The 57,671-nt window shown below is 73.1% G+C and carries 48 protein-coding genes, 1 pseudogene and 1 riboswitch (1 of these 50 running past the window's edge); of the genes and pseudogenes, 27 read left to right on the top strand and 22 right to left on the bottom strand.

Going from position 1 to position 57,671, the window contains the following annotated elements; translation table 11 throughout:
* Positions 1 to 335: the start of a phosphoenolpyruvate carboxykinase (GTP) gene (locus FH969_RS01810; protein ID WP_180359623.1), read on the bottom strand. It extends 1,540 nt beyond the left edge of the window; the window shows 335 of its 1,875 coding nt (coding positions 1-335); the start codon lies at positions 333 to 335; its stop codon lies beyond the left edge, outside the window.
* Positions 336 to 566: 231 nt separating this feature from the next.
* On the opposite strand from FH969_RS01810, the gene FH969_RS01805 reads away from it, so the two are divergent.
* Complete coding sequence (locus FH969_RS01805; RefSeq protein ID WP_139985700.1) at positions 567 to 2,147, top strand: helix-turn-helix domain-containing protein; 1,581 nt, start codon at positions 567 to 569, stop codon at positions 2,145 to 2,147.
* Between the two features lie 62 nt (positions 2,148 to 2,209).
* Here FH969_RS01805 and purD read toward each other — a convergent pair whose 3' ends face one another.
* Positions 2,210 to 3,490 (bottom strand): phosphoribosylamine--glycine ligase, encoded by a 1,281-nt coding sequence (gene purD, locus FH969_RS01800; RefSeq protein ID WP_139985698.1) that lies wholly within the window; start codon positions 3,488 to 3,490, stop codon positions 2,210 to 2,212.
* 209 nt (positions 3,491 to 3,699) lie between these two features.
* Positions 3,700 to 4,338 (bottom strand): winged helix-turn-helix domain-containing protein, encoded by a 639-nt coding sequence (locus FH969_RS01795; RefSeq protein ID WP_139985696.1) that lies wholly within the window; start codon positions 4,336 to 4,338, stop codon positions 3,700 to 3,702.
* Positions 4,339 to 4,557: 219 nt separating this feature from the next.
* Here FH969_RS01795 and FH969_RS01790 point away from each other — a divergent pair, with 219 nt between their 5' ends.
* Complete coding sequence (locus FH969_RS01790) at positions 4,558 to 5,856, top strand: MFS transporter (protein WP_180359619.1); 1,299 nt, start codon at positions 4,558 to 4,560, stop codon at positions 5,854 to 5,856.
* A 23-nt stretch (positions 5,857 to 5,879) separates the two neighbouring features.
* Here FH969_RS01790 and FH969_RS01785 read toward each other — a convergent pair whose 3' ends face one another.
* From FH969_RS01785 to FH969_RS01760, 6 genes are all read right to left on the bottom strand, one after another.
* Positions 5,880 to 7,571 carry a CYTH and CHAD domain-containing protein gene (locus FH969_RS01785; RefSeq protein WP_139985692.1) on the bottom strand — a complete coding sequence of 564 codons (1,692 nt, stop codon included), beginning with the start codon at positions 7,569 to 7,571 and terminating at the stop codon, positions 5,880 to 5,882.
* 4 nt (positions 7,572 to 7,575) lie between these two features.
* Positions 7,576 to 9,063 (bottom strand): NCS2 family permease, encoded by a 1,488-nt coding sequence (locus FH969_RS01780; RefSeq protein WP_108718372.1) that lies wholly within the window; start codon positions 9,061 to 9,063, stop codon positions 7,576 to 7,578.
* Between the two features lie 104 nt (positions 9,064 to 9,167).
* A complete protein-coding gene (locus FH969_RS01775; protein ID WP_108718373.1) occupies positions 9,168 to 10,454 on the bottom strand; it encodes an adenylosuccinate synthase in 1,287 nt (428 codons plus the stop codon).
* A gap of 58 nt (positions 10,455 to 10,512) precedes the next feature.
* A complete protein-coding gene (locus tag FH969_RS01770) occupies positions 10,513 to 11,022 on the bottom strand; it encodes a DUF3151 family protein (protein WP_376783441.1) in 510 nt (169 codons plus the stop codon).
* A 159-nt stretch (positions 11,023 to 11,181) separates the two neighbouring features.
* Positions 11,182 to 12,204 (bottom strand): class II fructose-bisphosphate aldolase, encoded by a 1,023-nt coding sequence (gene fbaA, locus FH969_RS01765; RefSeq protein ID WP_139985688.1) that lies wholly within the window; start codon positions 12,202 to 12,204, stop codon positions 11,182 to 11,184.
* Positions 12,205 to 12,298: 94 nt separating this feature from the next.
* The gene (locus tag FH969_RS01760) at positions 12,299 to 13,030 is read right to left on the bottom strand and encodes a TrmH family RNA methyltransferase (RefSeq protein WP_139985686.1); all 732 of its coding nucleotides are present in this window, start codon (positions 13,028 to 13,030) and stop codon (positions 12,299 to 12,301) included.
* Positions 13,031 to 13,343: 313 nt separating this feature from the next.
* Between FH969_RS01760 and FH969_RS01755 the strand changes: the two genes are divergently transcribed.
* Together FH969_RS01755 and FH969_RS01750 are read left to right on the top strand one after the other, a co-directional pair.
* Positions 13,344 to 14,102 (top strand): VTT domain-containing protein, encoded by a 759-nt coding sequence (locus FH969_RS01755; protein WP_246071642.1) that lies wholly within the window; start codon positions 13,344 to 13,346, stop codon positions 14,100 to 14,102.
* A 100-nt stretch (positions 14,103 to 14,202) separates the two neighbouring features.
* Positions 14,203 to 15,330 carry a hypothetical protein gene (locus FH969_RS01750; protein ID WP_139985684.1) on the top strand — a complete coding sequence of 376 codons (1,128 nt, stop codon included), beginning with the start codon at positions 14,203 to 14,205 and terminating at the stop codon, positions 15,328 to 15,330.
* 136 nt (positions 15,331 to 15,466) lie between these two features.
* Here the strand turns inward: FH969_RS01750 and pyrE are convergent, their stop codons facing one another.
* Complete coding sequence (pyrE, locus tag FH969_RS01745; protein WP_234417865.1) at positions 15,467 to 16,036, bottom strand: orotate phosphoribosyltransferase; 570 nt, start codon at positions 16,034 to 16,036, stop codon at positions 15,467 to 15,469.
* 22 nt (positions 16,037 to 16,058) lie between these two features.
* Positions 16,059 to 16,811: an SDR family NAD(P)-dependent oxidoreductase gene (locus FH969_RS01740; protein WP_139985681.1), complete on the bottom strand. Its 753-nt coding sequence runs from the start codon at positions 16,809 to 16,811 to the stop codon at positions 16,059 to 16,061.
* Between the two features lie 72 nt (positions 16,812 to 16,883).
* Here FH969_RS01740 and FH969_RS01735 point away from each other — a divergent pair, with 72 nt between their 5' ends.
* From FH969_RS01735 to FH969_RS01715, 6 genes and pseudogenes are all read left to right on the top strand, one after another.
* Positions 16,884 to 17,666: an exodeoxyribonuclease III gene (locus FH969_RS01735; RefSeq protein WP_108718379.1), complete on the top strand. Its 783-nt coding sequence runs from the start codon at positions 16,884 to 16,886 to the stop codon at positions 17,664 to 17,666.
* Positions 17,663 to 18,586: a septum formation family protein gene (locus FH969_RS01730; RefSeq protein WP_139985679.1), complete on the top strand. Its 924-nt coding sequence runs from the start codon at positions 17,663 to 17,665 to the stop codon at positions 18,584 to 18,586. Before FH969_RS01735 ends, FH969_RS01730 begins: the two co-directional genes overlap by 4 nt.
* A 21-nt stretch (positions 18,587 to 18,607) precedes the next feature.
* Positions 18,608 to 19,672, top strand: coding sequence for a septum formation family protein (locus tag FH969_RS01725; RefSeq protein ID WP_139985677.1), 1,065 nt, complete (start codon positions 18,608 to 18,610; stop codon positions 19,670 to 19,672).
* Positions 19,673 to 19,758: 86 nt separating this feature from the next.
* Positions 19,759 to 20,037, top strand: a pseudogene (locus tag FH969_RS16105) (hypothetical protein); the annotation flags it as partial.
* Positions 20,038 to 20,131: 94 nt separating this feature from the next.
* Entirely contained in the window at positions 20,132 to 20,638 is a 507-nt protein-coding gene (locus tag FH969_RS15055; protein WP_180359618.1) for a glycoside hydrolase family 30 beta sandwich domain-containing protein, read from the top strand.
* Between the two features lie 234 nt (positions 20,639 to 20,872).
* The gene (locus FH969_RS01715; protein ID WP_139985674.1) at positions 20,873 to 21,370 is read left to right on the top strand and encodes a hypothetical protein; all 498 of its coding nucleotides are present in this window, start codon (positions 20,873 to 20,875) and stop codon (positions 21,368 to 21,370) included.
* 12 nt (positions 21,371 to 21,382) lie between these two features.
* On the opposite strand, the gene FH969_RS01710 is transcribed toward FH969_RS01715, so the two are convergent.
* Entirely contained in the window at positions 21,383 to 22,276 is an 894-nt protein-coding gene (locus FH969_RS01710) for an LLM class flavin-dependent oxidoreductase (protein WP_139985672.1), read from the bottom strand.
* Positions 22,277 to 22,659: 383 nt separating this feature from the next.
* Positions 22,660 to 25,278, bottom strand: coding sequence for an ATP-dependent chaperone ClpB (gene clpB, locus FH969_RS01705; RefSeq protein WP_139985670.1), 2,619 nt, complete (start codon positions 25,276 to 25,278; stop codon positions 22,660 to 22,662).
* A gap of 91 nt (positions 25,279 to 25,369) precedes the next feature.
* On the opposite strand from clpB, the gene FH969_RS01700 reads away from it, so the two are divergent.
* The 4 genes from FH969_RS01700 to FH969_RS01685 all read left to right on the top strand — a co-directional run bounded on the left by FH969_RS01700 (position 25,370) and on the right by FH969_RS01685 (position 27,538).
* Positions 25,370 to 25,546 (top strand): hypothetical protein, encoded by a 177-nt coding sequence (locus FH969_RS01700; RefSeq protein WP_246071641.1) that lies wholly within the window; start codon positions 25,370 to 25,372, stop codon positions 25,544 to 25,546.
* Positions 25,547 to 25,621: 75 nt separating this feature from the next.
* On the top strand, positions 25,622 to 26,359 hold the full coding sequence (locus tag FH969_RS01695; RefSeq protein WP_139985668.1) for an LppM family (lipo)protein: 738 nt from the start codon (positions 25,622 to 25,624) through the stop codon (positions 26,357 to 26,359).
* Positions 26,359 to 26,862 (top strand): NUDIX hydrolase, encoded by a 504-nt coding sequence (locus tag FH969_RS01690; RefSeq protein WP_234417873.1) that lies wholly within the window; start codon positions 26,359 to 26,361, stop codon positions 26,860 to 26,862. The genes FH969_RS01695 and FH969_RS01690 overlap by 1 nt, the downstream gene beginning before the upstream one ends.
* A 40-nt stretch (positions 26,863 to 26,902) precedes the next feature.
* Entirely contained in the window at positions 26,903 to 27,538 is a 636-nt protein-coding gene (locus FH969_RS01685) for a glutaminase (RefSeq protein ID WP_139985666.1), read from the top strand.
* 364 nt (positions 27,539 to 27,902) lie between these two features.
* Here FH969_RS01685 and FH969_RS01680 read toward each other — a convergent pair whose 3' ends face one another.
* On the bottom strand, positions 27,903 to 29,507 hold the full coding sequence (locus tag FH969_RS01680; protein ID WP_199916550.1) for an amidase: 1,605 nt from the start codon (positions 29,505 to 29,507) through the stop codon (positions 27,903 to 27,905).
* 100 nt (positions 29,508 to 29,607) lie between these two features.
* Here FH969_RS01680 and FH969_RS01675 point away from each other — a divergent pair, with 100 nt between their 5' ends.
* Positions 29,608 to 30,579 (top strand): DNA topoisomerase IB, encoded by a 972-nt coding sequence (locus FH969_RS01675; RefSeq protein ID WP_108718390.1) that lies wholly within the window; start codon positions 29,608 to 29,610, stop codon positions 30,577 to 30,579.
* Between the two features lie 334 nt (positions 30,580 to 30,913).
* Here FH969_RS01675 and FH969_RS01670 read toward each other — a convergent pair whose 3' ends face one another.
* Complete coding sequence (locus tag FH969_RS01670) at positions 30,914 to 31,879, bottom strand: diacylglycerol/lipid kinase family protein (RefSeq protein WP_108718391.1); 966 nt, start codon at positions 31,877 to 31,879, stop codon at positions 30,914 to 30,916.
* 468 nt (positions 31,880 to 32,347) lie between these two features.
* Between FH969_RS01670 and FH969_RS01665 the strand changes: the two genes are divergently transcribed.
* The 11 genes from FH969_RS01665 (at position 32,348) to FH969_RS01615 (ending at position 49,656) form a co-directional block, all read left to right on the top strand.
* Entirely contained in the window at positions 32,348 to 33,130 is a 783-nt protein-coding gene (locus FH969_RS01665) for an HAD family hydrolase (protein WP_108718392.1), read from the top strand.
* Positions 33,131 to 33,133: 3 nt separating this feature from the next.
* Positions 33,134 to 35,692 (top strand): glycoside hydrolase family 65 protein, encoded by a 2,559-nt coding sequence (locus FH969_RS01660; protein WP_108718393.1) that lies wholly within the window; start codon positions 33,134 to 33,136, stop codon positions 35,690 to 35,692.
* 66 nt (positions 35,693 to 35,758) lie between these two features.
* Positions 35,759 to 37,960, top strand: coding sequence for a prolyl oligopeptidase family serine peptidase (locus tag FH969_RS01655; protein ID WP_139985665.1), 2,202 nt, complete (start codon positions 35,759 to 35,761; stop codon positions 37,958 to 37,960).
* Positions 37,961 to 38,095: 135 nt separating this feature from the next.
* Positions 38,096 to 40,888 (top strand): RNA polymerase sigma factor, encoded by a 2,793-nt coding sequence (locus tag FH969_RS01650; protein WP_180359617.1) that lies wholly within the window; start codon positions 38,096 to 38,098, stop codon positions 40,886 to 40,888.
* A 215-nt stretch (positions 40,889 to 41,103) separates the two neighbouring features.
* Positions 41,104 to 42,003 (top strand): NAD(P)H-binding protein, encoded by a 900-nt coding sequence (locus tag FH969_RS01645; protein WP_139985661.1) that lies wholly within the window; start codon positions 41,104 to 41,106, stop codon positions 42,001 to 42,003.
* 190 nt (positions 42,004 to 42,193) lie between these two features.
* The gene (locus FH969_RS01640) at positions 42,194 to 42,874 is read left to right on the top strand and encodes a CPBP family intramembrane glutamic endopeptidase (RefSeq protein WP_139985659.1); all 681 of its coding nucleotides are present in this window, start codon (positions 42,194 to 42,196) and stop codon (positions 42,872 to 42,874) included.
* Positions 42,875 to 43,489: 615 nt separating this feature from the next.
* Complete coding sequence (locus FH969_RS01635) at positions 43,490 to 44,854, top strand: ABC transporter substrate-binding protein (protein WP_139985657.1); 1,365 nt, start codon at positions 43,490 to 43,492, stop codon at positions 44,852 to 44,854.
* A gap of 137 nt (positions 44,855 to 44,991) precedes the next feature.
* Positions 44,992 to 46,125 (top strand): carbohydrate ABC transporter permease, encoded by a 1,134-nt coding sequence (locus FH969_RS01630; RefSeq protein ID WP_370445335.1) that lies wholly within the window; start codon positions 44,992 to 44,994, stop codon positions 46,123 to 46,125.
* Positions 46,122 to 47,030 (top strand): carbohydrate ABC transporter permease, encoded by a 909-nt coding sequence (locus tag FH969_RS01625; RefSeq protein ID WP_139985655.1) that lies wholly within the window; start codon positions 46,122 to 46,124, stop codon positions 47,028 to 47,030. Before FH969_RS01630 ends, FH969_RS01625 begins: the two co-directional genes overlap by 4 nt.
* A 122-nt stretch (positions 47,031 to 47,152) precedes the next feature.
* A complete protein-coding gene (locus tag FH969_RS01620; RefSeq protein ID WP_139985653.1) occupies positions 47,153 to 48,157 on the top strand; it encodes a LacI family DNA-binding transcriptional regulator in 1,005 nt (334 codons plus the stop codon).
* 134 nt (positions 48,158 to 48,291) lie between these two features.
* Entirely contained in the window at positions 48,292 to 49,656 is a 1,365-nt protein-coding gene (locus tag FH969_RS01615; protein ID WP_108720055.1) for an MFS transporter, read from the top strand.
* A 233-nt stretch (positions 49,657 to 49,889) separates the two neighbouring features.
* Here FH969_RS01615 and FH969_RS01610 read toward each other — a convergent pair whose 3' ends face one another.
* The 3 genes from FH969_RS01610 to FH969_RS01600 form a co-directional block, all read right to left on the bottom strand.
* Positions 49,890 to 50,204 (bottom strand): YbjQ family protein, encoded by a 315-nt coding sequence (locus tag FH969_RS01610; RefSeq protein ID WP_108718402.1) that lies wholly within the window; start codon positions 50,202 to 50,204, stop codon positions 49,890 to 49,892.
* Between the two features lie 129 nt (positions 50,205 to 50,333).
* Positions 50,334 to 51,560, bottom strand: coding sequence for an O-succinylhomoserine sulfhydrylase (locus tag FH969_RS01605; protein ID WP_139985652.1), 1,227 nt, complete (start codon positions 51,558 to 51,560; stop codon positions 50,334 to 50,336).
* Complete coding sequence (locus FH969_RS01600) at positions 51,557 to 51,967, bottom strand: rhodanese-like domain-containing protein (RefSeq protein ID WP_139985650.1); 411 nt, start codon at positions 51,965 to 51,967, stop codon at positions 51,557 to 51,559. The genes FH969_RS01605 and FH969_RS01600 overlap by 4 nt, the downstream gene beginning before the upstream one ends.
* 10 nt (positions 51,968 to 51,977) lie before the next feature.
* Positions 51,978 to 52,076, bottom strand: a riboswitch (SAM riboswitch).
* A gap of 415 nt (positions 52,077 to 52,491) precedes the next feature.
* Between FH969_RS01600 and lpdA the strand changes: the two genes are divergently transcribed.
* Positions 52,492 to 53,886 (top strand): dihydrolipoyl dehydrogenase, encoded by a 1,395-nt coding sequence (gene lpdA, locus FH969_RS01595; protein WP_139985648.1) that lies wholly within the window; start codon positions 52,492 to 52,494, stop codon positions 53,884 to 53,886.
* 184 nt (positions 53,887 to 54,070) lie between these two features.
* Here the strand turns inward: lpdA and FH969_RS01590 are convergent, their stop codons facing one another.
* The 4 genes from FH969_RS01590 to FH969_RS15385 form a co-directional block, all read right to left on the bottom strand.
* Complete coding sequence (locus tag FH969_RS01590; RefSeq protein ID WP_180359616.1) at positions 54,071 to 54,736, bottom strand: SIMPL domain-containing protein; 666 nt, start codon at positions 54,734 to 54,736, stop codon at positions 54,071 to 54,073.
* A 202-nt stretch (positions 54,737 to 54,938) separates the two neighbouring features.
* The gene (locus tag FH969_RS01585; protein WP_139985644.1) at positions 54,939 to 55,580 is read right to left on the bottom strand and encodes a hypothetical protein; all 642 of its coding nucleotides are present in this window, start codon (positions 55,578 to 55,580) and stop codon (positions 54,939 to 54,941) included.
* Positions 55,581 to 55,582: 2 nt separating this feature from the next.
* A complete protein-coding gene (locus FH969_RS01580; RefSeq protein WP_139985642.1) occupies positions 55,583 to 56,782 on the bottom strand; it encodes an FAD-dependent oxidoreductase in 1,200 nt (399 codons plus the stop codon).
* Between the two features lie 57 nt (positions 56,783 to 56,839).
* The coding region (locus FH969_RS15385; protein ID WP_218975231.1) for a PTS sugar transporter subunit IIA at positions 56,840 to 57,671 on the bottom strand (832 nt) is incomplete at its 5' end.

The raw sequence follows: 57,671 nt of genomic DNA, 5'->3' as shown, positions 1-57,671 counted from the left end.
GGGCCGGCCTGCACCTCGGTCTCCGCGCAGATGAACGTGCGACCCTCGACGCGGGCGACGTCGCTCGGGGTGGAGCGCGCGAGGTAGGAGCCCGGACGCAGCTCCTCGTTGAGCTTGATGAGGCTGCCGGCGGCGACCATCTCGTCCAGCACGGCCTGGTTCTCGGCGGCGCTGCCGTCGGCCCAGACGATGCGCGACGGCGTGGTCAGCTCCGCGATCTCGGCCACCCACGCGGCGAGGTCGGCGCGCGAGGTGGGCGTGCCGACGACGGCGGGGCTCGCCGTCGGGCGTGCGGGTGCGGTGGTGCGGGACGACGTCGCGGTGGCGCTGGGGATGCCCGACGGCGCGGTTCTGGCCGAGGCAGTGCTGGACGACGTGGCGGCGGGATCGGTGGCGCGCCGGGCGGTGGCGGGGCCGGACAGGGTGGCGGTCACAGGAGTCTCCTTGGTGGAGCGGGCGAGGGGGACGGGGCGGGTGCTGCGACACGTCCAGCGTGCGCGCCTCGCCACCCCTCGACCACCCCGTTCCCGATGCAACTTCAGCGGAAGTTGCACTATGGTCGCGCCATGGCGAACGAGACGGCGCCCAAGCCGTACATCGACCCCGGGAAGTCGCCCGAACCGTCCGGCGCGATCTCCGACACCCTCACGCTCGGCCGACGCCTGCGGCACTTCCGAACCCGCTCGGGCCGCACGCTCGCGAGCCTCGCGGACGCGACCGGCACCACGGCCTCGCAGCTCTCGCACATCGAGAACGGGCGCCGCGAGCCGCGCCTGTCGCTGCTGCAGTCGCTCGCCCGGGAGCTCGGCGTGACGACCGCCGACCTGCTGTCCGACGAGCCCCCGCCGGACCGGCGCGCGCGCCTGGAGATCGAGCTCGCACGGGCGCAGGCGGGAGCGCTGTACCGCGGCCTCGCCGCACCGGTTGTTCGTCCCACGCGCGCCGTCCCCACCGAGGTGCTCGAGTCGCTCATGGCGCTGCACGGCGAGCTCGAACGGCGCGCGCGCGAGTCGGTGGCCACGCCCGAGGAGGCCAGACGCGCGAACACCGAGCTGCGGCTGCACATGCAGCGCCTGGACAACTTCGTGCCGGAGCTGGAGGAGCTCGCCGAGTCGGAGATCCGCAAGGCGGGCTACGACGGTGGCGCCGTCACGCACCGCACGGTCGCGCGGATGGCGCAGCGGCTCGGGTTCACCCTCATCCACACCTCCGACCTGCCGACATCGACCCGGACCGTCACCGACCTGCGCAACGGGCGCATCTACCTGCCGCCGGCGTCCATCCCGGGCGGGCACGGGCTGCGCTCGCTCGCACTGCAGGCGATGGCGCACCGGCTGATCGGCCACGAGCGCCCGACCTCCTACGCCGAGTTCCTCCGCCAACGCCTCGAGATCACCTACTTCGCAGCGGCGGCGCTCGTGCCACTCGGTGCCGCCGTGCCGTTCCTCGAGAACGCCAAGCGCGAGCGGGACGTCGCGATCGAGGACTTCCGCGACACGTTCGGCATCACGCACCAGTTCGCCGCGCAGCGGTTCACCAACCTCGCGACCCGCCACCTCGGGTTTCCCGTGCACTTCGTGTGGGTGAGCGGCGACGGCACGCTCATCCGGGGCTGGGAGAACGACGGCGTGGACTTCCCGCAGGACGCCTGGGGCACGATCGAGGGCCAGACGGTGTGCCGGTACTGGGCGTCGCGGCAGGCGTTCGAGAAGGGCGACCGGACCACCGAGCACCACCAGTACACCGACACCCCGGGCGGGACGTTCTTCAACGCGACGCAAACGGGCTCGGCGGCCGGCACGGTGGCGGGCGCAGCGCCCGGGGCGCCGGCCACGTTCTCGATCACGGTCGGCGTGCCGTTCCAGCACGCGAAGTGGTTCCGCGGCCGGGACACCAAGATCCGCACGCAGTCGCGCTGCCCCGACCCGTCGTGCTGCCGGCGGCCCGACCCCGCGCAGTCGCAGCGGTGGGCCGAGCACGCGTGGCCGAGCGCACAGGTGCACGCGCAGGTGCTGCGCCCGCTGCCGACCGGGACGTTCCCCGGCGTGAGCGACGCCGACATGTACGCGTTCCTCGACCGGCACGCGCCGGCGGCATCGGCGTCGGCGCACGGGGCGGACCCGGTCGCATCCGCCGGCCCGGCCTGACTGCGGCCTGCCCGACGGCGAGCCGAGCCACCCCACGTCGGCCGTCAGCCGGCGGCGAGCCGTCAGACGGTCGCGTCCGGAACGCGGACCTCGCCGCGCTCGGCGGATGCCGCGATGTCCGTCCGGTGCTGACCCCCGGGCAGGCCGATGCGCGCGAGGGCCTCGTACGCCGTCGTGCGTGCGTCCGCGAGCGTCGCGCCCGTGCCGACCACCGAGAGGACGCGACCGCCCGAGGCGACGAGCGCGCCGCCGTCGTCGAGCGCCGTCCCGGCGTGCAGCACCCAGGCGCCCGGCACCGCCTCGGCCTCGTCGAGGCCGGTGAGCGCGCCGCCGGTCTCGACCGCCGCCGGGTAGCCAGGGGCAGCGACCACGACGGTGACCGCGGCGCCGTCGCGCCAGTGCAGCGCCACCTGGTCCAGGCGCCCGGTCGCGGCGGCGAGCAGCACCTCGTCGAGCGGGGTGTCCAGGCGCGCGAGAACGACCTGTGTCTCGGGGTCACCGAACCGCGCGTTGAACTCGATGACGCGCAGGCCTCGCGAGGTCAGCGCGAGGCCGCAGTAGAGCAGTCCGACGAACGGGGCGCCACGCCGGGCGAGCTCGTCGATCGTCGGCTGCGCGACGCGCGTCACCACCTGCTCGGCAATGTCCTCGGGCGCCCAGTCCAGCGGCGAGTAGGCGCCCATGCCACCGGTGTTGGGGCCGGCGTCGCCGTCGTAGATGCGCTTGAAGTCCTGCGCGGGGGCGAGGGGGAGGACGGTCACGCCGTCGGACAGGCAGAACAGCGAGACCTCCGGACCGTCGAGGAACTCCTCGACGACGACCGCGCCGCCCACCTTCGCGAGGCACTCCGCCGCGTGCGCAAGGGCCTCCTCGCGCGAGTCGGTCACGACGACGCCCTTGCCGGCCGCGAGCCCGTCGTCCTTGACCACGTGGGGCGCACCGAACGCGTCGAGCGCCTCGGCAACCTCGTCGAGCGTGGTGCACACGTGCGCGAGCGCGGTGGGCACGCCGGCGGCGGCCATGATCTCCTTCGCGAACGCCTTCGAGCCCTCCAACCGGGCTGCCGCAGCGTCCGGTCCGAAGACGGGGATCCCGACGGCGCGCACCGCGTCCGCGACGCCCGCCACCAGCGGTGCCTCCGGGCCGACGACGACGAGGTCGGCCGCGAGCTCCTGCGCGAGGGCGGCGACCGCGTCCGGGTCGGTGGCGACGAGTGCGCGGTTCTCGCCGAGGGCCGCCGTGCCTGGATTGCCCGGTGCGACGACGAGGTCAGCGCCCGCCTGGGCCAGCGAACGGGCGAGGGCGTGCTCGCGGGCACCGGAGCCGATCAGCAGGATCTTCACGGGTGGTCAGCCTACCGAGCCGGATGCTCCCGCCGGGCTCGCGTCCCACGTGGACACGGCCACCGCCACGTCCACCCCAGACGCGCCACCGCGCCCCGCCGCGCGTCCCACGTGGACACGGCCACCACCACGTCCACCCCAGACGCGCCACCGCGCCCCGCCGCGCGTCCCACGTGGACACGGCCACCACCACGTCCCGGGGCGCGGCGTCAGGGCTCGCCGTCGGGTGCGTCCGGCGGCTCGAGCGGGAAGACGTCGACGTGCGTGCGCACCCGGACGGCGTCGGCGGGCGGTGTGCGGTCCCGCGCTCGGTCGGTGTACCGCTCGACGACCTCGACGAGCTCCGCGCCCAGCTCCTCCATCTCGGTCGGCGTGATGACGAGGGTGCCCGAGGACAGCAGCCCCGAGGTCCCGTCGAGGTCGCCCTTGAGTGCGTTGGCCCACGCCGTGAGCGCCCCCGCCCGCTCGGCGATCACCTGGTGCAGCAGGGCGCGGGCGGCGCCCTCGGTCGCCGGATCGCGCAGCAGCTCCGGAGAGCTCATGTCGAACCCGACCGCGCGCCACCATCGCTCGCGACCGCCCGAGGCGGCGTCCGGGTCGTCCTCGACGAACCCGTGCCGCTCGAGCTGGCGCAGGTGGTAGCTCGTCTGCCCGCTGCTCTCGCCGAGCGCCCGCGCCAGGCTCGACGCGGTCGCCGAGCCGCGGCGCTGGAGCTCGGAGTAGAGCGCCATCCGCAGCGGGTGCGCGAACGCCTTGAGCGCCTCCGGGCCGACGGAGAAGCCCCGACGGCTCGGCTCGTCCGACGACGGGCCCACGACGTCGCCGCGCTCGCTCTTGTCATCCGACATATGCAGAGATACCTTTGCATAGATTCCTTTGCAGAGGATCCTCTGCACCGCCAGTCTAGAAGAGGAGAGGCCGCCATGTCTGCTGCCGAGACGGTCGTCGAGCGCGGTCCCGTGTCGCCCGAGCCGTCGGGGTCGCCTGTCCCACAGGAGCCGCCGGTGTCGCCGGAGCCATCGGTGTCGCCGGAGCGGCCGGTCCCGCCGCAGCCAACGGAGCCGTCGGTGTCGCCCGAGACCACGCCCACGCGCCGCCCCCTCGGCCGCCCCTTCGCGGCCCAGCTCACCTCCACCGGCCTGGCGAACCTCGGCGACGGCGTGCTCGGCACCCTCGCGCCGCTCGTCGCCCTCACCCTCACCACCTCGCCCGCGCAGATCTCGCTGCTCCAGGCAGCGGCGTGGCTGCCGTGGCTGGTCCTGGGCATCGTCGCCGGAGCGGTCGTCGACCGGCTGGACCGCCGCACCGTGCAGGTCGTCTCGCTCCTCGTGCGCGCCACGCTCCTGGCCACCGGCGCGTGGCTCGCCGCCACCGACCGCCTCTCGATGACTTCACTGCTGGTCCTCGTGCTGGTCTACGGCGTCACGGAGGTCTTCGCCGACCTCGGTGCGACCGCGATCGTGCCCGCCCTCGTCCCTCGCGACCGCCTGTCGGCCGCCAACGGCCGCATCCTCGGCGTGCAGCAGGTCGCCAACGCGTTCGTCGGGGCGCCCCTGGCCGGGGCGCTCCTCGCGATCGGCGCCGGCGTGGCCTTCGGCACCTCCGCGGGACTGGCCGCGCTCGCGGCGGTGGTGCTCGCCGTCGGGCTCCGCGGACGCTTCCGCGCGGAGGCGACGAGCACGCGCACGACGGCGCAGCCCACCTCCTCCCCCGCCCGCGCCCTGCGCGCGGGGCTGGGTCAGGTGCGCGAAGGACTCGCGTTCCTCCTGCACCACCCGGTGCTGAGGCCGCTCACGATCACCTCGGCGGTGCTCAACATGGCGAGCACCGCGTACTTCGCGGTGTTCGTGCTGTGGGCGGTGGGGCCGGGGTCGCCGATGGGGCTGACGCCGCAGCAGTTCCCTCTGCTCACGCTCGGGCTGGCGGCCGGTGCGGTGGTGGGATCGCTGCTCGCGGAGAAGGTGCAGAACCGGTTCGGCGAGATGCCGACGCTCGTCACGACGCTCACCGTCAACGTGCTGCTTTTGCTCGTCCCGCTGCTCTGGCCGTCCGGATGGGCGGTCGCGGGCGCACTCACCGTGGTCGGCTTCCTCAACACGATCGGGAACGTCGTCTCGATGTCGCTGCGCCAACGGATCTCGCCCAGCGCGATGCTGGGCCGGATCGGCGGGGCCGGGCGCACGCTGTCCTACGGCCTCATGCCCGTGGGCGCGCTGGTCGGCGGGCTCGTCGCCGAGAGGTGGGGGCTGCCGACGACGTTCGTGGGCGCGGTCGTCGTGTCGCTCGTGGCGTGCGGCTACGTCGCCGCGCGGGTGCGGACCTCGACGGTGCGCGACGCCGAGCGGGCTCACGACGAGCGCCCCTGACACAAGCGCGCCGCCGTGACGCCTCAGTCGTCGAACCGCCGCAGCTCCTTGCGCACCGTCGGCCAGACCTCGAGGAACGCCTCCTGGAGCTCGCGCTCCTTGTCGCGCTCGGCCGCGATGAGCAGGCCGAGTGCGAGCCCCTCCTCGCTCGTCACGTCGGGCTCGGCGGCGAGGTCGCGCAGCACCTCCTGCGACACGGCCGCGTCGTGCACGTCGCCCAGCACCGTGGTGACCTTCTTGAGCGCCTTCGCCAGCCGCCGTGCCCGCTTGCTGCCGGTCGCGGCGAGCGCGTCGGCCGCGTACCGCGCGCGCTTCGCGTGGATCCGCACGCGGTGCCACCGCTCGGCGTCGACCGCGAGGTCGAGCGTGTCGGCCTTGCCGCGCAGCCGGCGTCCGGCGTCGGTGACGAGCGGCCGGAGCCCGCGCGCGACGTCGTGCGTCGCCACCGCGGTCGTCAGCGGTTCGCGCGCCGCCGCCACGAGCGCCTCGAGCAGCTCGAGGTAGCGCCGCGTCCGCAGCTGCGCGAGTGCGGCGGCGTGCGCCGTCTCGTACCGCTGGGTCAGCAGCCGGTCCACGACGCCCGCTGCGGCCTCGGCGTCGTCCGACCCGAGCCGCTCGGCGTCGTGCTGGAGCAGCTCGCGCTGCACCTCGGCGTCGCGGGCCTCGCCGAACGCGCCGGCCACCCACGACAGCTCCGACCGCAGCGCGTCGCGCCAGTCCTCCTCGAGCAGCGGCGCGAACGTACGCAGCGCGCTGCGCAGCGTGCGGGCCGCGACGCGGAAGTCGTGCACGCCGTCGGGCTCGCCGAGGCGCACCGCGACGTCGGCCCACAGCAGCGCCTGGGTCTGGCTCGCGAGCACGGCCCGGAGCGCCTCGCGGGCCGAGCCGTCGCCGTCGTCGCCGTGCTGATCGGCCGGCACCACCACGTCGGCCGGGCCCAGCGCGGCCGCGCCGAGCGCCTCGACGCCCTTGCCGCTCGGACTCGGCGTCGCGCCGACGGCCTCGAGCGCCGCGGAGAGCGCGGCCACCACGGCGTCGCTCCCCTCGACCGGTCGGCCGTCGGTTCCCGTGGCCGCCTCGACCTCGACCTCGCGGAACTCGATGCCGCCACCGGGGCCGTCCTGAGCGTCCGTGGTCTCGGAGCCCTCGGGTTGCGCCGCTTCCTCGGCCTCGTCGAGGCCCAGCCGCGCGGTCTGCACCGCGTCGTCGCTGACCTCGACGAGCGCGGCCCCCGCGGCGTCGCGCACCACCCACGTGCGCCGCAGCGTGCGGACCTGCGCCAGCGGGCGCACGGGTGCGTCCCGGACGAGCGCCGCGACCAGGTCGTGCAGCTCGGCGGGCGGGTCACCCACCTCACCCGCAGAGAGCGGAGCGCCGAGCTCGAGCCGCTCCGCCACGCCGTCGGCGGTCTCGTCGTGCGGCTGCGGCAGCTTGAGGTGCCAGCCCGCGTCGCCGCCGCCCTCGCGCCGGCGCAGGGTCACGCCCCAGCGCGCGAGCCGGAGGTCGAGCGTGTCGTGGTAGACCGCGACGAGCTCGACGGCGTCCGTCGCCTCGACCGAGGCGACCGCCTCGGTCGAGGCGTGCTCGCCGACGGGCGCGTCGGCCTCGGACGCACCGCCCCGCCGCACGTCGGCGACGAGGGAGGCGACGACGTCGGGCGCCGCGTCCGCGGGCAGACGAACCTTGAGCTCGCGCTCGACGTGGGCGGAGGGCACGAGGTCAGCCGATCCAGGCCTGGAGCGGGCCGCGGATGAAGTAGAGGACGAACAGGACCGTCGCGATCCACATGAGCGGGTGGACCTGGCGGACCTTGCCGAGCAGCACCTTGATGAGGACGAACGACACAAAGCCGGCGCCGAGGCCCACCGTGATCGAGTAGGTGAACGGCATGAGGATGATGACGAGGAACGCGGGGATCGAGAGCTCGAGCTTGCGCCAGTCGATGCCGGTGATCTGGGTCATCATGAGGAACCCGACGAGCACGAGCACGGGCGTCGCGGCCTCGAAGGGCACCATGTCGACGATCGGCGACAGGAACGTCGTGAGCAGGAACGCGAGGCCGGTCACGACGGAGGCGAGCCCGGTCCGGGCGCCCTCGCCGACGCCGGCCGCGGACTCGATGTAGGCGGTGTTCGAGCTCACCGAGCCGGCCCCACCGGCGATCGCGCCGACCGAGTCGACGACGAGGATCTCGCGGGTGCGCGGCGGGTTGCCCTTGGCGTCGAGCAGGCCCGCCTCGCCGCCGATCGCGACCATCGTGCCCATGGTGTCGAAGAAGTCGGCGAGCAGGAGGGTGAAGACCAGCAGGACGACGGTGAGGAAGCCGACCTTCTCGATCGAGCCGAACAGCGAGACCTGGCCGATGAGGGAGAAGTCCGGGACGGCCACGGGGCTGTCGGGCCAGACGGGGGCGTTGAGGCTCCACCCGCCCGGGTTGTCCGCGCTGCGGAAGCCAACCTTCCCGAACGCCTCGACGAGGAACGCGAGCACCGTCGCCCCGACGATCGCGATGAGCAGCGCGCCGCGCACCCTCTTGATCCACAGCACGATCGCGGTGAGGAGCCCGACGACGAACACGAGGAGCGGCCAGCTCGCCACGGAGCCGCCGATGCCGAGCTCGACCGGGGTCGCCTGCGACGCGGGGATCCGGACGAAACCGGAGTCGACGAGGCCGATGAACGCGATGAACAGGCCGATGCCGACGCTGATGGCAACCTTGAGCTCGGCCGGGACGGCGTTGAAGACCGCCTCGCGGAACCCGGTCAGCACGAGGATGAGGATGATGAGGCCCTCGAGCACCACGACGCCCATGGCGTCGGCCCAGGTCATGTCGGGCAGCATCGCGATGGAGAAGGCGACGACGGCGTTGAGGCCGAGCCCCGCGGCCATCGCGATCGGGAAGCGCGCGACGACGCCCATGAGGATCGACATCACGCCGGCGACGAGCGCCGTGGCGGCCGCGACCTTGGCGACCGAGGTGGCCTCGTCACCGCCCAGGAACGAGCCGGTGCCGTCCGCCACCGTGCCGATGATGAGCGGGTTGAGCACCACGATGTAGCTCATCGCGAGGAACGTCACGAGCCCGCCGCGGACCTCGCGGCCGATGGTCGAGCCGCGCTGGCTGATCGAGAAGTACCGGTCGAGGAAGCCCGAGAAGCCCGAGGGGCCCGTCGAGGGAGTGCCAGGAGCGCTGGTCGTGGTCGTCACGGGGCAATGGTGGCGTACGCGGGGGCTCGACGCTAAGTCGGAGGTCCCGGGGGTGGGGCTGGCGGTGGTGGTCGGCCGGGGGTCAGCTCAGGGTCCGGCCCGTCTCAGGCCAGGATGTCGTGCCGCGCGATGGTGGCCTCGCGCTGCGGCCCGACGCCGATCGCCGAGATCCGGGTGCCCGAGATCTCCTCGAGGTGCTCGACGTAGCGCTGCGCGTTGGCGGGCAGGTCGTCGAACGTGCGGGCGCCGGAGATGTCCTCCCACCAGCCGTCGAGGTGCTCGTAGACCGGTACCGCGTGGTGGAACGCGCTCTGGTCGGCGGGCATCTCGTCGTACCGGGTGCCGTCGACGTCGTAGGCCACGCACACCGGCACCTTCTCCAGGCCGGTGAGCACGTCCAGCTTGGTGAGCACGAGGTCGGTGAGCCCGTTGACGCGCGAGGCGTACCGCGCGATCACGGCGTCGTACCAGCCGCAGCGACGCGAGCGCCCGGTCGTGACGCCGTACTCGCCGCCGGTCTTGCGCAGGAACTCGCCCATGTCGTCGAGCAGCTCGGTGGGGAACGGTCCCTCGCCCACACGCGTGGTGTACGCCTTGATGACGCCGACGACGGAGTCGATGCGGGTGGGCCCGATGCCCGAGCCGGTGCACGCACCGGCGGCGGTCGCCGAGGAGGAGGTGACGAACGGGTAGGTGCCGTGGTCGACGTCGAGCATGGTCGCCTGACCGGCCTCGAACAGGAGCGTCTCGTCGCGGTCCAGCGCCTGGTTGAGCACGAGCGAGCAGTCCGCGACCATCGGTTGGAGCCGGTCGGCCCACGCCAGCAGCGCGTCGACGGTCTCCTCGACGGTGACCGCGCGGCGGTTGTAGACCTTGACGAGGATCTGGTTCTTGAGCTCGAGGGCGCCCTCGACCTTCTCGTGCAGGATCTTCTCGTCGTAGAGGTCCTGGATGCGGATGCCGACGCGGTTCATCTTGTCGGCGTACGTCGGCCCGATGCCGCGGCCCGTGGTGCCGATCTGGCGCTTGCCGAGGAAGCGCTCGGTCACCTTGTCCAGCGTGCGGTTGTACGGCGGGATGACGTGCGCGTTCGAGCTGACCAGCAGCCGGGAGACGTCGATGCCGCGGGTCTCGAGGTGGTCCAGCTCGGAGAACAGCACCTGGAGGTCGACCACGACGCCGTTGCCGATCACCGGCGTGACGCCGGGGCTGAGGATGCCCGAGGGCAGCAGGTGGAGGGCGTACTTCTCGTCGCCGATCACCACCGTGTGGCCCGCGTTGTTGCCGCCGTTGAACTTCACGACGTAGTCGACGCGCGAACCGAGCTGGTCGGTCGCCTTGCCCTTGCCCTCGTCGCCCCACTGGGCGCCGACGACGACAACTGCTGGCATGAGCTTCTCCTGGTCGGATGCGGTGAGCGATGGTGCGGGTGGTGCTGGCTGTGGTGGTCTACCCGGCGGTCTCGACCGGCGGACCCATGGGGACGCCGTCGCGCAGGGCGAGCGCCGCCGTCGGGTCGGACTGGGCGACGAACTCGGCGATCCGCTCGGCCTCCTCGTCCTCGCCGATCCGCGCGGCGGCCTCGCCGAGGGCGAGGAGCGCGGCGAGGAAGCCGCGGTTGCTCGGGTGGCTCACGGGGACGAGGCCCTGGCCGCGCCAGCGGGCGCGGCGCAGCGCGTCGAGCCCGCGGTGGTAGCCGACGCGCGCGTACGCGTAGGCGGCGACGGCGTCGGGACCGTGCGCTCCGGCGTCGAGCTCGGCGCGCGCGAGCAGGGCCCACGCGAGGGAGGAGTCGGGGTGCGCGACGGCGGCGGCGCGCAGGGCGGCCGCGTCGTCGGTGCGGACGACGCCGTCGTGCAGGCCGAGCTGGTCCGCGACGGCGAGGTCGGGGTGGTCCGCGGGCAGCAGCGTCGCCGGCGGACCGACGGGGACGGCGGTACCGAGGGTCTCGTGACTCACGGCCGTCATCCTGCCACTCCCCTGCGGCGCAGCCTCGGCCGAGCCCACCGAGGGGCCGGCGCTGACGGCCTGCACCTCGGCTGCAGACACGCCTCGGGGCGGAGCGTCACCGCTCCGCCCCGAGACACGTCGTGCGTCAGTCGCTCAGTCGATCGCTCGTCAGGACAGCTTGGTCCCGGCGCTGCGCAGCTGCTGGCAAGCCTCGACCACGCGGGCTGCCATGCCGGCCTCGGCGAGCTTGCCCCAGGCGCGCGGGTCGTACGCCTTCTTGTTGCCGACCTCGCCGTCGATCTTGAGCACGCCGTCGTAGTTGCTGAACATGTGGCCGGCCACGGGACGCGTGAACGCGTACTGGGTGTCGGTGTCGATGTTCATCTTGACGACGCCGTGGTCGACGGCCGCGGAGATCTCCTCGGCGGTCGAGCCCGAGCCGCCGTGGAACACGAGGTTGAACGGCTTGTCCTTACCGAGCTTGGCGCCGACGGCGTCCTGGATCTCCTTGAGGATCTCCGGACGCAGCTTCACGGCACCCGGCTTGTAGACGCCGTGCACATTGCCGAACGTCAGAGCCGTGAGGTAGAGGCCCTTCTCGCCCGAACCAAGCACCTCGACCGTACGCAGGCCGTCCTCGACCGTGGTGTACAGCTTCTCGTTGATCTCCGCGACGTGGCCGTCCTCCTCGCCGCCGACCACGCCGACCTCGATCTCGAGGATCGTGCGTGCCGCCTGGGAGAGCTCGAGCAGCTCGGCCGCGATCGTAAGGTTCTCCTCGATCGGAACGTCGGAGCCGTCGTACATGTGGCTCTGGAACGTGGGCAGGCCGCCGTTCTTGACCTGCTCGGCCTCGATGGCCAGCAGCGGCTTGACCCAGGAGTCGAGGTTCTTCTTCACGCAGTGGTCGGTGTGCAGCGCGATGGTCACGTTGTAGTTCTTCGCGACCTCCTTCGCGTACGCGGCGAGCGCGAGGGAGCCGGTGACGCGGTCGTTGATCGTCGAGCCGGACGCATACTCGGCGCCACCCACCGAGACCTGGATGATGCCGTCGGACTCCGCCTCGGCGAAGCCCTGGATGGCGGCCGTGACCGTCTGGGAGGAGGTGATGTTGATCGCGGGGTAAGCGAACGAGCCGGCCTTGGCCCGCTCGATCATCTCGGCGTAGACCTCGGGGGTTGCGATGGGCATGGAAGATGCTCCTTGAGTTCAGGTACTCGCTGGGTGATCGCCAGATCGTGGTCAAGTCTGGCACGGTCGCAGGTCGGGTGGCTCGGGACTTGCGTCACCCGTGCTGGCTCGACGGCTCGGGCTGCTCGGGCCCCTCGGGCTGCTCGGGCAGCGGAAGGTGCTCGCGCGCCCACGCGTACATCCCGATCGCCGCGGCCGCGCCGGCGTTGATCGACCGCGTCGATCCGTATTGCGTGATGTGACGGACCTCGTCGCAGGCCGCGAGCAGCTCCGAACTCAGCCCGGTTCCCTCGGACCCGATCACGAGCATCGCGTGGCGCGGCAGCCCGCCGCGCTCGAGCGGCACCGAGCCGGGCACGTTGTCCAGGCCGACGACGGCGAGCCCCGCCTCGCGCGCCCAGCGCGCCAGCTCCGCCGGTCCCGCGTGGTGGTGCACGTGCAGGTAGCGGTCGGTCACCATCGCCCCGCGCCGGTTCCACCGCCGCCGCCCGACGACGTGCACGCCCGCCACGTTGTACGCGTTCGCCGTACGCACCACCGAGCCGATGTTGAGGTCGCGCGTGAGGTTCTCCCACGCCACGTGTAGGGGTGCGCGCCGGGTGTCGAGATCGGCGACGATCGCCTCGACGCGCCAGTAGCGGTAGCGGTCGAGCACGTTGCGGCGGTCGCCGTTCGTGAGCAGCTCGGGGTCGTAGCGGTCGTCGAGCTCGCCGTGCTCGCCGGTGGGCCAGGCGGCCGGGCCGCCCGGCCAGGGCCCGACGCCGACGGCGAGCGCGCCGTCGCGCTCGTGCTCGCAGTCGGGCGCGGGGTCGGGTTCGGTGGCCACGCCTCATCCTCGTTCACCGCAGCCGCGGTTCCGGTCTGCCCGGCGCACGCTGCATGGACACCGTCACCGCCACGTCCGCCCCACACGCGCCACCGCCACCGCCACGTCCAGCCCACACGCGGCAACCACCCGCCCGCCGAGTGCGACCTGCCGACCCCACCGACCCCACCGACCCTCGAGAGGCGCGCCGAGCGCCGGCGAGCGTCGGCGGGAGGAGGCGGCGCCGTCGTGCACGTGTGCGGTCCGTGTGAAGAGGTGATGAGATCGCCCACGGGCAGGATCCTCGACCCACCGGCGCGGCTACCGTGGTCCGGTGCCCCTCCTCGATCTCGCGCCCCTGCTCGCCGACGCGTCCACCCACACCGGCGAGATCGTCGCGCTCGGACCGGACTGGCTGAACGCCGAGAGCCTCATCGAGCGGTTCGGTGATGCCGCACTCATCGGCATCGTGGCCGTGATCTTCATCGAGACCGGGCTGCTGTTCCCCTTCCTCCCGGGCGACTCGCTGCTGTTCACCGCAGGGGCGCTCGTGGCGCAGGACGAGCTCACGATCAATCTGCCGCTGCTGCTCGCGCTGCTGTTCGCGGCCGCGTTCCTCGGGGACCAGCTCGCGTACTTCATCGGGCGCAAGTTCGGATCCCGACTGTTCAGGAACCCCGACGCGCGCGTCCTCAAGCCGCAGTACATCCAGCAGGCGCACGACTACTTCGAGAAGTACGGCGGTCGCACGATCGTGCTGGCGCGGTTCGTGCCGATCGTCCGCACCTACGCGCCGGTCGCCGCCGGGATGAGCCGGATGAACTACCGGCACTTCGTCTCCTACAACGTGATCGGCGCGTTCGTCTGGACCGTCGGGATCACGCTGCTCGGGTACGGGCTCGGCAACCTCACGTTCGTGAAGGAGAACATCGAGGCGATGCTCGTGGTGATCGTGCTGATCTCGGTGCTGCCGATGGTGGTCGAGATCTGGCGCGCGCGACGCGAGGCGAAGACGTCGCCCGGTGAGGCCGCGCTCGACGTCGCGACCGGTCAGGCGCTCTCCGAGGACCCCGAGGCTCCCGGCGAGCGGTAACGATCCGCGCAGGCACGACGGCGTGACTCGCGATCACTGACACGGTCGCGCCGCGTGCAACCCAGTGCACGAACGCACGCCGCGGTCGATACTCCTCCTCATGACGAGCACCACCCGGCCGCTGGACGCGCTGCGGACCGGCCACGTCCGCGCCCGCGCCCGGACGTCCGCGACGCGGCGCCCTAGGTTCTCGGCGCGAGGCGCGACGGCGTGGCTCGCCGTCGGACTGGTGGTCGCGGGGAGCGCCACCGGATGCTCGAGCGACGGCGACGGCGACGGCGACAGCGACAGCGACGAGCCACACCTCACGGTGCTCGACGGCATCCGGGTGACGAGCGAGGAGCCCGACGGGTTCGAGGGACCGCTGACCCAGCTGCTGGGGTGGGCGGGTGCGATGGGGCAGAGCCCGCAGGAGTACGTGGACCAGCAGCGTCGCTGGCAGGACGCCGTCGCCGCGTGCATGACCGAGCAGGGGTTCGACTACGAACCCGTCCTGCCCTCGGTTGCCGACATCGCGGTCGTGACGGATGGCCTCGTACCCGGCAGCGAGGAGTACATGGCGCAGTACGGGTACGGGATCTACACGCGCCCCCCCGCACCCCGGGGCGACCTCGTGGTGTCGGGGAACGGCGGCATGCCGGGCGGTCGGCCCTCATCCCCCACCGCTGCCGCGGCGTGGGACGAGGCGCTGTACGGCGTCGCGGTCGCGGTCGCGTGGGACGAGGACGGCAACGTCGTCGCGTCCACGTCCGAGGGAGGGTGCTCGTCCCAGGCGTCCGGCTACTCGTTCGACGACGGAACGCCCGAGCAGGCGCTGCTGGACGAGGTCGACCGGTTCTTCGAGGGGCGCGCGGACGACCCGGCCTTCGACGACCTCAACCGCGAGTGGGCCGCGTGCATGCGCGAGTCCGGCTACTCCTACGCGAGCCCAGCGCTCGCCATCAAGGACCTGCGCAGCACCTTCGACCCCGAGAACACCGGCACGATCTCGTGGGACGAGAACGAGGACGCCGATGTGCTCGCCGAGCTGCGCACACTCGAACCCGAGATCGGGGCCGCCGACTTCGCGTGCCGACAGGTGGTGGACTACGTGCCGCGGTATCGCGTGATCGCGGTCGGCCTCGAGCAGGAGTTCCTGGACCGCTACCGGGACGCTCTCGACGCGCTCGTCGAGCGGGCCGCGGGCGGGTCAACATCGCCGACGACGGCGTCGCCCACCTCTCGCTGAGGCAGAGATCCTCTCGCAGGCGGCAGAGATCCTCTCGCGCACGCCAAAGATCCTCTCGCGCACGCCAAAGATCCTCTCGCGCTCGCCAAAGATCCTCTCGCGCACGCCAAAGATCCTCTCGCGGGGGACAGCGACGTCAGCGGGTAGCGGGCAGCCCCAGGTCCTCCGTGTCGAGGATCCAGATGTACGGCAGGCCCGTCTCCGCGACCGCCTCCCGCGCGCCCGTGTCGCGGTCCACGACGACGGCGCACGCCACCACCTCGGCGCCCGCGGCGCGCAGCGCCTCGACGGCAGTCAGGACCGAGCCGCCCGTGGTGGAGGTGTCGTCGAGCGCGACGACGCGCCGACCCGCGACGTCCGGCCCCTCGACCTGGCGCCCCATCCCGTGCTCCTTGGCGGCCTTGCGCACGACGAAGGCGTCGAGCTCGAGCCCGCGCGACGCGGCCGCGTGCAGCATCGCCGCGGCCACGGGGTCGGCCCCCATCGTGAGGCCGCCGACGGCGTCGATGTCGTCGGGCCCGAAGCCCTCCTCCTCGAGCCGGTCCAGCAGCAGGTGACCGATCAGCGGCGCGGCCTCGTGGTGCAACGTCGCCCGCCGCATGTCGACGTAGTAGTCGGCCTCGCGCCCGGACGCGAGGGTCACCCGCCCGTGCACGACGGCGAGGGTGCTCACGAGCTCGGCCAGACGTTCCTTCGGGGTGCTCACGGGCGGCAAGCCTAGTAACGACTCAGAACCGCCGGCTGACGCGGCGCACGAGCGAGCGCGGCGCGAGGCGCAGGCCCAACGACGCCAGCCGGTACCGCAGCGACGGCGTCACCTCCGCCTTCCCCGCGGCCACCGCCGCCAGCGTGTCGGCGACCACCCGGTCCGCACTCAGCCACGCGAACGCCGGTGCGCCGCTCGCCTTCCACCCTGCGCGCTCGTGGAACTCCGTGCGGGTGAGCCCCGGGTTGACCACGGTCGCGGTGACGCCCGTGCGGGCCAGCGTCCGCGCGAGCCCCTCGGTGAACACCCGCACCCACGCCTTGTGCGCCGAGTAGGTCCCGGAGGTCATGACGCCAGCGACCGAACCGACGTTGACGATCGCTCCGTGGCCGCGCGGCACCATCGCGTCGCACGCGGCGCGGGAGAGCACGAGCACTGCGCCGACCATGGCTGTGAGGGCGTCCACCTCCTCGCGCGCGGACGTGCGCAGGAACGACCCACCCAAGCCGTACCCGGCGTTGTTGACGAGCAGGTCGACCGGTCGCTCGCCGTCGCGCACTCGCTCGGCCACACGCTCGACGTCGGAAGGGTGGGCGAGGTCGGCCGTCATCACCTCGACCTCGACGTGCGCCGCGGCACGGAGCTGGGCGGCGAGCGTCTCGAGCCGGTCCGTGCCGCGCGCGACGAGCACGAGGCCGTGTCCGGACTCGGCAAGCTGCCAGGCGAACTCGCGGCCGAGCCCGGCGCTCGCGCCGGTGATGAGGGCGGTGGGCATGGTGCCCATGCTGCCGCACGCCGACGCCGACGCCGAGCCGTGAGCGTCGGTCCTCCCGGATACGGTGGAGCCATGCGGATCGCCACCTGGAACGTCAACTCGATCCGAGCGCGCGTGGACCGGGTGACGGCCTGGCTCGAGCGCTCGGACGTCGACGTCCTGGCGATGCAGGAGACCAAGTGCAAGGACGCGCAGTTCCCCGTCCTGCCGTTCGAGGCCGCCGGCTACGAGGTCGTCCACCACGGCCTCAACCAGTGGAACGGCGTCGCGATCGCGTCGCGCGTCGGGGTGTCCGACGTCGAGCCGGCCTTCCCCGGTCAGCCCGGCTGGGGAGAGCCCGCCGCGGCGGAGGCGCGGGCGCTCGGCGCCACGTGCGGCGGGGTCCGGGTGTGGAGCCTGTACGTCCCGAACGGACGCGAGGTCGCCGACCCGCACTACGTCTACAAGCTGGGCTGGCTCGCGGCGCTGCGCGACGCGGCGAAGGAGTGGACGAGCCCCGACGCGCCGCCCACCCTTCTCGTCGGCGACTGGAACGTGGCGCCTCGGGACGAGGACGTGTGGGACCCGGCCTTCTTCGAGGGCCGCACGCACGTCACAGCGCCCGAGCGGGACGCGCTCACGGCGCTCGAGGACGTCGGCTTCACCGAGCTCACGCGCGCCTACACCGAGGGTCAGTTCACGTACTGGGACTACACCCAGCTGCGGTTCCCCAAGCGCCAGGGCATGCGGATCGACCTCGCGTACGGCTCGCCGTCGGCCGCGGCTCATGTCGTCGGTGCGGCGATCGACCGCGAGGAGCGCAAGGGCAAGGGCGCGAGCGACCACGCTCCGGTCGTGCTGGAGCTCGACACGTGAGCGGTCGCTCCTCGGACGACCGCCCGGACGTCCCGCCGGTTCCCGTGGTGCCGCAGGCGCCCGGCGCCGCGCCCGCGCGCAGCCCGTACGCGCATCCGGTCACGCCCGCACCGGCGCACACGGATCCGGGCGCCACGTCCTACGGCCCGACGACGGCGTCACCGATCTCGCCTGCACCGCCCTCGGCTCCGGCCCCGGGTTACGGCTTCACCGACCCGAAGCGCTCGCCCTACGCCCCGCCCGAGACCGGCCCGCGGCCGCCCGACCTGTCCACCCCGCATGGTGTCGGCCCGGCCGAGGTGATGCCCGAGATCGCCAAGCCGCCCCTGGACCCGGTCTCCGTCACCGCGGTGGTGAGCGGCGCCGTCGGGCTCGGTCCGGTGGCCGTGGTGCTCGGCGCGCTGGGGCTGCGTCGGACCTCGACGCGCTGGCTGCGCAGCACGACCATCGCCGGCGTCGGGCTCGGCCTCGGCGTGCTGGGGACGATCGGCTGGGGGGTGCTCGCCGTCGTCGCCGCGCTGGGCGGGTTCGGTGGGGCGTCCGCGGATCCGGTCCCGGGCGACGTCGACGCGCCGCGGACCGTGCAGGCCAGTGCCCTCGCGCGCGGCAACTGCGTTGAGCACCTGCCGCCGCAGCAGGAGGTCGGCGAGCTTGCGCTCGTGCCGTGTGCGCAGCCGCACCTCGCGCAGGTCGTCGACGTCACCACGCTCGACGTCGACACCTACCCCGGTCCGGACGCCGCCGTCGAGCAGGGCGAGGCGGCGTGCGCGACGGCGTTCGGCGCGTTCGACACCGACGACGCCGCGTTCCTCGAGTGGTGGCTCGTGCCGAGCCCGGCGGCATGGGACGACGGCGTGCGCACCGTCGCGTGCCTCGTGCGGTCCACCCAGGGTCAGGTCGAGACCGACCTGGTGAACTGACGCGGCCGGTAGGTTGCTCGCATGACGACGCCGTACGGCCGCGACCCCGACGCCGGCCCGCCCGCGCAACCTCCCGTCCAGCCGGGTGCGCAGGCCGGGCCGCAGCAGCCGACGACGCCCCCCACCTCCGCGTGGGGCGTGCCGGGGGCCGGCGCGCCGGCGGCGCAGAGCCAGTCGCAGGCCCAGGGTCCGACGCCCTCCGCGCAGTGGTCGGGCGCCCCGCAGCAGGGATACCCGCAGTCGCCGCAGGCCGGCGGACCGCAGGGCTACCCGTCGGCGCAGCCGTCCGCCGGACAGCAACCCGCAGCCGGCCGGCAGGGGTACGCACCGCAGCAGGGCTACGGCCAGCAGCAGCCGACGGCCTACACCGCGCCGCAGTACGCGGCGCAGAGCCCAGCCGCTCGCCCGCCCGGAGCACCCGGCGCGCCGGGAGGCGGTGCACCCACCGGCCCCGCCACCCCACCGGCCCGGCGCACCGGCAACCCCGGCGCGGGTCTGGGCTGGCTCGGCGCCGCGCTCGGCCTGCTCGTCGGCTTCGTCGGGATCGTGCTGGGCGCCATGTCGATCAGCCGGTCGCGCGCGGCGCGCGCGAGCATCACTCCCGGGGTCGTGGCGGTGCTGGTCGGCGCCGTTCAGGTCATCGCCCTCATGGTGACCATCGGGCTGCTCATCGCGCGCGGGCTCGGCGGGTCGGTGATGGGCAGCAACCCGGGCGACACCGACTCGGCGCGGGAGATCGAGGTGACCGAGCTGTCGCTGGGCAACTGCATCGAGGAGATGACCTGGGACGGCGCGCCGGTGCTGCAGGTCCCGTGCGTGGACGCCCACACGGCCGAGGTGATGTCGCAGTTCGAGGCGAGCGGCAACGCCTACCCGGGCGAGGACGAGCTGTGGGACCAGGCGCAGGACAGCTGCACCGGGATGACGGTGCCGAGCGGGGTCGACACGACGAACCTCTTCTACGACGCGGTCGTTCCCACGCTCGACGACTGGGACAGCGGGCACCGGATGGTGTCGTGCCTCCTCGTGAGCGACGGCGCCACGATGTACGGCAGCGCGACGGCGGGCGACCTTCGCGTGCAGTGAGGCGACGGACGCGCTGAGCGTGCGCTCGCCGTCGGGCGTCTCACGCGTCGACGAGCAGCCGCTCCGCGGTGGACCGGTCGGTGACGATGCGAGTCCGACGGCCCGATCGGGATGCCCGACGTCTTCGTGCGCCTCGACGACGAGCGCCAGGAGGTCGAGGGGTTCGGCGCCGCGTTCAACGAGATGGGCTGGCTTGCGCTGGCCCACCTCGAGGAGAGTCCCAGCGCACCGAGATCTTCCGCGAGCTCTACGCGCCGGGGGTCGGCGCGGGCCTCACCACGGGCCGCCTGCCCGTCGGCGCCAACGACTTCTCGCGCGACTGGTACTCCTACGACGAGGTCGCCGGTGATCTCGAGCTCGAGCACTTCAGCGTCGCGAACGACCTGGACACCCTCGTGCCGTTCGTCCGCGCCGCCCAGGTCTTCCCGAGCTCCACCTGGGCGCCGTCCCGGCGTCGGGGTGCAGTGGCACGGCAAGGGCGCCCTGCCCTTCCTGCACCCCGAGCTGCGGATCTACCAGACCGAGCAGGAGTGCGGCGACGGCTGCAACGACTGGCGCTACGCCCGCTACTCCTGGGACCTCATGACGCGGTTCCTCCTCGGCGGAGCCTCGGCCTACCACTACTGGAACATCGCGCTCGAGAGCGGCGGTGTCATCCGATGGGGCTGCTACCAGAACTCGCTCGTCGTGGTCGACCCGGCCACGCGCACGTACGAGTACACGCACGAGTACTACGTGCTCAAGCACGTGAGCCACGCCGTCGCGCCCGGCGCCCGGCTCGTCTCGACGCTCAGCTACACCGGGTACGAGAACCAGCTCGCGTTCCGCAACCCGGACGGCTTGCTCGTGCTCGTCGTCCAGAACGACGGCGGGAGCGACCTGCCGATCTCGATCCTCGTCGGCGACCAGGTCGTGCGGCCGGTGCTGCCGGCGGACTCGCTGAGCACGTTCGTCCTCGAGGTCTGACGCGGTGGGCACTCGACCGCTGCAGGATGTGTCCTGCTAGGTGGGTCGCAGGTCGACGATGCGAAAGACCTGCTTGACGTCTTACAGACGCATCGGCGTGCCCTGTGCCACCATGCCGCCATGCGGAAGCGCCCGCGACTCTCGACCCCCCGTGTGGCTGCCGTGCTCGTGACTCTCGCACTTGCGAGCTGCACCTCACCCTCCTCGCCGGAGTCGCAGGTGACGCCTGCAACGGTGACGGCTTCCGCCTCATCGGCCACGGCGGCCGCCAGCGTCTCCGCGCGATCGTCAACCACGGCCGCCAGCACCGCGATCCACACCAACGAGCCGACTCCCGCCGTGACGCCGACACCAGCGCCGCTCCTGACGTTCGATCCCACCCTCTCCATCGAGACCACCGGCGATCTGTCCGAACTGGCAGGCGCGCCCCAAGATTTCGTCGACTTCGTCGCGTCGATGCTTGGAGCGGCGGACACCTGCAGCGTCACCGTGGGGGTTGACGCGGTGGATCCGGCTGGGTGGGCCGTCGGCTTCTGGGAGGCTTGTGGCGGAGCCGCCACCATCTGGAAGCGTACGGACGTTGGTTGGGTCGAGGTGGCCGGTAGTCAAGACCTCTGGTCCTGCGACGACCTCGAAGCCGCCAAGGTGCCCCCGGAACTGCTGACGTCGAGAACCGGAAAGCCCTCGCTGTGCTACGACACCGACGGCACGCAACCGTACGACGGGCAGTAGGAGGCCCTCGCGTCAGAGCGCGGCCAGCTCCGGCGCGAGTGCGGCGATCCCGGCGTACACGTCCTCCTCGAGGGCGAACAGCGTACCCGGGATCGGGGCGTGCACCACGATCTCGGTGATCCCGACCTCGGCGTACGCGGCCGCAGCCTCGCCGAACGCGGCCGGGCTCGCCGTCGTGTCCTCCGGGAGAAAGCCCGTCAGCAGGATGCGCTCGATCGCGCCCGGATCGCGCCCGACGGCGTCGCACGCCTCCTCCAGGCGGCCCACCTGGGCGCGCACCGCGGCTCGCGAGATGTCGGGCGTGCCGCCCTCGAACGTCGCAGGATCGCCCGTCGTGACCCACGCCTGACCGATCTCCGCGGCGAGGCGCAGGCCGCGCGGACCCGTCGCGGCGACGGCGAACGGCACCCGCGGCGCCTGGACGCACGCGGGGATCGTGCGGGCCTCGACCGCGCGGTAGTGCGCGCCGTCGAGGGTCACGCTCGGCGTGGTGAGAAGGACGTCGAGGTGGCGCGTGAACTCCTCGAACCGGTCGTGCCGCTGTCGCGGGGTGAGCGCCGGCGTCCCGAGGATCGCGGCGTCGTAGCCGTCGGTGCCGGCGCCGAGGCCGAGCGTGAGGCGGCCGGCGCAGATCGCGTCGAGGGTGACGAGCTCCTTGGCGAGCGTGACGGGCGTGCGGAAGTTCGGCGTCGTGACGAGCGTGCCGAGTCGCAGCTCGGACGTGACGGACGCGGCGAGCGAGAGAGTGAGCAGCGCCTCGTACCAGGTCCCGTCGCGGAACGGCTCGCGCCAGTTGAGGTGGTCGTAGGTGTAGCCGGCGTGGAAGCCGAGATCCTCGGCCTCGCGCCAGCGCCGACGGGCCTCGCCCGGCTGGTGGACGGGCAGGATGCAGGTACTCAGCCGCATCTCGTCACCCTACGGGTCGGTCGCGGTCGTTCTGTGGAGCGAACTCAGCGGTCGGTGCCGGCCCGCCGCCCGAACCCAGCCACCGGCACACATGGCTGGCACGACCGACCCTTCGGCACTGGTCGCTGGCGCCACCAACCCCACCGACACAGACCGCTGGCACCGGGCACCCCGTCCCGCCGCAGGGTGGCGCCGTGGCGGGCACTGCGGGGACCTGTCCTCCACCCGGCCCTCGATGAGCGAGGTGGCGCGGCTCGCGGGCGTCTCCCCCGGCCTCTCCGTCGGCTTGAAGCGCTCCATTTGATGCGCTTCACAGCATGCGCCCGGGCGGAGGGCTGTCACCCCTCGGTTGAGAGGTTCTCCCGGGCCGCCGGCGAGACCCGCTACGCCACCGGCGCCTCGGCTCCGACCCGCAACGTGAGCCCCGCGGCGTCGCCCGCCACGCGGTCCACCACCACGGTGTCGCCGTCGTGCACCTGCCCGGCCAGCAGCAGCCGCGCCAGCGCGTCGCCGATCTCGCGCTGCACGAGCCGCCGCAACGGCCGCGCGCCGTACGCGGGGTCGTACCCCTCGAGCGCGAGCCACTCGCGCGCCGCCGGCGTGACGTCGAGCCGCAGCCGACGGTCCGCGAGCCGCGCCGCGAGCCTGTCGATCGAGAGGTCCACGATCGCCCCGAGCTCCTCGAGCGTGAGCGGCTCGAAGATCACCACGTCGTCGAGCCGGTTGAGGAACTCCGGCTTGAACGACGCACGCACGGCGCCCATCACGATCTCTCGCTTGGCCTCGTCCGACAGCGTCGGGTCGACCAGCGCCTGCGAGCCGAGGTTCGACGTCAGCACGAGGATCACGTTGCGGAAGTCGACGGTGCGACCCTGGCCGTCGGTGAGCCGACCGTCGTCGAGCACCTGCAGCAGGATGTCGAACACCTCCGGGTGCGCCTTCTCGACCTCGTCGAGCAGCACCACCGAGTACGGCCGACGCCGCACGGCCTCGGTGAGCTGGCCACCCTCCTCGTATCCCACGTACCCCGGAGGCGCGCCGACCAGGCGCGCGACCGCGTGCTTCTCGGAGTACTCCGACATGTCGATGCGCACCATGGCGCGCTCGTCGTCGAACAGGAAGTCCGCGAGCGACTTCGCGAGCTCCGTCTTGCCCACGCCGGTCGGGCCAAGGAACAGGAACGAGCCCGTCGGGCGGTCGGGGTCGGAGATGCCGGCCCGCGAGCGCCGTACCGCGTCGGACACGGCGGCGACCGCGGCCCGCTGCCCGATCAGCCGCTGCCCCAGCACGTCCTCCATCCGCAGCAGCTTGGCGGTCTCGCCCTCCAGCAGTCGGCCGGCGGGAATGCCGGTCCATGCGGCGACCACCTCGGCCACCTCGTCCGGCCCCACCTTGTCCGCGATCATCGGCTCGACGGCGGAGGCACCCGTCCCGTCGTGCGCCTCCTCCTCACGCTCGGCGGCCAGGAGCTCGGCCTCGACCGCCGGGATCTCGCCGTACTGCAGCCGGCTCGCCGTCGTGTAGTCGGTCTCGCGGACCGCGCGGTCCAGCGCCGTGCGCAGCTCGTCGAGCTTGACGCGCAGCTCACCGACCCGGTTGTGCCCGGCCTTCTCGGCCTCCCACCGGGCGGTGAGCGCGCCGAGCTCCTCGCGGGCGTCGGCCAGGTCGGCACGCAGCCGCTCCAGCCGCTCGCGGGACGCGGGGTCCTCGGCCTTCTCCAGCGCGAGCTCCTCCATCTCCATGCGCGTGACGGAGCGCTGCAGCACGTCGATCTCCACGGGCGAGGAGTCCAGCTCCATCCGCAGCCGCGAGGCGGCCTCGTCGATCAGGTCGATCGCCTTGTCCGGGAGCTGACGTCCGGTGATGTAGCGGTCGGACAGCGTCGCGGCCGCCACGAGAGCCGAGTCGGCGATGGTGACCTGGTGGTGCGCCTCGTAGCGCGGCGCGATGCCGCGCAGGATCGCGACGGTGTCCTCCACCGACGGCTCGCCCACGAACACCTGCTGGAACCGGCGCTCCAGCGCCGGGTCCTTCTCGATGTTCTCGCGGAACTCGTCCAGCGTCGTCGCGCCGATCATCCGCAGCTCACCGCGCGCGAGCATCGGCTTGAGCATGTTGGAGGCGTCCATCGCGCCCTCGCTCGCGCCGGCACCCACGACCGTGTGGAGCTCGTCGATGAAGGTGACGACCTCGCCGTCGGACCCCTTGATCTCCTCGAGGACCGCCTTGAGCCGCTCTTCGAACTCGCCGCGGTACTTCGCGCCCGCGATCATCGAGCCGAGGTCGAGAGAGATGAGGCGCTTGCCGCGCAGGGACTCGGGGACGTCGCCGTCGACCATCCGCTGCGCGAGGCCCTCGACGACCGCGGTCTTGCCGACGCCGGGCTCGCCGATGAGGACCGGGTTGTTCTTCGTGCGGCGCGAGAGGACCTGGATCACCCGCCGGATCTCGGAGTCACGCCCGATGACGGGGTCGATCTTGCCCTCGCGGGCGCGCGCCGTGAGGTCCTGGCCGTACTTCTCCAGCGCCTGGAACGACCCCTCGGGGTCGGGGCTGGACACCTTGCCCGCGCGGATCGTGGGTAGCGCCCCGGCCAGCGCGTCGCGCGTGGCGCCGACGCCCCGGAGCGCATCGCCCGCGCTGCCCTGGCTCGCCGCGAGCGCCATGAGCAGGTGCTCGGTGGACACGTAGTCGTCGCCCAGCGCGCGCGCCTCCTCGCCCGCGGCGGTGAGCACCGCGAGCAGCGGGCGGGAAGCGGTGGGCTGCGACGCCGTCGCGCCGCTCGCGGACGGCAGCGCGGTGAGGACGCCGCGCACGCGCTGCGCGAGTGCGGCGCGGTCGGCGCCCACGGCGCTGAGGAGCGCGACGGCGATCCCGTCGGTCTGCTCCAGGAGTGCGGCCAGGAGGTGGGCCGGCTCGAGCGAAGGGTTGCCGGCCGCGGTGGCGGCCTGCAGCGCCGAGGCGATCGCCTCTTGCGACTTGGTGGTGAGCTTGTCGTTCATGCTGCTCCTTGGTGCGGGGACACGTCTCTGCGAGGGACAACCTCCGGCAAGTTGAGTGTATTCCGCTCAAGTTGCTGTGGCGAGGGTGATCGTGGCGGCTCAGCTCGCGCTCGCGGGACCGGGCGCCGACGCGGCGGCGATCTTCGACGTCGCCTACGCGCCGCTGCCGTTCCTGTCCTGGCTGCCGAACCTGCTGGTCGCGGTGTGGCTGATCCGGCGTCGGGGACTGCCGTCGTACCGGATCGTCGCCCAGCCCGTGGCCGCGTGAGTGCGCCGGGGGGCGTGCGCCGCGCGGCCCCGGACCACCGAGCCGCGGGCGACCTCATGTGCCACGATCACCCCCATGCGCCACCGTCGTCTGCGATCTGCCGTCACCGCTGCCGTCACCGTCGCCGTCGCCGCCCTCGCTCTGGCCGGGTGCGTGCGCGCCGACGCCGAGCTCGAGGTCGACGGCCGCAACGACACCGTCACGGGCACGATCGACATCCTCGTCCCGCTCACGGAGAACTCCGACGCCGGGCGGCAGGCCGCCGCACAGCAGGCGACAGCGATCGAGCAGCGCGTGCTGCCGGGGATCCGAGACGTGACGGGCGTCGAGGCGGCGCCGGAGGAGGAGGACGGCTACTACGGCACCGAGCTCGACCTCGAGCGGGTCTCGATCGAGGACCTCTATCTCGGCGACCCGACGGCGGAGGGTGCGCTCCCGATCATCGAGCGGCAGGGCGACCGGTTCGTCGTGCACGCGACACTGGACACGACCGGGCAGGAGGGCGTGCCCGCGCCCGGCGCCGCCGGTGAGCGTCCGGCCGGCGCCGCGGAGTCGACGATCACGATCGCGCTGACGTTCCCCGGCCCGGTGCAGGAGGTGCGCGGCACCGAGGAGGCCGCGACCGTCGACGGGAACACCGTCACGTGGCTGTCCTCCTGGGACACGCCGCTCGTGCTCGACGCCACCGCCTCCGCGACCGCCGCAAGCTTCCCGCCGTGGATCTGGGAGGGGCTCCTGTGGGGTGGCGGCGGCCTCGTCGTGCTCGCGCTGCTCGGGCTGCTCACCGTGTGGTGGCGCAGCCGGAACGACTGATGGCGTCCGACGAGGTGCCCGGCGACGCGTCCGACGCGGTGCCCGAGGCGGTGTCTGACGCGGTGCCCGACGAGATGCCCGACGCCGCCGAGATCCGGGTCATCCACGTGTCCGCGGGCGTGCTGCTCGACCCCGCCGACCGCCTGCTCCTCGTCCGCAAGACCGGGACTGCGGCGTTCATGCAGCCCGGCGGCAAGCCAGAGCCGGGCGAGTCGCCCGACGCCGCGCTCGTGCGCGAGATCGAGGAGGAGGTCGGCGTGGTGCTCGACCGCTCGCGGCTGGAGCCACTCGGCCGCTTCCGCTCCAGCGCCGCCAACGAGCCGGGTCACGCGCTCGTCGCGCACGCCTACCGCGCGCACCTCACCGAGCAGGAGGCCGCCTCGGTCCGCACGGCCGCGGAGATCGCCGAGGCCGTCTGGGTCACGTGGCACACCGCCCCGCTCCTCCCGCTCGCGCCGCTCACGCGGGACCACCTGCTGCCCCGGGCGTGGGCCGAGCGGTAGCCGGGCGTCCGCCCGCACGGTCGCGGGTAGCGTGCCGCGCGTGACCGATCGCTCGCCCGACCCGCACGACGGCCGCTCGCCGTCGGCGCAGGTCCGCGACCTGGTCACGACGGCGGTCGCCGCCCTCGTCGCCGCCGGCGTGCGGCCCGAGGTGCTCGGCCGCCCGGTTCCGGCGCGCCGCGTGCTCGGCGTCGAGGTGCGCCGGCCCCGCATCGTGTCCGACGGCGACGTCTGGCGACTCGGCTCGGTCCTTCTCCTGCCCGACGGCGGACTTGCCCTGGCCGGTCAGGTCGTCCGCGCGCGCGAGGAGGTCCGCCGCGGGTACACGGCCGAGTCGACGCGGGCGCGTGCCGACCTTGCGGCGGCCGCATCCCACGGCGGAGTTCCCGACGGCGTGGCGGTGCACCTCGGGTGGCGGCTCGTGGACCTGGCTGCTCTCGACCGCACGGCGCCCGAAGACGGCGACGGCGACGCGGCCGGCCCGCGCAGTCGCGACGGCGAGAGCAGTGACGACGGCTACTGCGTCGGCGACGGACACGGCGCAGCGGCCAGCCCGCTGTCGGTGCGCGACGGGCAGGTCCTCGTGGCCTGGAGCCCGTCCGCCGCGCCGGTGCCCCTCGAGCGGTACATGCGCGAGCGGGTCGCACTCGCGGTCGACGCCGCAGCGGCCAGCTGAGCTCCGCACCTTCTGTCAGCCACTCACCCCACCATGAGAACGGCCCACCGCGACCAGAACGGCCCATGGCGAGCCCGACCCGGCACCGCCCCACAGTGAGAACGGCCCACCGCCACGAAACCGGCCCGCAGCGGACCGTTCCCGTCGCCACGGGCCGTGTTCGGCGACACGACCGACAGAGGAGAGCCGCCCGACGGCGAGAACGGCCCACCGCGACCAGAACGGCGCATGGCGAGACCCGACCCGGCACCGCCCACGGTGAGAACGGCCCACCGCGACGAAACCGGCCCGCAGCGGACCGTTCTCGTCGCCACGGACCGTTCTGGATCGCAGCGAACCGGAGCGGACGGGCGCGAACCGTCTCTCAGGCGACCGGCACGGCCGGAACCGGCGGCGCGGGCCACGGGTCGGCCAGCTCGAGCAGCCGCGCGAGCTCCAGCACCGTCGGGTCGCCGCCGATCCGCCCCGTCAGCATCGCGCCGAACGGCAGCTCGACCCCGCCGTCCTCGACCGCCGCGCGGTGGATCGGCACCGACACCGACGGACGGCCGCAGATGTTCGCGATCGACGTCCACGGGGTGAACCGCTTCTGGTCCTCGAAGTCGCGTGCGGGGTCGGCATCGTTGCGGATGGCGCCGACCGGCGCGGGCGGACCCGCGAGCGAGGGCGTGATCACGGCGTCGAACGAGTCCCAGGCGCGCGCCGTCGCCCGGGCCACGCGCTGCGCCTCGGCGACAGCGGTGGCGTACTGCGCACCCGTGACGCCCCGCCCGATCTCGCGCAGCCACCGCGTCAGGGGTTCGAGCATCGGTTCGGCCTCGTCCGGCACCGGGAGCGTCAGCGCCCCGACCGACCACAGCGGCATGAACGCCATCCACTCCTGCGGCGTGAACGGCACCGGCGCGGGCTCCACCGACAGTCCCAGCCCCTCGAGCACCCCCGCCGCGCGTTCGGCTGCGGCCCGCGCCTGCGGATGCACGACGGCGTCGCCCGCCACCACCGGTTCGGTCAGGATCCCGAGGCGCAGGCGGCGCTGGCGCAGGCCCAGCGCAACCGCGTCGAGTCGCCCGCCGTAGTCGGGATCGGCCAGCTCGGCGTACTCGAGCAGCGGAAGCAGCCCTCTCTGGTCGAGGCTCGGCACCACCTCACCGGGCCAGGCGCGGCACAGCACGTCGAGGGCGAGCGCCGCGTCCAACACCGACCGGGTGATCACCCCCTGCGTCGCGAGCCCGTTGCCGTCCACGCCGAGCGGTCCGTTGCTCACCCGTCCCCGTGAGGGCTTGAACCCGACCAGCCCGCAGCTGGCGGCCGGGATGCGAACCGAGCCTCCGCCGTCGGACGCGTGCGCGATCGGAGCGATGCCTGCGGCGACCGCCGCGGCCGCGCCCCCGCTCGACCCACCCGCGCCGCGTGTGAGGTCCCAGGGCGTGCGCGCCGCGACGATCTCGCCACCCGGTCCGGTGCGCGGCTCGGTGTACGGCGGGAAGCCGAACTCGGGCGTCGCGGTCTTGCCGATCATCGTGGTGCCCGCCTCGCGCAGGAGGGTCACGGTGCCGTCGTCGGCGTCGGGGACGATCGGGTGGGCGGCGAGCAGCGCCGCGCCGACCGACATCGGGACGCCGGCCACCTGGTTGAGGTCCTTGATCGGACACGGCACGCCGGCGAGCGGGAGCAACGCCGCGAGCAGACGATCGGCGTCCGCCGCGGGGACGTGGACCGACTCGCCGTCCGGCGCCACGCCGTCGTACCCGTTCCGCCGAACCGCGGCCACGCGCTCGTCGACGCGGCTCGCCTGCTCGAGCGCGAGCTCGGGCGTGACCCGGACGAACGCGCCCACCACCGGGCCGAGCCGGTCCGCCCGGGCGAGCGACGCCGTCGTGATCTCGACGGCGGACACCTCCCGGGCGCGGACGGCGGCGGCGATGTCCCTGGCCGAGGAGTCGAGGAGGGCGTCGATGCTGCTGCTCACGCCCCGACGCTAGTCGAGAAGCGGGCGCGCGCTCCGGCGGGGGCGGGGGCTCACCCGCACGGGGGGCGCCGCGTGCCCGACGCCGGCGCTACCGTGCACCATGCCCCGTCTGCGCCGCAGCGACACCGCCGGCCCCGGCTTCCACCGTGTCCGCAGCGGTCGAGGGTTCACCTACCGCGACCCCGACGGCGCCACCCTGCACGACGCCGAGCTCCGCACCCGCTTCGACGCCCTCGCCATCCCGCCGGCGTGGACCGACGTGTGGATCTGCCCGTATCCGAACGGTCACGTCCAGGCGACCGGGGTGGACCAGGCTGGCCGTCGGCAGTACGTCTACCACCCGACGTGGCGGATGCGGATGGACGCCATCAAGTACGACCGCGCCCTCGCGCTCGCCGAGGTGCTGCCCGCTGCGCGGCGCCGGGTCACGATGGACCTGCGGCGCGAGGACCTGTCCCGCGAGCGGGCGCTGGCGGCGGCGTTCCGGATGCTCGACGTCGCGAACCTGCGCGTCGGCTCGGAGAAGTACGCGCTCGCGCACGGCAGCTTCGGCCTGTCCACGCTGCTCGCGGCGCACGCGACGGTGAGCGGCGGACGGGAGGTGCACCTGCGCTTCCCGGCCAAGAGCGGGCAGGAGTGGAGCAGCGACGTCGTCGACCCCGACCTCGCGGCGTTCGTCGCTCGCCTCAAGCGCCGCGGCGGGCGCGCCCGCCTGCTCGCGTGGCAGGACGCGAAGGGCTGGCACCCGCTCTCGGCCGAGGAGATCAATGCCGATGTCCGCGCGCGCACCGGCGGTGACTTCACCGCCAAGGACTTCCGGACGCTGCACGGCACGGTCGCCGCAGCGATCGAGCTCGCCCGGCGCGGACCGCAGCCGACGACGGCGAAGCGCAACCGGGCGGTCGCCGCAGCCATGCGCGCCGCGGCCGAGCAGCTCGGGAACACGCCCGCGATAGCGCGTGCGTCGTACGTGGACCCCCGCGTCGTGGACTCCTACGACGAGGGCCGGACCATCGACCCCGCACGCCTGGGCTCGGCGGAGTCCGAGCTGCTGGTGCTGCTGCACGGCTGACCGCCGCTCGCCACCCGCCACCCGCCTCCCGCCACCCCTTCGCGAGAGGAAGTGCGTCCTTTCCCGAGAGGAAGTCCGTCCTTTCTCGAGAGGAAGTTCGTCCTTTCGCGAGAGAAACTCCGTCCTTTCGCGAGAGGAAGTCCGTCCTTTCGCGAGAGAAACTCCGTCCTTTCGCGAGAGAAACTCCGTCCTTTCCCGAGAGGAAGTCCGTCCTTTCCCGAGGTGTTCTCCGACGCCGAAGCGAGCGAACATCACCTCGCGAAAGGACGAACATCACCTCGCGAAAGGACGAAGATCACCGCGCGAACGGAAGCGCCCGACGGCGAGCCTCGCCTCAGTCGGAGAACGGCACCTTCACCTGGAGCGCTCCGGGCTCCACGCTCACCCGCAGCGCGACGGCCGTGCCGAACGCGTCGCCGTCGAGCTCCACCTCGTGCGGCTCGGTGAGCCGCAGGTCGAGCGTGCGCGCCGTCGAGTAGACGAGCGCGCGGCTCGGCCGCTCGGGCGCGTTCTTGCGCCACGGCAGTCGCCGCAGCACCCCGTTGTCCCAGATCACGCGGGAGATCGCCTGCAGCCAGCCGAGCAGGCTGCCCGGCCGCAGCACCACGACATCGAGCACGCCGTCGTCCACCGCGGCGTCCGGCAGCAGGAGGATCCCGGCGGGCAGCGACCCGCAGTTGCCGACGATCACGGTGTGGGCACGCACGCGGCGCGCCTCGCCGTCGTCGAGCCGGAGGGCGAACTTCAGCTCGTTGGGGTCGCGCAGCACCTTGCTGATCGCGTGCACGTAGGCGAGCCAGCCGGCCTTCGCCTTGAGGTCGTCGTCGGTCTCCGACAGCATCCGCGCGTCCAGGCCCATCCCGGCCATCACGACGAACGCGTGCTCCTCGGTCTCGCCGTCCTCGCGGCGCAGCCGCGCGAGCGCGACGTCGATCGCCCGGTCGTCCCCCGTGAACGCGACCCGCAGGGCGCGCTCGGCGTCGGACAGCGTGAGGTCGAGGTTGCGCGCGAGCAGGTTCCCGGTTCCCGACGGCAGCAGCCCGAGCGACGTGCCCGTGCCGCGCAGCGCCTCGGCCACGGCACGGACGGTGCCGTCGCCGCCGGCCGCGACCACGACGTCGACCCCCGCGTCCAGCGCCTCGCGCGCCGGCCCCTGCCCGGCGTCCTCGACGGAGGTCTCCAGCCAGAGCGTGGGCTCCCAGTCCAGCTCGGCCTCGAGCGCGCCGACGATCCTCTCGAGATCCTCCCGGTCGACCTTCACCGGGTTGTGCACGACTGCCGCCCTCTGCTTCTCCGTCACCCGGCCAAGCCTAAGCGAGGGGCCCGGACCGACCTTGACGACGGCTGCGCGCCGGGGGCTCGAGGCAGCGCGCGGCCCGCACAGCCGCGCCCGCGGTGGACACGGCGACCGCCACGTCCACCCAGACCGCGCCACGGCCCGCACAGCCGCGCCCACGGTGGACACCGCGACCGCCACGTCCACCCAGACCGCGCCACGGCCCGCACAGCCGCGCCCACGGTGGACACGGCGACCGCCACGTCCACCCAGACCGCGCCACGGCACGCGCAGCCGCGTCCCATGTGGACACCGCGACCGCCGCGTCCACCCGGACCGCGCCGCGACGGCCCGGGCCGCACACGCAGGCGTCACCTCCCGGTCACACGCGCCGGGTAGCCTGCCCGGAGCGCACCGGGCCGACACGACACCGACCTCTCGAGGAACCGTGGCCCGGAACCGACACCGACGACGATCACCAGGGAGTCCGTCATGTCCGAGCCCACCCCCCACGCACCAGCCCCAGCCCAAACACCGAAGATCCCCACCCCCTTCGACCCCCTCGACGCCGTCCTCTTCGACCTCGACGGCGTCCTCACGCCCACGGCCGAGGTGCACATGCTCGCCTGGGCCCGCCTCTTCGAGCCGTTCCTCGCCGCCCGCGGCGTCGCGCCCTACACCGACGCGGACTACTTCGCCTACATCGACGGCAAGCCGCGCTACGCCGGCGTCGCCAGCCTGCTCGCCTCCCGCGGCATCGTCGTGCCCGACGGCGAGCCCACCGACTCCCCCGACCTCGACACGGTCTGCGGTCTGGGGAACAGGAAGAACGGCGTCTTCACCTCGGTGCTCGCGTCCGACGGCGTGGCCCCCTACCCCGGTTCGGTGGCCTTCCTCGACGCGGTGCAGGCGCGCGGGGTCGCCGTCGCCGTCGTGTCCTCGTCGAAGAACGCCCGCCCGGTCCTCACCGCGGCGGGCCTCATCGACCGGTTCGAGGTCATCGTCGACGGCGTGGTCGCGGCCGAGCACGGCATCGCCGGCAAGCCCGCGCCGGACACGTACCTCTACGGCGCGGAGCTGCTCGGCGTCCCCGCGACACGCGCGGTCGTCGTCGAGGACGCGCACTCGGGCGTCGCGGCCGGACGTGCGGGAGGATTCGGGCTGGTGCTCGGCGTCGACAGGGGGGCGGGGCACGAGGAGCTGCTGGCGAGCGGGGCCGACGTCGTGGTGGACGACCTCGGGGAGCTCGTCGTCGGCCTGACGCGGAAGGACTGACGCATGCGCCGTGCGACCACCGAGGACCCGCTGGACCGGACGCGTTTCCCCGCCGACCCCTGGGCGCTGCGCGAGGTGCGCTACGACTCCGGCGACCTCGGCAAGACCGAGACGCTCTTCGCCGTCGGGAACGGGTACCTCGGGCTGCGCGGCAACGTCGAGGAGGGCCGCGACACCTACGCGCACGGCACGTTCATCAACGGCTTCCACGAGATCTGGCCGATCCAGCACGCGGAGGACGCGTACGGGTTCGCGAAGGTCGGGCAGACGATCGTCAACGTCCCCGACCCCAAGATCATGCGGCTCTACGTCGACGACGAGCCGCTCCTGCTCACGGTCGCGGACCTCGAGCGGTACGAGCGGACGCTCGACTTCCGCGACGGCGTGCTGACCCGCGAGGTGCTCTGGCGCACGCCGTCGGGCAAGCGGGTGCACCTGCGCTCGCGCCGGATGGTCTCGTTCTCCGAGCGGCACCTGGCCGTCATGGACTACGAGATCACGCTGCTGGACGCCGACGCGCCCGTCGCGATCTCGTGCCAGATCCTCAACCGCCAGGACGGCCAGGACGAGTACACCGGTCGCACGGTGAACGGCCACGGCCTGGTCCCGGGCGCGACGTTCGACCCGCGCCGCGCGGCCAGCCTGCGCGGACGCATCCTCGAGCCGGTGCTGAACTGGGAGGGCGACGGGCGGTCCGTGCTCGGCTACCGCGTGGCGGCGTCCGGCATGACGCTCGCCGTCGCGGCCGACCACTCGATCGAGACCACCGACTCCTACGAGATCCGCACGCAGACCGGCGACGACCTCGCCAAGCACGTGTTCCGCATCGACGCGACGCAGGGCACGACGACGAGGATCACCAAGGTGGTCAGCTACCACACCTCCCGTGGCGTGCCCCCGCCGGAGCTCGTGGACCGCTGCCGCCGCACGCTCGACCGGGTCAAGAGGGCCGGGACCGAGTCGGTGTTCGCCGCGCAGCGCGCGTGGCTGGACGACTTCTGGGCCCGCAGCGACGTCGAGATCGGCGGCCAGCCGGAGCTGCAGCAGGCCGTGCGGTGGAACCTGTTCCAGCTGATCCAGGCCTCGGCCCGCGCGGAGGGCACGGGCATACCGGCCAAGGGCGTGACCGGGTCGGGCTACGACGGGCACTACTTCTGGGACACCGAGATCTACGTGCTCCCGTTCCTCACCTACACCTCCCCCGCGTTCGCGCGGAACGCGCTGCGGTTCCGCTACACGCTGCTGGACGCCGCGCGCCGGCGCGCGTGGGAGCTCAACCAGCGCGGCGCGCTCTACCCCTGGCGCACGATCAACGGCGAGGAGGCGTCCGCCTACTACGCGGCGGGCACGGCGCAGTACCACATCGACGCCGACATCTCCCACGCCGTGTCGCAGTACGTGGCCGCGTCCGGGGACCGCGCCTTCCTCGAGCGCGAGGCGATCGACATCCTCGTGGAGACCGCGCGCCTGTGGGCGGACCTCGGCTTCTGGCGCCGATCGGCGGGTTCGGACGGGCGCGAGGAGTTCCACATCCACGGCGTCACGGGTCCCGACGAGTACACGGCCGTGGTGAACGACAACCTCTTCACCAACGTCATGGCGCGCGCCAACCTGCGCGCCGCGGTGCGCAACCTGCGCCGGATCGAGCGCGAGGACCCGACGGCGTACGTCGCAGTCTGCCGTCGGCTCGCCCTCTCCGCGGAGGAGATCGAGGAGTTCCACAGCGCGGCCGAGGCCATGCACGTCCCCTACGACGAGAACCTCGGCATCCACCCGCAGGACGACGACTTCCTGTCCAAGGAGCTGTGGGACCTGCCGAACACCCCGCCGGACAAGCGGCCGCTCCTGCTGCACTACCACCCGCTCGTCATCTACCGCCACCAGGTGCTCAAGCAGGCCGACGTCGTGCTCGCGCTGTTCCTCCAGGGGGACGAGTTCTCCTTCGAGGAGAAGCTGGCCGACTTCGAGTACTACGACCCGCTGACGACCGGCGACTCGACGTTGTCCGCCGTCGTGCAGTCGATCATCGCCGCGGAGGTCGGCTACTCCGGGCTCGCGGAGGCGTACTTCTCCAGCGCGGTGTACGTCGACCTCGCCGACCTGCACCACAACGCCGACGCCGGGGTGCACGTCGCGTCGCTCGGCGGCGTGTGGAACGCCCTCGTCGCCGGCTTCGGCGGGATGCGCGACTACCTCGCCGAGTGGAGCTTCGACCCCCGGCTGCCCTCCTCGTGGGACCACCTCACGTTCCGCCTCTGCCTGCAGGGCAACCGCCTGCGGGTGCACGTGCTGGAGGACTCGATCACGTTCGACCTCGAGGCCGGCGACGACCCGCACCTGCGGCTCGTCGTGCAGGGCGAGGAGGTCGTGGTGGACCGCGGGACCACGCTCACCGTGCCGCTGCGGCGCTTCGACGAGCGCTTCGGCCGCCCGTCCGTGCGCGACATCGAGGGCTCGGTCCGCGAGGACGGCTCGGTCATCCGCGCGACCGTCCCCTCCCACCCGTCCCACCCGGAGCTCGAGGTCTGGGAGGTCGACCGCGGTCCCGTGCCCGGGTCGTGAGCGTGGTCCGCAGCCAGGGATCAGCCGGTGTGAGCCGGCAGGCGCGCGGCTCGTAGGCTCGACGCCATGACGCAGCCCGGACACGAGCACGACGACCCCTACCTCTGGCTCGAGGACGTCGAGGGCGAGGCGGCGCTCGCCTGGGTGCGCGAGCGCAACGCCGAGGCCGAGACGTCCCTCGCCGCGACGGCCGAGTTCGCCCGCACCGAGCGCGACGTCCTGGAGGTCCTCGACTCCACCGACCGCATCCCGGTCGTCGCGAAGGCGGGCGAGCACCTCTACAACTTCTGGCGCGACGCCGAGCACGAGCGCGGGGTCTGGCGGCGCACCACCCTCGACTCCTACCGGACCGCCGAGCCCGACTGGGACGTGCTGCTCGACCTCGACGCGCTCTCAGCCGCCGAGGGCGTCGACTGGGTGTGGCACGGTGCGTCGATCCTGCGCACCGGGCCGCTGGCGTACACCCGCGCGCTCGTCGACATCTCGCGCGGCGGCTCCGACGCCGACGTCACGCGCGAGTTCGACCTCACCGCCCGCACCTTCGTCACCGTCGAGGACGGCGGCTTCCACCGCACCGAGGCCAAGGGCGGCGCGAGCTGGATCGACGGCGACACCCTCTTCGTCCAGACCGCGGACGACGGCGAGCCCACCTCCTCCGGCTATCCGCGGCGGGCGCGGCGGTGGTCGCGCGGACAGGCCCTGGCGGACGCGCCGATCGTGTTCGAGGGGGCGGCCGAGGACCTGTACATCTCGGCGCACCACGACCGCACGCCCGGGTTCGAGCGCGACTGGGTGTCCCGCGCGCTCACCTTCTACACGAACGAGCTGCTCGAGCTGCGACCCGACGGCAGGCTCGAGCGCCTCGACGTCCCCGACTCGGCCGAGGCGGGCGTGCACCGCTCGTGGCTGCTCGTGGAGCTGCGCGAGGAGTGGGACCTGCGCGAGGCGGGCGGCGTGCGCCACCCCGGCGGGTCGCTCGTCGCGTTCGACTACGAGGCGTTCCGCGCGGGCAGCCGCATCGGCACCACGCTGTTCGCGCCGACGCCCACGACTGCGCTCGTGGGCGCCTCGTGGACCCGCTCGCACCTGGTGCTCAACGTGCTCGACGACGTGAAGAACCGGCTCGAGGTGCTGACGCCGCCCGCGACCGGCCAACCGACCACCGCCGCGACCGGCCACCCGACCACCCCTGCCGACCACGCGCCCGAGGCGACGCCGCCCGCGGGAGCCGCGTGGCGCCGTCGTGCGCTGCGGGCCGCCCCGGCGATCGGCACGGTCGCGGTCGGCGCCGTCGACCGCGACGACCCCGGCCCCCTGGGCGACGCGGTGTGGCTGACGGCGACGGACTACCTCACGCCGTCGACCCTCTCGCTCGTGGTGCTCGACGGCGAGGGCGGGGTCGAGCGCACCGAGGACCTCAAGGCGGCGCCCGCCTTCTTCGACCCAGGAGGCCTGGAGTCCGAGCAGCACTTCGCGACCTCCGCCGACGGCACGCGCGTGCCGTATTTCCTCGTCCGGCCCACGGGGCTGCCGCTCGACGGCACGGCGCCGACCCTCCTGTACGCCTACGGCGGCTTCGAGATCTCGCTGACCCCCGGCTACTCCGGCGCGCTCGGGCGCGCGTGGCTCGAGCCGGGCGGGGTGTACGCCGTCGCGAACATCCGCGGCGGCGGGGAGTACGGACCGGGGTGGCACCAGGCCGCGCTCAAGGCGAACCGGCACCGCGCGTACGAGGACCTGGCTGCGGTCGCGCGCGACCTCGTCGCGACCCGGATCACCTCTCCGGCGCACCTGGGCGTCCAGGGCGGCTCGAACGGTGGGCTGCTGACGGGCAACATGCTCACGCAGTACCCGGAGCTGTTCGGCGCCGTCGTGATCCAGGTGCCGCTGTTGGACATGCGCCGCTACCACCTGCTGCTCGCGGGCGCCTCGTGGACGGCCGAGTACGGCGACCCCGACGTGCCCGAGGAGTGGGAGTTCCTGCGGACGTTCTCGCCGTACCACCTCGCCGCGGCGCAGCCGGACCGGCCACTGCCGCCCGTGCTGTTCACCACGTCGACCCGCGACGACCGCGTGCACCCCGGCCACGCGCGCAAGACGGCCGCGCTGCTGCTGTCCCAGGGCAAGGACGTGACGTACTACGAGAACATCGAGGGCGGCCACGGCGGCGCGGCGACGAACGCGCAGGCCGCGCACATGGCGGCGTACGCGTACGAGTTCCTGCGGCGCCACCTCGGCGGGCCGGAGCGGCCAGGCACCGGGGCGTAGCGGGCCACCCGAACCCGGGTCCGCGCGCTCGTTGGGTACCATGCCAGAGATCTGAGGGCCCGATCGGCCTGACGGAGTGCGACGGGCGGCCGCCACACCGCACGGTCGTGCGCGATGGTGCAAGGGGGAAGTGGCATGGCTGTTCCGCACGCAGAATCCTCCGGAGGGTCGCTCGTCGACCTGACCCGATATGCCGCGCTGCGCCGCCGTGGCACGACGATCGCCCGCTCCTACCGCCTGTCCGTGGCGGACGTCGAGGACGTCGTCCAGGAGGCGCTCGTCCGGATGCTCCGCGTGCCGACCGAGGGCGACGCCGCGCCCCGGCGCTACGAGGCCTACTTCGACTCCACGGTGCGCCACCTCTGCGTGGACTTCCTGCGCACGCGCGGCCGCGAGAGCGAGCTGCCCGAGCCGGACGAGGTGCCGGCCACGCGGTCGGAGCGCCTCGAGCAGCAGATGCTGGTGCGCGAGGTGCTCGCGGGGATGCCCGCGTCGGCGCGCAACGTCCTCGTGAAGAACCACCTCGACGGTCGCTCGGTGAAGGAGATCTCCACCGAGCTCGGGATCAGCGAGAACGCGACGTCGGCCATGCTCTACCGCGCGCGTCGGGCGTTCCGCGAGGCCTACGTGCGCTCGCACCTGCTGCCCACGGACAACCCCGAGTGCGCCGCCGTGCGCGCTCTCATGGTGGACGCGGCCATGGACCCCGGTTCGGAGAACGCCGCGATCGTCGACGCGCACCGGCGCGACTGCGAGGACTGCGAGGCGCAGTACGCGTTCCTCGTCGGCGCGCGTTCGGCCGCTGCGGCCGCGCTGCTGCCGGGCGGACTCGCCGCGGCGACCGCAGGCGCCGGCCTGGCGTGGCTGGGCTTCCTGCGACCGGGTGGGCGAGGCGTGTCCTCCGGCCGCTCGTCGGGCTCGTCGGCGGCCGGCGGTGCGGGCGGAGGCGGACTGGGCGGCGGGGCGATCGCGGGTCTCGTCGCGGCCGGCCTCGTCGCGGTGGGCGCGCTGACCTGGGGCATCTCCGCGGCGCTCGGCGGTGGTGACGACACCGCCGCCGACCCGGGCGTGAGCGCGCCGGCGGGCGGCGGTGCTGGTTCCGGTGCGGGTTCCGGTGCGGGCTCTGGTGCCGGCACGAGCGGGTCGGGGTCGGGGACGGGCGGCAGTGGGGCCGGGGCCGGCAGCGACGCCGCGGCAGGCGCGAACGGCGCAGGCACGACGGCGAACGGAACCGACCCGACGTCGGGTGCGGGCGCGCTCAGCGGCGGCACGGGAGCGGGAGCCGGGAGCGGCGCTGGTGCTGGAACCGGCGCCGGTGCTGGAACGGGCGCTGGGGCGGGAACGGGCGCTGGGGCCGGAACTGGGACGGGAACCGGCACGGGGAACGGAACCGGCACGGGCACGGGGGGCGGTGGTGCGACCACGGCGCCGACGACCGAGCCGACCACAGCTCCCACGACCGAGCCGACGACAGAGCCCACCACCGAGCCCACCACCGAGCCGAGCCCGACACCGACGACGCCCCCGGCGCTGTCCGGCGCCGAGCTCCCGCCGTTCACCGAGACTCCTGAGGCCAACGGTCCGTGGACCGTCACCGTGAACGGCGGCGAGAACGGCCTCGCGGCGCCCACGCTCACGTACACCCTCGGGCCGAGCGGGTCCGCCGCCGATGCCGACGGCGACGGGGCCGACGGCGACGGGGCCGACGCGGCAGCCGCCAGCAGCGCGACGGCACGCGCGGGCGCCCTCATGAGCACCCTCGCCGCCGGGACGGACGGGTCCGAGTTCGCCGTCGCGGCGGCGGCGCCGCAGCGCCTCGTCGACGCGTTTGCCGCGTTCGACGACCCGGCCGACCCGCGCTGCGTGGCGTCCGGCGACGACGTCGTGGTCTGCACGCTCGCGCCCGTCGCGCCGCACGCGACCGACCAGGTCACCATGACCCCACCCGTCTGGACCGCGGGGCGCAGCCTCACGGTCGAGCTTTCCGACGACGTGCGCGAGCCGACCGGCGCCACGACTACCGTCGGGGCGCAGACCTCCGACGTCGAGAAACAGAGCATCGGACTGGAGGTCAGACCGCCCGAGGGGTCCGGGTCGCCGATCGGGATCTGGCTCGACGGTGGGTACGCGTCGGAGGCTACGCTCGTGGCCCCGGTCGTGACGTTCACGCTCGACAGCTCCGGCCGGCTCGACCTGCCCGAGACCCCCGACTGGCTGCGGTGCAGCGAGAACGCGACCGCGACCACGGTCGTCTGCGAGCTGCCCGACCAGCCCTGGATCAACATCCCCGTCGAGTTCGACGGACCGTCCGTCGTCGGCAACACCGAGGCCGTGACGGTGACCGTGCGCGCGAGTGCCGCGAACCAGACCGAGGCGGCGTCCGCTGTCGTGCGCGTCGCGGCGCCCCCGGTCGAGGTGGGCGTCGACGCGCTGCCCGAGGTCGCCGAGCCGGGCACGGTGATCACGGGGTCGATCAGCGCGCCCACCGTGCTGCTGGCCAGGACGACCCTGTCGCTCACCGCCGCCGGTGAGGAGAAGCCGGTGCTCGCCGTCGGCGACCTGCGGATCGAGCGGGACGGCTCGTTCGCGCTGACGCTGACCGGCACGGGCGCGACGCTTGACGGCGAGCAGCGCCTCCTCCTCTCGGTCACCGTCCCGGGGCTCGAGCCGTTCGAGTTCCCGCTGCTCGGCCGCGTGGCACCGGCCGAGGAGCCGTCAGCGTCGCCGAGCGCGCCTGAGTCGACCGGGGAGTCGACGCAGGACCCGACGGAAGGGCCGATGGTGGACCCGACCGAGCCGACCGACGGCGAGCCCACCGGGGAGCCCGGCATCCCCACCGAGGACGCGGCCGAGGTCCCGACCGATCAGCCGACCGAGGTCCCAACAGCGGACCCGACCGACGAACCCACCGAGGTCGCGGCCGACTGACGCTGGGCGCCCGGCACGTCCGAGCGACGCCGGAGCAACGTCTGTGCGACGCCGGAGGAACGCTGTGGGACGCCGGAGGAACGCTGTGCGACGCCCGCAGGCCGAACCGGGCCTCGCCGTCGAACCCCGCGCTCCCCACCCCTGCGGGCGGGCCGCCATGTCGGTGGCGCGGGTTACGCTCGCGACTTGCAGCCGGACGAGGCAGGGAGCAGGGCATGACGCGAGTGCTCGTGACGGGTGCGACGGGCTTCGTGGGCTCGCACGTCGCCGACGCGCTGGTCCGCGAGGGCCACGAGGTACGCGCGATGACCCGCCATCCGGACACCTACGAGGGCGCGGGGGACCCTGTGTTCGGCGACGTCGCCGACCCGTCCTCGATGGCGGCGGCACTCGAGGGCGTCGACGCGGCCTACTACCTCGTGCACTCGCTGGCGTCGGCGGACTTCGAACGGCTCGACGCCGAGGCGTCCCGCACGTTCGGGGCCGCGGCCGCCGAGGCGGGGCTCCGGCAGATCGTCTACCTGGGCGGCCTCGGGCGCGACGACAGCACGCTCTCGGCGCACCTGCGCTCGCGGCGCGAGGTCGAGCGGCTGCTCGCCGACGGGGGCGTGCCCCTGACGGTGCTGCGCGCCGCGATCGTCATCGGCCACGGCGGCATCTCGTGGGAGATCACGCGCCAGCTCGCGGTGAACCTCCCGGCGATGGTCGCGCCGCGCTGGGTCAGCACGCGGACGCAGCCGATCGCGCTCGAGGACGTGGTGCGCTACCTCGTCGGCGTGCTCGACAACCCCGACGCCATGGGGCGCGTGTTCGAGGTCGGCGGCGCGGACGTGCTGACCTATGCGGACATGATGCGGCACGTGGGCAAGCATCTGGGCAAGCCACTGCCGATCCTCACGGTCCCGCTGCTCACGCCCCGGCTGTCCTCGCACTGGCTCTCCTTCGTGACCGACGTCGACACCGCGACGGCGCGCACGCTCGTCGACTCGATGGACGTCGAGGTGGTCGTGAGCGACGACTCGATCCGCCGCGTCGTGCCGGGGGAGGTCCTCGGCTACGCCGACGCCGTGCGGCACGCGCTCATCGCGCGCGAGCAGGACCGTGGCGTCGACTGAGCACGGGACGCCCGACGGCGAGCCACCCCTCCCGCGCAACCCTCATCTCGCGCCCGGCGCAGGTTCGCCCGACGGCGAACCGCCCCTCCCGCGCAACCCACACCTCGCGCCCTTCGCAGGTTCGCCCGCGGACCCCAAGTCCCATCTGCACCCCAGTAGCGCGCGACGCGCCGGTCGGGCGCACCGCGTCGTGCGTCGGGTGTTCGTCGAGGAGGCCCGGCCGACCCCGGAGACGTCCCCCGCGGCACTGCGCCGTCGCCGGGTCGTGGTCGCGGCGACCCTCCTGATCGGTGCGCTGCTACTGGGACTCTCGTTCGCCGTCGAGCAGGGTGAGGCGCTGTTCTACCCGCTGACGATCGGGCTCGCCGCGACGTGGGTGGTGGGCGCGTTCGCGTCCGGGCCGCTGCACCTGGGCCACATCGTGTTCCGCGACACGCTGCGCCGGCCTGTGCTCACACCGATCGCGGTCGGGCTCGGGCTGGCGGCGGTGTTCATCGTGGGCGGGCTGGCGATCCGGTCGGTGCCCGCGCTCGCGACCCTCACCCAGGACGTGCTGGGGTACGCGAGCGACGGGGTGCTCGCCGTCGTCATCGCGATCACGCTGCTGAACGGCGTGGCCGAGGAGCTCTTCTTCCGCGGCGCGCTGTACGCGGCGCTGCCGGCGCGACGCGCGGTGGCGCTGTCGACGGTGGCGTACGTGCTCGCGACGCTGCCGTCCGGGAACCTCGTGCTCGTCTTCGCGGCGGCGGTGCTGGGCGTGGTGGTCGGCTTCGAGCGGCGAGCCAGCGGCGGGATCCTCGGACCCGCGCTCACGCACGTGACGTGGTCGCTCGCGATGCTGCTCGTGCTTCCGGCGGTCTTCGGCGCCTGACGGCGGCGCGCTTCCTCGATCTGCTTCACGTGGCGCCCACCCCAGCGTCCGCCCGCCACCGCAGAGCGACTCGTCGCGACGCCACAGCGACTGTCCGTGACGCCAGAGCGACTGTCCGCAACGCCACAGCGACCAGCGCAGCGCTGCTCGGCGGTCACAACCGGCTGACCAGCACTGATGCTCGCGGGGCGTCGAACGATTGGCATGTGGGTCGCTCTGGCGTCGCGGACAGTCGCTCTGACGTCGCGGACAGTCGCTCTGACGTCGCGGACGGTCGCTCTGGCGTCGCGGACAGTCGCTCCCGCGCCACCGGCGAGTGCGCGAGAGGCCGCAAGCTCCGCCATCGAGACCGCAAGCACCGCATCCGGCAAGCCCGACGCGACCACGAACCCCTCCACCCACCCGCAGATAACGATCCGATCACGTCCGACGCGCCCGAACCCACGCTGACCTGCGCAAACGCACACGCAGCTGCCAACACCGTGATACCGCTCCCAGAAGTGTGGTTGCGCTTCCACGCCGAGCATGTGACGCTGCTCTCAGGTGAGAGCGCTTCCACGATCGCCTCACTCTCGGGCACGGCAGGTGCCCGACCGATGACGAAGGAGTCACACCGTGCGCAGTTCCCGTACCCGCAGCGTCGCCACGGCGACGGCACTCGCAGCGAGCCTCGCGCTCGTCCTCACCGCCTGCGGCGGCGGTTCCGGATCCGGTTCCGACGCCACCGGCGACTCGACACAGGCCGCGGGCGGCGACGCCTCGACCGACGCCGGCGCAGGTTCCGGCGAGCAGATCAAGCTCACCGTCGCGACGTTCAACGACTTCGGCTACACCGACGAGCTCTTCGACCAGTACGAGGCCGACCACCCCGGCGTCACGGTCGAGCAGGTCAAGGCCGCCAAGTCCGAGGACGCCCGCACCAACATGACCACCAAGCTCGGCGCCGGCGGCACGGGCCTGGCGGACATTGAGGCGATCGAGGTCGACTGGCTACCCGAGCTCATGCAGTACCCCGACCTTTTCGTCGACCTGTCCGACCCCGCGCTCGCCGACCGCTGGGTGCAGTGGAAGGTCGACCAGGCCACCACGACCGACGGCAAGCTCATCGGCTACGGCACCGACATCGGCCCCGAGGCGATCTGCTACCGCCAGGACCTGTTCGAGGCCGCGGGCCTGCCGAGCACGCCCGACGAGGTCGCCACGCTGCTCGGCGGCGACGACGCCACCTGGGACACCTACTTCGAGGTCGGCAAGCAGTTCGTCGCCGCCTCCGACTCCGCCTGGTACGACTCGGCCTCGGCCACCTACCAGGGCATGGTCAACCAGCTCACCAACGCCTACGAGGAGTCCGACGGCACCCCGAAGGACCTCGCCACGAACCAGCCGATCATCGACCTGTGGACGCAGGTCACCCAGGCGAGCGCCGACGGCCTGTCCGCCGGCCTCGAGCAGTGGTCCGCCGACTGGGACGCCGCGTTCCAGAAGGACGGCTTCGCCACCATGCTCTGCCCGGCCTGGATGACCGGCCCGATCGAGGAGCGCGCCGGCGGCGTGACCGGCTGGAACGTCGCGGACGTCTTCCCCGGCGGCGGCGGCAACTGGGGCGGCTCGTTCCTCACCGTCCCCGCCTCGGGCGCCAACACCGAGGCCGCCAAGGAGCTCGCCGCCTGGCTGACGAGCCCCGAGGTGCAGACGCAGGCGTTCACCTCGGCCGGCACCTTCCCCTCGCAGATCGAGGCGCAGAGCTCCACGGCGGTCCAGGAGTTCACGAACCCGTTCTTCAACGACGCCCCGGTCGGCGCGATCTTCTCCGCTCGTGCGCAGGCCATCAAGGGTGCCCCGTTCAAGGGCCCGAACTACTTCTCGATCCACACCGCGGTGCAGGACGGCCTCAAGCGCGTCGACGTCGAGAAGACCGACGACGCCGACAGCTCCTGGGCCAAGTCGGTCCAGGCGTTCAAGGACCTCGGCCTGTCCTGACGGTCCGATGACCCCGGTGCCGGTGCGGTGCGCGAGAGCGCGCCGCACCGGCACCCGCCGGTCCAGCCCTCCCCGTCAGCCCACCACCGTCAGGCCAGGACCCCATGACCAGCACCCTCTCCCGGAGGGCGGGCACCATGACCGACCCCGCGCCACCGCGCACCCCGCGCCGCGTCGCCTTCTCCCAGAAGCTCTCGCGCTGGGACGTCAAGGTCTCCCCCTACCTCTTCATCTCCCCCTTCTTCCTGCTGTTCGCCCTCACCGGCCTGTTCCCCCTCCTGTACACCGCGGTCGTCTCGGTGCACGAGTGGAACCTGCTGGGCGGCCAGGGTGACTTCGTCGGCCTGCAGAACTACGTCGACGTGCTCGGCCAGGCGACGTTCTGGAAGTCCCTGCGCAACACCTTCTCGATCTTCCTGCTCAGCTCGGTGCCGCAGGTCGTCGCCGCCATCGTGCTCGCCGCGCTGCTGGACCAGAACCTGCGCTCGGCGACCTTCTGGCGGATGGGCGTGCTGCTGCCCTACGTCGTCGCCCCCGTCGCGGTCTCGATGATCTTCGGCCGCCTCTTCGCCGACCAGTACGGGCTCGTCAACAGCCTCCTCACCGGCATCGGCCTCGACCCGATCGCCTGGCACGCGAGCCCGCTCGCCAGCCACGTCGCGATCGCCACGATGGTGAACTTCCGCTGGACGGGCTACAACGCCCTCATCTTCCTCGCGGCCATGCAGGCTGTGCCGCGCGAGCTCTACGAGGCCGCGATCATCGACGGCGCCGGCCGCATCCGGCAGTTCTTCTCCGTCACGGTCCCGCAGATCCGCGCCACGGTGATCTTCGTGGTCATCACCTCCACGATCGGCGGCCTGCAGATCTTCGACGAGCCCCGCATGTTCGACGCCCAGGGCCTCGGCGGCGCCGACCGCCAGTGGATGACCACCGTCCTCTACCTCTACGACGTCGCCTGGGGCAACCAGAAGAACTTCGGCCGTGCGGCCGCGATCGCGTGGCTGCTGTTCCTCCTCATCCTGCTCATCGGTCTCGTGAACTTCGCGCTCACGCGCAGGATCGCCGACGACGGCGGGCGCGGCCGGTCCGCCCGTCGGCGCGCCTTGCGCCGCAGGGGAGTCGTGCCCGTGCCCGACGGCGAGCCTCGCCCCACGCGCCCGAGTGCGGTCGCGAGCGCCGCACTTCCCCCCGCACGCACGGCGGGCGCGAGCGACACCGACCCCGACGCCGGCCCCGCCACTTCCGACCCCGAGAGGAGCGCGTCATGAGCTCCCTGCCCGTCGTCGCCCAGACCGCCGGACCGCGCGCGGCCCGGGCCGCCGCTCGCCGTCGCGGGTCGGGCGGGGTGAACCGCCGACCGCGCTGGGTCACGTACGTGATCCTCGCCGTCGTGATCGTGATCTCGATCTTCCCGCTGTACTACACGGCGGTGCTCGGCTCGAGCGACCAGCAGGCGATCTCGCGCGACCCGTTCCCGCAGCTGTTCCCGGACCTCTCGCTGTTCGACCGGTTCGCGGAGATCATGGGCTCCACCGCGATCAACTTCTGGAACGGCGCGGTCAACTCGGCTGTCATCGCGGTGGTGGTGTCGCTGTCCACCGTGCTGTTCTCCACGCTTGCCGGCTTCTCGTTCGCGAAGCTGCGCTTCCGCGGGCGCGGGCCGCTGCTCGTGTTCGTCATCGCGACGATGGCCGTGCCGACGCAGCTCGGCGTCATCCCGATGTACATCCTCGCGACGCGACTCGGCTGGGTCGGCTCGATCGAGGCCGTCATCGTGCCGGCGCTCGTGACAGCGTTCGGGGTGTTCTGGATGACCCAGTACCTCGGTGAGGCGCTGCCCTACGAGCTCGTCGAGGCCGCGCGGGTCGACGGCGCGAGCGTGCTGCGGACCTTCTGGTCCGTGGCGCTCCCGGCCGCGCGCCCCGCGGCCGCGATGCTCGCGCTGTTCACGTTCGTCGCCCAGTGGACCAACTTCTTCTGGCCCTCGATCGTGCTGAACCAGTCCAACCCGACGCTGCCGATCGTGGTGCGCTCGCTGCAGGCCACGTACTTCGTGGACTACTCCCTCCTCATGGCGGGCGTGCTTCTCGTGACGCTCCCGCTCATCGTCGTGTTCCTGTTCACCGGCAAGCAGCTCGTCGCCGGGATCATGCAGGGCGCGGTCAAGGGGTGAGCTGACGCTCGCGCCCACCCACCGGCTCTCCAGGCACCGGCGCCTGGAGAGCCGGTCTCCGCTGACGGCGGCGCACCCGCGCGGCGGCCTACGATGACGGCCGGAGAGACGAGGGAGCAGGGATGAGCACGATCAGCGGTCGGGCGCCGACGCTCGACGAGGTCGCACGCGAGGCCGGGGTGTCGCGCTCCACCGCCTCGCGGGCGATCAACGGAGGCAAGCGCGTCTCCCCCACCGCCCAGGCCGCCGTCGACGACGCCGTGCAGCGCCTCGGCTTCACCCCCAACCCCGCCGCGCGGGCGCTCGCGACGCAGCAGACCGGCTCGGTCGCCCTCGTCATCCCCGAGCCGGACGACCGCTTCCTCAACGACCCGTTCCTCCTCGGCGTGCTGCGCGGGGTGTCCGGCGCGCTCGCGGTCACCGAGCTGCAGCTCGTGCTGCTCATCAGCAACCGCACGCCCGGCCGCCTCGTGCGCTACCTCCAGGCCGGGCACGTCGACGGCGCGATCATCGCCTCCCCGCACCGCGGCGACCACCTCGAGGAGGGCCTGCGCGGGTCACGCCCGATCGTGTTCATCGGCCGTCCGTTCGAGATGAACGGGCTCAGCTTCGTCGACGTCGACAACGTCACCGGCGCCCGGCTCGCCACCGAGGTGCTCGTCCGCGCAGGTCGCACGCGCATCGGCACGGTCGCCGGACCGACGGACATGACCGCCGGCCAGGACCGGTTCATCGGCTGGCAGGAGGCGCTGGACGCGGCCGGCCTGCCGCACGACGCGGCCGAGGCCGCCGACTTCTCCGTGCCCGCCGCGGAGGCCGCGGCCGAGCGCCTGCTCGACGCGCACGACGTCGACGCGATCTTCGTCGCCTCCGACACGATGGCCGTGGGCGTGCGGCGCGCGCTGGACCGCCGCGGTCTGCGCGTGCCCGACGACGTCGCGCTCGTCGGGTTCGACGACCTCGGCACCGCGGAGCTCATGCACCCGCGGCTCACCACGATGTCCAACCCCGTGCTCGACCTGTCGGCCCGCGCCACCTCGATGCTGCTCGCCCGCCTGACCGACCCGTCGCTGCCGCCCGAGCACGTCCTCCTGCCGACGCGGCTGGTCCCGGGCGGTTCGGTGTGACGCATCCCGAGGCCCCGGACGGGGAGGCGGTCACGACCGAGACGACACCGGCAGAGACGACACCGACCGGGGCGAGGCCCACGGGCACGGCGCCCGCGAGGCCGCGCACCAGCCCCGCGCGCTACGGCGTCGGGATGTTCGGCACCTCGATCCCGATCAACCTCATCAAGGGGTCGATGCTGTTCTTCTACGTCGACCTGCTCGGGATGGACGCCGCGGTCTTCGCCGGCGTCTACGCCGTGTACGGGATCATCGACGCGATCGACAACCCCGTGTTCGGCTACCTCTCCGACCGCACGCGGACCCGGTGGGGCCGACGCAAGCCGTACCTCGTCGTGGGGTCGGCGGTCCTGCTGCTCGCCAGCATCGCGCTGTTCGCCGTGCCCGGCGGGGTGGCCTCCTCCGCGACGGCGCTGGTGGTCTGGTTCGCGATCTTCGCCGTGCTGGCCGAGATGGCCGACTCCCTCATCAACGCCAACTACGGCGCGCTGCTGCCGGAGCTCTTCCCGGCCGAACGCGTGCGCGCGTCCGCCAACGCGATCCGCCAGGGCTGCCAGCTCCTCGCGATGATCCTCGCGCTCGGGCTGACGCCGGTGCTCGCGCAGAACGTGCTCGGCTGCCCCGTGGACGCCGCCGGCTGCGCCGACCCCACGGTGGGCTACACCCGGCTGGCCGTGATCTTCGCGGTGCTCGGCGTCGCCGTGATCCTCTACATGACGTTCGGCGTGCACGAGGACCCGCAGGCCTCCCACGAGGAGCGTCCGCCGTTCCTCGCCTCGATCCGGCAGATCCTCACCAACCGCTACTTCTGGACCATCGGCGTGGTCAACGCCTGCTACGGCTCGGCCATGGCGCTCGTGCTCAACGGCCTCCAGCTCTACGTGCGCTACTCCCTCGGCGGCGGCGGGCTGGACGCGACGATCCTGCAGGTCGTCGTCGTGGTCGGGGCGATCGGGATGCTCGCGGTGTGGGCGCGGCTCGTGCGGCGCTGGGGTGCGGAGCGTACGTGGAAGCGCGCGCTGCCGATCGCGGCGGTCGCGTTCGCGCCGCTGTTCTTCGTGCAGGACCTGCTCGGCGCCGTGATCGCGGGGCTCTGCGTCGCCGTCGGGTACTCCGGCGTCCTCGCGACGAACGACCTCATCATGGCCCGCGTCCTCGACGACGACGCCACCCGGCACGGCGTGCACCGCGAGGGCATCTTCCTGTCGGCGTTCGGGGTGCTCGGCCGGCTCAACGGACTCGTGGTGGCCGCCGCGCTCGCCTCGCTCACGCTGTTCTTCGGCTACCGGTCCGGCGCGACGCCAGGCCCCAACCCGGACCTGGCGTTCCGCTTCTACCTGTCCGTCTACCCCGTGATCCTGCTCGTCATCGGCACCGTGATCTCCCGCTTCGTGCACGTGCCGGGCTGGGACCCGCGCAACCCGGACGCGGGGCGCGACGGCCGGACCGGCGCGGCGGGTGAGCGCGTCGAGGTGCTGCGCGGTGACCTCGGCGACTGACGTCGGGTGAGATGTGACGGTCGTCTCGGCTCGCGGCGTGGACATCGCGCACGCGTGGCCGCCGAAGACCGCTACGGTGGCCGCGGTGTGCGCGGCCGAGCGCTGCGTCACCGCCGCGGACCTGCGGGGGGCGAGCGACGCCGTCGGGCACGACGGCGTGCCGCGCCCTCCCCTCCCAGCTCCTGCGCGAGTACGGCCCGAAGCGGGCGGGGCCGTACTCGCGCAGGTACCGCCTACTGCAGGATGACGGCCGTCCCGTAGGCGACGACCTCCTGGTAGGAACCGCCGATGTCGTTGCTGTCGTAGCGCATCGCGAGCACCGCGTTCGCGCCCAGCGCCTGCGCGTTCTCGCACATCCGACCGTAGGCCTCGTCGCGGGTCTCCTGGAGCTGCTGCGTGAGCCCCTTGAGCTCGCCGCCGCCGATCGCCTTGAAGCCGGCGCCGAGCTGCGCGCCGATGTGCCGCGCGCGCACGGTGATGCCGGAGACCTCACCGAGGACGCGCACGACCTGCGCGCCCGGGACGTCGTTCATGGTGGAGACGAACATTGGCCTGCTCCTCGACTCTGGTCGGGGTCGGCCGTCCCGACCCCCGCAGCACGGTACGCCGACGGGGACCCCCGCGGGCCCGTCTAGCGGGGGCCTGTCTCACCAGCACCCGCGTCGAACCGGCCCGCGTCAGAACGGAGCCGCGAGCCCCCGCGCGAGGTCGTCGAGCAGGTCTGCGGGATCCTCCAGGCCGACGGACAGCCGGATCGTCGTCTCGGCGATGCCGGTGCGCTGTCGACCGGCGTAGCCCGTCTTCATGTGCGTCGTCGTCGCGGGGTGCGTGACGAGCGACTTGGCGTCGCCGAGGTTGTTCGAGATGTCGATGAGCCGCAGAGCGTCGAGGAACGCGAACGAGCGCAGCTTGCCGCCCTCGGGGTCGCTCGGGCCGTCGAGGGTGAACGCGACGACCGTCCCGCCCGCGGTCTGCTGCGTGGTGGCGAGCTCGTGCTGCGGGTGCGAGGGCAGGTACGGGTAGCGCACGCCCACCACGCCGGGCTGGTCCTCGAGCCACCGCGCCACGGCGAGCGCGCTCTCGGACTGACGCTGGACGCGCAGGTCCACCGTCTCCAGGCCCTTGAGCAGCACCCACGAGTTGAACGGGCTGATCGTCGGGCCGGTGTTGCGCAGGAACGTCTGCAGCGGCCCGGTCACGTACTCGCGCGAGCCGAGCACCGCGCCGCCCATCACGCGCCCCTGGCCGTCGATGTGCTTGGTCGCGGAGTACACGACGACGTCCGCGCCGAACGCGAGCGGGCGCTGCAGGGCCGGCGTCGCGAACACGTTGTCCACGATGACCGTCGCGCCCGCGGCGTGCGCGAGCCGGGACACCTCGGCGATGTCCACGATGTCCTGCATCGGGTTCGACGGCGTCTCGAAGAACACGACGTCGGCCGGCGTCGCGAGCGCCTGCGCCCACTGCTCGTTGACGTGCGCGTCGACGTAGACGGTCTCGATGCCCCAGGAGGTGAACAGCTCGTCGAGCACGAGCAGCGTCGAGCCGAACATTGCCCGGCCGGCCACGATGCGCGACCCCTGGCGCACGAGGCTCGCCATCGAGGCGAACACGGCCGCCATGCCCGACGCCGTCGCGAAGCACGCCTCGGCGCCCTCGATGAGGCGCAGACGCTCCTCGAACGCGGACGTGGTGGGGTTGGCGTAGCGCGTGTAGGAGAACCGGTCGAGCTCGGCGAGGAAGGTCGCCTCGGCGTCGGCCGCGCGCGGGTAGACGTAGCCCTGCGTGAGAAACAGCGGCTCGGAGGTCTCCATGAACCCGGTGCGCTCCTGGCCGCCGCGCACCGCGAGGGTCGCGGGGCGCAGGCCGTCGGGCAGGGCGCTGCGGGGCTGCGGGTCGGTCACGCCTGCTCCCCGTCCCACCGGGCCACGGGCAGACCGGTGCCGGCCCACCCGGCCTCGCTCGCCGTCGCGCCCTCGTACCCCTCGACGACGTTGTACGCCGGACCGAGGCCCGCCTGCGTCGCGAGGCGCGCCGCGGCCACGCTGCGCCCGCCCGCCTTGCAGACGAACAGCACGGGACGCGAGTCGCCGGGGGTCAGCCCGGCGTCCGCGAGCGCCGTGAGGAAGTCGGGGTTGGGGCCCGCTGCCGTGAGCAGCGGGTCGAGCACGACGCGCCGGTGCAGCGGCCCGAGGTCGGGAATCCCGACCTCCGCCCACTCCTGCGGCGTGCGCACGTCCACCAGGACGGCTTCCTCGTGGTTCTCCAGCAGCTCCCACGCCTCGGCAGGCGTCAGGTCGGCCTCGTACATCACTCTCACCTCTCCATCGGTCCTGGCATGAGCACCCTCTCCCGCGTGAGGTCGCGGGGGGTTGCTGCAGCGTCGTCGAGCCAGGTCTCTCGGCTGCTCTGGATGGTCACGGACGATCGTAGTGCCCGACGGCGAGCCCCGCCGCCCGCTTCATCGCCGCAGTTCGGCGGTGGTCGGGGTGCGGGGCGCCACGTCAGGACTCAGCCGCGCCGCAGCACGCGTAGCCGCGCCAGGCGTGGACACCGCGGAGGCCATGTCCACGTCAGCCGCGCCGCAGCACGCGCAGCCGCGCCAGGCGTGGACACCGCGGAGGCCATGTCCACGTGGGTCGCGCGGCAGCACGTGTGACCGCGTCAGGCGTGGACACCCCGGAGGCCATGTCCACGTCAACCGCGCCGCAGCACGTGTAGCCGTGGCGACTGGTGCTCGGAGGCGAGGCTCGCCGTCGTGCGCCGCGGGAGACGTGACCGAGGCGACGCCGCACGGCGTCGAATCGCGGGTACCGCGGAACTAGGCTGAGGGCCATGGCTTCCCACTTTGATGTCGTTGTCCTCGGTGCGGGCCCCGGTGGCTACGTCGCCGCCATCCGTGCAGCGCAGCTCGGCAAGTCCGTCGCCGTCGTCGAGAAGAAGTACTGGGGCGGTGTGTGCCTCAACGTCGGGTGCATCCCCTCCAAGGCGCTGCTGAAGAACGCCGAGCTGGCGCACACGCTCACCCACGAGAAGGCCAAGTACGGCATCGAGGGCGAGGCGACGATGGCGTACGGCCCGACGCACGCGCGCAGCCGTCAGGTGTCCGCCGGCATCGTCAAGGGCGTCCACTTCCTCATGAAGAAGAACAAGATCACCGAGATCGACGGCTGGGGCACGCTGACGTCCCCCACGTCGATGGACGTGGCCCTGAACTCGGGTGAGACCGAGAACGTCACGTTCGACACCCTGATCCTCGCCACCGGGTCCGTCACGCGGATGCTCCCGGGCGTGCAGGTGAGCAAGAACGTCGTCACCTACGAGGAGCAGATCCTCGACGCCGACCTGCCGGGCTCGATCATCATCGCCGGCTCGGGCGCGATCGGCGTGGAGTTCGCCTACGTCATGACCAACTTCGGCGTCGACGTGACGATCGTGGAGTTCCTGGACCGGATGGTCCCGACCGAGGACGCCGACGTGTCCAAGGAGCTTGCCAAGCACTACAAGAAGCTCGGCGTGAAGGTGCTGACGGGCACCAAGGTCGAGTCGGTCGAGGACACCGGGTCGGGCGTCAAGGTCACCGTCTCCGCGGGCGGTGAGCAGAAGGTGCTCGAGGCGGACCGGCTGCTGTCGGCGATCGGCTTCGCGCCGCGCACCGAGGGCTTCGGCCTGGAGAACATCGGCGTGAAGCTCACCGAGCGTGGCGCCATCGAGATCGACGACTACATGCGCACCAACGTCCCGAACGTCTACGCGATCGGCGACGTCACCGCGAAGATGATGCTCGCGCACGTCGCGGAGGCGCAGGGCGTCGTGGCCGCCGAGACCCTCGCGGGCGCCGAGACGATGTCGATCGACTACCGCTTCATCCCGCGCGCCACCTACTGCCACCCGCAGATCGGCTCGATGGGCCTCACCGAGCAGCAGGCCAAGGACGCCGGGCACGAGATCAAGGTCGCGACGTTCCCGTTCAGCGCGAACGGCAAGGCGCAGGGCCTCGGCGAGGGCGTCGGGTTCGTCAAGATCGTGGCCGACGCCGAGCGCAACGAGATCCTCGGCGCCCACATGATCGGCCCGGACGTCACCGAGCTGCTGCCCGCGATCAACGTGGCGCAGACGTGGGACCTCACCGCGGACGAGGTCTCGCGCGTCGTGTTCGCCCACCCGACGCTGGGCGAGGCCGTCAAGGAGGCCATGCACGGCATCTCGGGGCACATGATCAACTTCTGATCCTGGGCTCGTTCCGGCCTCGCATCACCGCCAGAGGCCGCGAACCATCGGCACGCCGAACCCGGCGCTCGGACACCGAGCGCCGGGTTCTGGCTTTCCGGGCCCGCCGAACGCTGAGCCCTGGTCACGGATCACTGCCGAACGCTGAGTCCTGGTCACGAACCACTGCCGAGCTCAGGGCCGCCTACGCCCCGTCAGCCTCGAAGTCCGCACTGACGGACACCGTGAGCTCGATGTCGTCCGGCCGCAGCTCGACGCCGCCACCGCGGCCACCCGAGTCCATCGCCATGGAGCGCATCATCGGCTGGACGGGTGGGCGGTCCCCGCCCGGGCGCAGCCCCTCCTCGTACAGCGCGACGAGCCGCGGCGACCCCAGGCCTGCGGCGCGCGCGAACACGAACGCCTTCGCGAGCGCGTCCCGGGTCGCGTCGACCCGGACGTCGTCGATCACCGAGTCGCGGCGGGAGTCCGTCAGGTCCCACGTGATCCCGGCGACCTCGACGTCCTCGCGCTCGGCCACCGCCACGCTCCACTCCGCGAGTGCGGTGAAGTCGCTGAACCGCACGCGCACGTCGGCCCGCGCCTGGAACCGGCGCACCTTGACCTGCTGGCCGTCGCGCTGCTCCCAGTCGATGAGCTGACCCGAGGACACCCCGTGCGAGCCCCACCACGTCGCGGCACCCGAGTCCACGTGCGCCTGCGCCTCCGCGCGCAAGTCCGTGTGGGTCCGGGTGACGCGTTCGAGCACCTCCCGCCGGTCGTCGCCGACGGCGGAGACCTCGACGCGCAGCGTTCCCCGCTCCGCCGGCAGCGCCCGCTCGGCGTGCCCCGTGACGGCGATCCTCACCATGGTCTGCCCCTCTCGTCCGGTCGAGTCGCGAAGCACGACGCCGCTCATGCCCTGCTCGATCGGGGCACGGACGTCGACTCCGGTCGGGCCAGTCTGCCCCCTCGTCCGCCGACGCCCAGCCCCACCAGGCACCAATCACCACGCGCCACCCACCGCCACCACCGCCGCCACCCACAGCCGCGGCGCACAGCCCAACCGCGCCTCACCCCCCGAGCTCGAGCACCCGCTCGCGGATCACGCGCCAGGTGTAGACGTGCTCGTCCCGGCCCAGCTCGAGCACCGAGAGCGTCGGCGTGCGCACCTCGACGTCCCGCAGTCCGACCTCGTGCACCGCCGCCACCAGCCCCGGCTCGTCGATCTCGGCGTCGAAGTACGCGAGCGACACGTGGGGACGGAACGCCGCGGCCTGCCGCTCGACGCCCAGCACCTCGCCGACCGCCCGTTCCTGGGCGGCCTTCATCCCCGCCAGCCAGCCCGGCAGCGGCCCGGTCAGCGCGAGCCCCTCCCGCCCGAGGAAGAGCGTGTCGAGGACGAGCGGACCGACGCCCGAGCTCGGCGTCGCGTCAGCGCCGAGCACCCGCAGCGCCACCTCCTCCAGCGCGTCCGGCGACACCTCGTCGACGAACCCGATCCCGGTCATCGTGAGGTGCAGCCACGGCACCGGCACCACGTCGACCCCGGCGCGCCCGCTCAGCGCGGGGAGGTAGCACTCGGCCTCGCGCACCAGCTCGGGTGCGACGCCGAACGTGAGGTGCACGGTCAGGTAGCGACGACCGCGCTCCCACCCCGGCCGCCACCACCAGTGGCTCGCCGTCCGCTCGAACTCCCCCCGGACCAGCTGCACGGCTACGTCCCGTACCCGCGTCGCGCGCCGGCCTCCGCGCGGCCGGTCAGCCGGAACGCCGCCGCCGGCCCGGGCCCGACGCCGAGCGCCAGGTCCGCGAGCACCTCGCCCACGGCGGGGGCGAACTTGTACCCGTGCCCTGAGAACCCCGCCCCGACCACCACGTCCCCGCGCCGGTCGAGCACGAAGTCCGTGCTCGCCGTCGACGTGTACGTGCACGAGATCGCCTCGAACCGGTCGGGGTCCGCGGCCGGCAGCCAGTCCGCGGCGTACCGCCGCAGGTCGGCCATCTGCCGCTCCTCGTAGGCGTACGTCCGCTCGTCCGGGTCGAGCACGGCGCCCGTGCCGTGCCAGCCCGCCTTGATCCCCTCGCCCGGCGTGTGCATGCCGTAGACGTCCGAGCGGAAGTAGGCGTCCGCGGGGTCGTCGGGGTCCGGCGCGTGGTTGAAGCCCGGCAGGTCGCCCGTCAGCAGGTCGGGGCGCACGACGGCGAAGTGCGCCGGCTGCTCCTGGGTCACCTCGAGCGTCGGCAGCGGCAGGTCCAGACCGCTGCTCGCCACAAGTCCGGCCGTCCACGCCCCGACGGTGAGGACGACGACGGCGCAGGTCACCTCCTCCTCGTCCGTCACCACCCGCACGCCGCCCTCGGGCAGCGGTTCCACCGCCCGCGCACGCGAGGAGAACCGCACGGTGCCGCCGTGGCGCGTGACGCCGTCGTGCATCGCGGCGAGCGCGTCCGCGGCCCGGACCCGGGCGCCGGAGGGGACCCAGAGGACGTCACGCCCGTCCCCGACGGGTGCGGGGCGGAAGCGCAGGGCCGGCCAGCGCTCGTGCGCCGCGTCGGCGGCGAGCCACTCCGCGTGCTCGCCGCGGGCGACGAGCGCGTCGCGGACCGCCTGCCACCGGGCGGTGCCGGCGAGCCCGCCGCCGTGGTTCACGAGGCCGACCGGGTCGAGGACCGGGGTCGCGGCCTGCTCGGCGAGGTCCGCCCACAGCTCGCGGGCGCGCAGGACGAGGTCGAGGTAGTGGTCGGAGGAGTACGCGGTGTTGAAGTTGCGGGTCGCGCCGTGGCTGGCGCCCTCGTGGTGACCGGGCTCGAAGCGTTCGAGCAGGAGCACGTCGGTGCCGCGCCGGGCGAGGTTCCACGCGGTCGCCGCCCCCATCACGCCGCCGCCGACGACCACCACCTGGACCTGGGTCATGGGGCCATCCTGGCGTGCGACGGCCCCGGGCCGCGAGGAGGTCGGGTGGTTGCGCGGTCAGTCGGCCGCGGGCACCGCCGCAGCGGCGCGCGCCACCGTGAGGACGGCGTCGCCGTGCGGCGCCCGGTCGGCGACCGGGAACGCCGGGGTGTTGAGGACCACGACCGGGGTCAGCAGCGAGGGCACACGGGGTCGAATCGCGTCGAGGTCGGCCGAGATGACGACGTCGCCGGCCCGGACCTCGTCGCCGACCGCGTGGTGCGCGGTGAACCCCTCGCCCTTGAGCTTCACCGTCTCGAGCCCGATGTGCACGAGCACCTCCAGCCCCTCGGGCGTCACGACGGCGAACGCGTGGCCGGTCGGGAAGAGCGTCGCGATCTGCCCCGACACCGGGCTGCGGAAGTCCCCCGACGTGGGGTCGATCGCGAACCCGTCGCCCATGAGCCGACCCGAGAAGACCTTGTCCGGCACGTCGGCCAGGTCGACGACGGCGCCCGGTGCGGGGGCGAGGATCGCGATCGGCGCGGGGGCCTCGCCGTCGTGCGCCTCGCCGTCGGACGCCGCACTCGCGACGGTGGCCTCGGCGGCGGACGCCTCGCCGTCGGGCGTCTCGACGTCCTGCGCCTCGCCGCCCTCGAGCTCGGCGAACTCGTCGTCGCCGCGGTTGTGCTCCGCGAGCAGCGCGGGCGTGAAGCCCCAGAGGGAGGTGATGACGAACCCGGCCACGTACCCGGCAAGCAGCCCCACGGAGTAGGCGAGGATCGCGTAGCCCTGCCCGTTGTCGCTCTGCAGGAGCGGCAGCAGCGCCCAGCCCGACGGGCCGATCGCCGTGGCCCCGAACGGGGCGACGAACTGGTTGAACGCACCCGCGACGGCGCCACCCACCGCG

It is taken from the genome of Miniimonas arenae, from assembly GCF_006351005.1.
GTDB classification, from domain to species: Bacteria; Actinomycetota; Actinomycetes; order Actinomycetales; family Beutenbergiaceae; genus Miniimonas; species Miniimonas arenae.
This window is presented reverse-complemented; position numbering and strand designations above follow the sequence as displayed.

Coding starts and splice junctions, on each gene's coding strand:
- FH969_RS01805 (WP_139985700.1), top strand. CDS start 567: ATGGCGAACGAGACGGCGCCCAAGCCGTACATCGACCCCGGGAAGTCG.
- FH969_RS01795 (WP_139985696.1), bottom strand. CDS start 4,338: ATGTCGGATGACAAGAGCGAGCGCGGCGACGTCGTGGGCCCGTCGTCG.
- FH969_RS01775 (WP_108718373.1), bottom strand. CDS start 10,454: ATGCCAGCAGTTGTCGTCGTCGGCGCCCAGTGGGGCGACGAGGGCAAG.
- fbaA (WP_139985688.1), bottom strand. CDS start 12,204: ATGCCCATCGCAACCCCCGAGGTCTACGCCGAGATGATCGAGCGGGCC.
- FH969_RS01750 (WP_139985684.1), top strand. CDS start 14,203: ATGACGAGCACCACCCGGCCGCTGGACGCGCTGCGGACCGGCCACGTC.
- FH969_RS01740 (WP_139985681.1), bottom strand. CDS start 16,811: ATGCCCACCGCCCTCATCACCGGCGCGAGCGCCGGGCTCGGCCGCGAG.
- FH969_RS01735 (WP_108718379.1), top strand. CDS start 16,884: ATGCGGATCGCCACCTGGAACGTCAACTCGATCCGAGCGCGCGTGGAC.
- FH969_RS01725 (WP_139985677.1), top strand. CDS start 18,608: ATGACGACGCCGTACGGCCGCGACCCCGACGCCGGCCCGCCCGCGCAA.
- FH969_RS01710 (WP_139985672.1), bottom strand. CDS start 22,276: ATGCGGCTGAGTACCTGCATCCTGCCCGTCCACCAGCCGGGCGAGGCC.
- clpB (WP_139985670.1), bottom strand. CDS start 25,278: ATGAACGACAAGCTCACCACCAAGTCGCAAGAGGCGATCGCCTCGGCG.
- FH969_RS01695 (WP_139985668.1), top strand. CDS start 25,622: ATGCGCCACCGTCGTCTGCGATCTGCCGTCACCGCTGCCGTCACCGTC.
- FH969_RS01690 (WP_234417873.1), top strand. CDS start 26,359: ATGGCGTCCGACGAGGTGCCCGGCGACGCGTCCGACGCGGTGCCCGAG.
- FH969_RS01675 (WP_108718390.1), top strand. CDS start 29,608: ATGCCCCGTCTGCGCCGCAGCGACACCGCCGGCCCCGGCTTCCACCGT.
- FH969_RS01665 (WP_108718392.1), top strand. CDS start 32,348: ATGTCCGAGCCCACCCCCCACGCACCAGCCCCAGCCCAAACACCGAAG.
- FH969_RS01660 (WP_108718393.1), top strand. CDS start 33,134: ATGCGCCGTGCGACCACCGAGGACCCGCTGGACCGGACGCGTTTCCCC.
- FH969_RS01655 (WP_139985665.1), top strand. CDS start 35,759: ATGACGCAGCCCGGACACGAGCACGACGACCCCTACCTCTGGCTCGAG.
- FH969_RS01650 (WP_180359617.1), top strand. CDS start 38,096: ATGGCTGTTCCGCACGCAGAATCCTCCGGAGGGTCGCTCGTCGACCTG.
- FH969_RS01645 (WP_139985661.1), top strand. CDS start 41,104: ATGACGCGAGTGCTCGTGACGGGTGCGACGGGCTTCGTGGGCTCGCAC.
- FH969_RS01630 (WP_370445335.1), top strand. CDS start 44,992: ATGACCGACCCCGCGCCACCGCGCACCCCGCGCCGCGTCGCCTTCTCC.
- FH969_RS01625 (WP_139985655.1), top strand. CDS start 46,122: ATGAGCTCCCTGCCCGTCGTCGCCCAGACCGCCGGACCGCGCGCGGCC.
- FH969_RS01620 (WP_139985653.1), top strand. CDS start 47,153: ATGAGCACGATCAGCGGTCGGGCGCCGACGCTCGACGAGGTCGCACGC.
- FH969_RS01615 (WP_108720055.1), top strand. CDS start 48,292: ATGTTCGGCACCTCGATCCCGATCAACCTCATCAAGGGGTCGATGCTG.
- FH969_RS01610 (WP_108718402.1), bottom strand. CDS start 50,204: ATGTTCGTCTCCACCATGAACGACGTCCCGGGCGCGCAGGTCGTGCGC.
- FH969_RS01600 (WP_139985650.1), bottom strand. CDS start 51,967: ATGTACGAGGCCGACCTGACGCCTGCCGAGGCGTGGGAGCTGCTGGAG.
- lpdA (WP_139985648.1), top strand. CDS start 52,492: ATGGCTTCCCACTTTGATGTCGTTGTCCTCGGTGCGGGCCCCGGTGGC.
- FH969_RS01590 (WP_180359616.1), bottom strand. CDS start 54,736: ATGGTGAGGATCGCCGTCACGGGGCACGCCGAGCGGGCGCTGCCGGCG.
- FH969_RS01580 (WP_139985642.1), bottom strand. CDS start 56,782: ATGACCCAGGTCCAGGTGGTGGTCGTCGGCGGCGGCGTGATGGGGGCG.